Raw genomic sequence first — 56556 nt, 5'->3', positions numbered from 1 at the left:
GAGTGGCCGTAGACCTTGCGGTCGCCGGTGATCAGTTGCAGCGGGCTGACCGAGATGCCGTCGGTCGAGACGCCCACGACGATGAGCTCGCCGCGCCGGCCGAGCCCGTCGACGGCGGCGGACACGGCGTCGGCGTTGGTGACGGTGGACAGGACCACCTTCGCACCGCCGAGGGCCCGCAGCGCCAGGGCGACGTCACCGACGGTGCTGTCGATGTAGTGCTCGGCGCCGAGCTGGTGGGCCAGCGGCTCCTTCTCCGCGCCGCGGGCGATGGCCACGGTGCGGAAGCCCATCGCTCGGGCGAACTGGACACCCAGATGGCCCAGTCCGCCCAGGCCCAGCACGGCGACGGTGTCGCCGGCCCGGGCGCCGGAGCGGCGCAGTGCGTTGAAGACGGTGACCCCCGCGCAGGCCAGCGGGGCGGCCTCGGCGGCGCTCAGCTCGTCGGGGATCGCGGCCAGCGCCATGGCCGGGGCGATGACGCTGTCGGCGTAGCCGCCGGGGTAGGCCGCGCCGGGGACCTGCAGCTCGGGGCAGTGGATGCCGTCGCCCGAGCGACAGGCCTCACAGTGTCCGCAGCTGCCGCCGTACCAGCCGACGGCCACCCGGTCGCCGACCTTCCAGCCCTCCACCCCTTCGCCGAGCGCGTCGATGCGGCCGGCGATCTCGTGGCCGGGGGTGACCGGGAAGGTCGTGCCGGGCAGGGCGCCACCGGCGATCAGGAGGTCGGAGTGGCAGACGCCGCAGGCCTCGACGGCGATCCGCACCGCCCCTGGCCCCGGCTCGCGGACCGGCACCTCGGACAGCTCGGGCACCGCGCCCGGGGCGGCGACCCGCACGGCGCGCTGCGGGCCGTCGGAACCGGAGGAGGAGGGCGAGGAGGAGGGCGGCGAGGAAGGGGACGAGGAGTGCGAGGAGGCAGCCATGCTGGAGACCCTTCTGTACGGGGGCGAGGCGGGGCGCCACGCGCACCCGCCGGTCCCACCAGCTTCGTACGTCCACCACCGTTTGTCCGCGCACCGCCGGTCGGGACCGTGGACGCGTCGAGCCCGCCGCTCGCTCCTCGGCGGCGCGGGCCGCCCCCACCCGTCAGCCGACGTCCGGGGCGCTGCTGACGTGGAGAAGAGCGCGGCGCGCAGGTCGTGCACCGCCTGCTCCATGTCCACCAGGGCGTGCAGGGACAGCACGACGTCGTCGGGGACGCCCATCAACCAGGCCGCCCTGAGGACCTGGGCCCGCTCCTCCTCCACGAAGACGCCGTCCGCGCCGGCCATCTCGATGGCGTGGTACACGAGGCGGGGGCCTGCCAGGTCTCCACAGACGGCTTCGCCCGCCGTGCCGCTCCCCCGGCACGGCGGGCGCTTTCGAGTGAAGCCACCCCACCGGCATCCCGAAGGCGAGAATGGGGTCCGATCCGCCGGCGATGACCCCGATCCCGAGGAAGGCCCGTGATGGCACAGAGCACCCCGGACTTCGCCGAACTGCTGCGGGGCGCCACCCGGTCCGCCGTACACCTGGAGATGCGCGACAGCTACGCGGTCGGCGACGAGGTCGAATCCTTCGACCGCTTCAAACGGACCGGCGAGGTGGACAACAACCCCGAGGCGTCGTTCTGGCCCACGTGGGTACCCCTGGTGGAGGACGCGATCTCCCGGGGCGTCGTCATGCGCCGCGCCCGGATCGTCTCGGAGCCCGTGACCGACTACATCAGGTACGAACACGCCGTCACCCCCGTCAACCTCGCGGCCGGCGAACAGGTCCGATGGCTTCCCCGGAGCCGGGCGTCGACCATCGCCCTCCCGGGCAACGACTTCTGGCTGATCGACCAGCGGCTGGTGCTCTTCCACTGGTTCACGGGCGACGGCGACTGGGCCGGCCACGCCTTCACCGAGGACGAGGCCGCGGTGGCGCTCTACTCCGCGGCGTTCGAGGCCGTGTGGGCGGCGGGCATCCCCCACGAGCAGTTCACCGTCTGACTCTGCGAGCACGCGAGTACCGGACGGCGCCGCTTTCCGCTCCTCTGGCCGCACCAGGTCGAGCCGGGCGGAGGATCCTGGCCGCCCTGCCCGGGCGGAGCCACGGCACTGGAACCACACCTCGGCCAGAGGCGCATCCCGGGCGCGAACGATGCTCACCACCGACTGCCCGCCGCGCTCGAGGCGCGCGCGGCGGGCGCGGCGGGCGCCGGTGGATTGCTCAGTGGCGGTGGTGGTTGTCGGGCTGAGCGGGGTCGCCTGGATGTTCCAACCCATCGACCAGGGTGAGGCGGTGGGCACGCTCTTGGTCGAGCCAGCGGACGAATGCTGCTCGGCGGGCGGCGTCGCGCAGGGCGGGGGCGGGGTCGTCGTCCTCCGGGGGCGTGCTGGCGGCGAGGAGGGCGGCCGTCCAGGGGCCGGCGGTGACCCACTCGCCCGGTGGCGCTGCCCGGAGGGCTTCGGTGAGGGCCAGCGGAAGGGTGCCGGGTTCGGCCTCCAGCTCGCCGTCGGGGAGGGCGAGGTGCCAGCGCTCGGCCGCTGGGCCGATGGTCATGCTGCGGTAGTGGGTGATGTCGGTGGGTGAGGGCTCGACGTCGGCGGTCACCGCCTCGTAGACGGCGCGGACGGCTGCATTGCCCTCGTAGGCGGCCGCTGTGATGGAGCCGAGTTCGACGGCGGCTTGGTGGTCGAGGTGGTCAGGGCCCTCGGAAACCACGGGCAGGTTGCGTTCGGCGGCCACCGCCTCGCAGAGGGCCTCGGTCAGGAGCACCTGGGCGACCCAGCGGGTGAGTTGGCGATCCTCCGAACTGCCGGGCTGTGGCAGGGCGCTGGCTCGTGGGCCGCTTCGGAGGGCGGCGAGGCGGTGATCGAGGTCCGCGCGGGAAATGGGCCGTCGGTCGAGGAGGCCGAGCATGGTCATGCTTCCACCACCAGGGCGACGGTCGGGGAGTACTGGCAGCGGCCGAACCACATGACCTTGGCGAGCGCCCAGTACGAGCCGGGGTCGGTGGATTCGGTGACGGTGACATCGAACTCGACGGTCGTGGTCGAGCCGGCTGCGACGGTGAAGCCGCGGACGGGCTCGGCGATGGCGTGCCAAGTGCCCCACGGGGAGACGAGTTGCAGCTCGCCCCGGATCTCGCCGCGGCTGCGGTTGGCGAGGGTCAGAGCGAGGACGGCCCGGCCTCCGGGGACGACCCGCAGGGTTTCGTGCGACACCGCGACGTCCAGGCCGGTGGCGCGGCCGGTGGTGGCCTTGGTGCCCTGGGCGATCGTCCAGTCCTCGGGGGTTTCGCCGGGGGCAGGGAGAAGATCGGGCAGGTCGCCGACGGCGATGGTCACGACGTCCTCGATCTGCTGGCCGTCGTGCTCGATCCGGACGGCCGCGAAGTACAGCCCCGGTTCGGCCCCGGCGGGCGGGGTGAGGGTGACCGGGAAGCGCAGGTGCCCTCCGGGTTCGAGCCGGTACGGGCGGCTGCCGAGGCTGGTCGTCCAGCCTTCGGGGGGCAGCACCGCGGCCGTGCCCTCGACCGCCGCGTCCCGCAGCTGGGAGGAGAGGGCGACCGACAGCGTCACCGGCTCCCCCGCCGTCCGCAGCAGTCCGGGCGAGGCTCCGACGGACACCGGTAGGTAGCCGAGCGGTGCCGGGCCCCGGTTGTGGAGCCAGTACCGGGCGTGTACGGGTTGGGCGGCCTCCGCCACCGGGCCGAGGTCCGCTTCACCCGCCGGAGCGGTGACGGCCGGGGTCGCGAGCAGGGTGGCGATTTGCGATCCGGCGAGGTCGAGGGCGGGGCCACCGCTGGGCAGCGGCCGTTCCAGCAGGTCGGCGGCCCGGACGTCGCCCAGCCCGAGGGCGCCGCCGAGTCGCGCCGACCGTCCGAGGCCGGTCGACTCGACCAGGCGGACGGTGAGGTCTGGACCGACCTCGGCCGCCGAACCCTGCGCGATCGGGTTGCCGGCCGGCTTGAGCGCCCCCAGCAGCACCTCCCGCTGCGGCTCGACCCGCAGCCAGGACAGGGTGGCCGGCAGCGGCCCCTCCTGCGCCGGGACGATCCGGGCGTACAGCGGGTGGTTGAACTCCTGGCCCTGGGCGGGCAGCGCCTGGTCCCGCCAGTCGCCGCCTCCTCCCACCAGTGCATAGCTGAACTCATGTGTCCAGTGCTGGAGTTGGAAGGAGGCGCCGTCGGGCAGGGTGCGCCGGGGCGGGTCGATCCAGACGCCGGAGGGCCAGCCGGTGCAGGAGCGCATCAGCGACAGGTGCAGCGCTCCGGTGGTGTCGACCGCGAAGCCGGGCAGGCCGAAGCTCAGCAACGCCACGGTGTGGTCAGCGAGTTGCTCCGAGACGGGAACCCTCGACGGGCAGACGGCGGTGATCCGGGCGTCGGCCAGGTCCTCCGCCAGCGCCGCGGCGTCGGAGACGACGAGTGCCGGCAGCGCCCGCAGGTCGCGCAGGTCGGCGTCCGGGCGCCAGACCTCGGTGAGCGGCCTGAGGGCCGGCACCCACACCGCGCCGTGCGCCTTCAGGGCGGCGGCGCACTCCTCTCCCGCCAGCGAAAGCAACTCCCGTGCCACCGGGTTGACTTCAGGCGGGCCGACCACGATCCGGAAGTCCGGCAGGTTGGAGTCCACGTCCAGCCAACCGTAGCGCGCCCAGTCCGCCGCCGAGGTGGTGGCGGTGACCCCGACCCGGGCGAGCGCGACCACCAGCGGACGGGCGTCGGCCGCGTCGTCCAGGGTGGGGACGACGACCTCCGCCACCCCGAGGGCGCGCGAGCCGGCCGCCGCGCCCGTCGCGTCGATCAGGTCGACGCGCGCGGTGGCGCCGAGCCCGAACCAGGTGTTGGCCGGGTTGTCCAGCGTCCAGGGCGCCTCCGCCGAGTCCACGTCCGGCATCGCGAAGCCGCGCCCGACGACGGCGCCGGCGACCTCGCTGACGGGCAGCCCGCCGGGGACGTCCACCGGGAAGCGCAGTCGCAGCAGCCGGTCGGCGCCGGAGTGGTCGACCACCCGGGTGCGGCAGTCGACCCGGTCGAGGCCGCGCCAGAGCGTGACGGTCTGCTCGTACCGCACGGAGTCGACCGTGCCCTCGATCACCAGACGCTCGCCGAGCGGCCCGGTCTCCCGGCGCACCGACGCCTGTGCTTCCCCGGAGCCGATCACCGGTCCGCTGGGCACCAGGTGCCAGGGGCCCTCGCCGAAGTCGGGGTGCTGCGGGTACTCCTCGTACACCCGCAGCTCGTTGCCGATCCGGCCGTCCTGGATCAACTCCCGCTGGTGCAGGAGGTCATGGACCGACGTGAGGCCGCCGCCGCGCGCCGGGTCGGCGGTGGCGCGGTACCGGTCGTTCCCGATGGTCACGCCTGCGGCGGCCGTCCACGGCTGCTCCGCGACGCCCTCCACCAGCCGCCAGGTGCGCCAGCCGAGTGCGGGCACGTCGGTGGCCAGGAAGCGCAGCGTCCCCCGGTCGACGGCGCTGGGCACCGGCTCGCCCCGGTCGTCCAGCACCCGCACCGACCGTACGCCGTCGGGCAGTTCGACCGTCACGAGGTCGGTCCGGTCGAAGGAGAGCGTGTTGGTCACCACCACGGCGGAGCCGACGCCCATCTCGGAACCGTCGCCCCCGGCGGAACCGACGCCCACCGTGGAGATCCGCGCCGTGAGCGCGTCCAGCGCCGCTTCCCGGACGCCGGACGCCAGGTCGTACGCCTCCCGCCAGCCGCCGAGCAGGTCCAGGTACACCTGGTCGGACTCGGAGCCGGTGATCGCGTCGTGGTGTGCCCCGTAGGCGAGTTGGCGCCAGACCTTGTCCAGCGCGGCGGCCGGGTAGCGGCCGAGGCCGTGGACGGACGCGAGCGCGGCGAGCTTCTCCGCGTCCACGGCCGCGACCTCGCCGGCGCGTTGGGCCTGCTTGGTGTCGATGTACGAGACGTCCTTGCCGGTGTACACCGGGTTCATGTCGCGGGTCTGCGGGCTGGGTCGCCCTCCGGTGGCGGCGAGTTCGGCGCGGACGGCGTCGAGGAAGTCGCGCGGGATGGCGCAGACGAAGCGCGGCCAGAGGTACTTGGCGGCCCAGGAGCGGTGGATCTCGGTGACCCACTTGTTCGGCGGGGTGTAGTCCGTCCCGACCGGCAGCAGCAGGTTCTTCGTTGCCCCGACCGGCTTGAGCTTGCGGTACAGCTCGTAGACGGCCTGTTCGGCGGTGGCCAGGTCGGGCGAGGAGTCCATCCACCAGCCGGCCGAGTAGTGGTGCGGCATGTAGTGGGTGAGCACGCCCTCGCCGCCGGGGGCCATCCACTCGAACTCGCTGGGGAACTGCATCACCCGGGCGTCGTCCTTGGCCGCGCGGAAGTTCTTCTGGATCGGGCCCCACTGGTGGAACGGGCCGCGCGCCCAGGCGCTGCCGGTGAGGCCGGCCGCGGCGAGGTGGCCGGGGAACTGCGGGTCGTGGCCGAACACGTCGAGCTGCCAGGCGGTTCGCGGGTCGCCGCCGAGGATGTCGCGCTGGTAGCCGATGCCGAGGACGATGTTGCGGATGGTGGTCTCGGCGCCGGTGAGGTTGGTGTTCGGCTCGTTGTAGGTGCCGCCGACGAGTTCGACCTGACCGCGTTCCAGCAGCTGCCGCAGTGTCTCGCGGCGTTCCGGGTGTTGGTCGAAGTACGGCTTCAGGTAGTCGACTTCGGCGAGGACGAACTTGTACACCGGGTCCCGCAGGGCGAGGTCCAGGTGGGCGTCGACGAGGGCGAAGCCGTTGCGTTCCCACAGCGGCCGGGTGGTGGCGTCGGCGGAGAGCAGTTCCCAGGGGGAGGTGTAGGCGGCCTGGGTGTTCCACCAGACCGGGTCGTAGTGGAAGTGCGAGACCAGGAACATGGTCCAGCCGGGCTCGGAGACGTCCACCACGGCCTCGACGGACGAACCCTCGACGCTGACGGTGACGGCGAGCCGGTCGCCGGGCGAGGCCCCGCTGATCTCCAGCGGGACGTCGACCAGTCCCGTGCCGGTCGCCTCGCCGCGGACGCCCTGGCCGCTGACGGCGATCCGGGCGGCCGGGCCCTCCAGCCTCACCCGCAGCACTTGGCGCGGGGCGTCCTCGGGGCCGACGAACAGGTCGGTGCTCTCGACGGCGGTGATGGTGACCGGCACGGGGTGCCTCCTCCTCGGAACGGGGCTACGCGCCCCAGGCCTCGAACTCGTAGATGCGGGCGGCCGGGTCGGTGGTCTGGGTGGGCGTGGTGACCACCAGCCGGACGTAGCGGGCGGTGGTGTTCACCGGGTGGCTCGTCGTGCCGGCCGTGTTTCCGGTGACGTCGGCGACGGTCGTCCAGGGGTCGCTCGTGCCCGACCGGACCTGGATGGTGAAGTCACGGGTGTTGTACGAGGCGCTCTCGCCGCCCGCCGCCGCGTGCCTGACCACGAACGTCGACAGCTTCCTCGCCGAACCGAGGTCCACCTCCAGCCACTTGGCGGAGGTCAGGGTGCACCACTTGTCGCCGGTCCCGCCGCCGACGCTGCCGTTGACGGCCTTGGCCGGGCCCTCGTTGGCGTTGCACTGGCCGGAGGCGGTGGCCGGGCGGTTCAGCGCCAGATTGGTGGCGGTCGGCGGGGTGCCGTTCCAGCTCACCGTGGTGGAGGTGGCGGCCGAGCGGCCGTAGGTGGTGGAGACCGCCTCGACGTCCAGCGTGGTGGCGTTCTCGCCGCCGGCCCGGTCCAGCCGGCCGACGAAGTACGCGTCGTTGGGTGTGGCGCCGAGGAAGGTGCGGCTGCCGTCCGCGTTGCGCCGGTAGACCTCGTAGTGGTGCACGTTGCCGCCGGGCGCCGCCGTCCAGGACAGCCGCAGGGACTGGCCGGCGCCGGGCGTCACGTCGCTCGCGCCGAGGACGGTGAGGCCGGACGGTGCCGCCGGTTTCTCCACCGAGCCGTCGTAGAGCGCGATTTGGCCGACCTTGAGGTCGTACGCCGGGTCGCTGCCCTCGACCCGCAGGGCGATCTGGGCGACGGTGCGGCCCGCGTACAGCGAGAGGTCGAGGGTGTGCCGCTCCCAGCCGGTACCGGAGTCGGCGCCGACGTCGATCGTGGTGAAGGTGCCGGGCGCGTCGGTGAAGGAGAGAGCGGCCTTGAGCTTGGTGGGGCCGGCGGCCGGCGTCTTGACCACCAGGTCGAGCCTGGTGTCCGCGGCGACCGGCAGCCTGGTCTGGTACAGCCGCACGGTGTTGGCGGCGTCGAGCTTTCCGCTCAACCGCAGTGCGGATCCGCCCTGGTAGGCGTCGGTGAAGTCGACGGACGGGGTGAGTCCGGCGCCGCTCGACTCGACCACCCAGCGGTAGGTGGGCGGGACGTCCTGGAGCGAGAGGTTGTTCCAGCCGCCGGTGGCGACCCGGGTGCCGGCCGCGTTGTAGAAGTCGCCCTGCCCGGTGTCGAAGGTGGTGACGAAGGGCTTGGCGGTGATCGGCGAGGACTCGGCGACGTAGCCGGCCAGGCCGGGCCAGCTCGACGAGAGGTCGATCCTGGACGGGTCGTTGGCGGCGCCGACCCAGTACCGGGCGTCCTTGGCGTAGAAGTCGGCGCGGTCGGTGGCGGACTTCCAGGTCCACTCCGGGCGGTAGAGGCCGAGCGAGGTGGTGTGCGGCTGCCCGGACGGGAAGAGGGAGGCCCAGTTCACCCCGGTGTTGTAGCCGTTGGCCTCGGTGTCGATGCCGGAGTAGAGCTCGTACTCGCTGCGGCCGAGCTGGCGGGCCAGCGCCCGGGAGGAGTTCAGGCCGCTCGACGACCAGCCGAAGTTCAGGAACATCGAGTCCGAGGTGCGCTTCGAACCATCCTGGAGGAAGGGCGAGTTGGCCGAGGTGAGGGCGTTCTGCCAGTTGACCGACCCGGAGGTGGTCATCGCGTCGTACCACATGAACTCGGTGCCGCTCTGGGCCTTGGTGTACTGCATCAGGTTGCGCACCTCGCCCGCCAGGGCCGAATCCCCGCCGCCCGTCTCCTGGTTGATGAACCAGCCGTCGAAGCCGTAGTACTGCGCGGCCTGGACGAGCTTGTCGGCGACGGGGTACCGGCTGCCGGACTTCTGGACGAAGTCGCGCACCCACTGGAGTTGGCCGCCGTACGCGCCGGGCGGGAAGAAGACCGTGCCGTACACCTTGACGCCGTTGCGGTGGGCGGCGTCGATCACGGTCGGGTTGGGGGCGAGGATCAGGCCCTCGCCGGCCGAGCCTCCCCAGAACACCAGCTTGTCGACGTACTGCCAGTAGCCGAAGGCGTAGTAGTTCGGGTCGGCGGAGCCCTGGGAGGGGTTGTCGGAGGTGGGGCCGAAGGAGACCAGCGAGGCGATCCGGCCCTCGCCGGTGCGGGCGTTGGGGTTGGCGCGCAGCGCCGGGTCGCTGGTGCGCGGCTGGAGCGGGACGCGGGAGCGGTTGAAGCGGGCGTCCGGGTCGGTGGCCGGGTCCCAGTTCAGGATGCTGTTGGGGTACCAGTACGAGGCGAAGGGCTGGGTGCCCGACGTGGCGGTGGCGGCGGGCGCCGCGGCCGGTGTCGGGCCGGCCCAGGCCGCGGGGGTCGCGGTGAGCGTGGCCGCCGCGAGGGCGGCGCCGAGCAGCAGGGGGAGGCGTCGTGACATGCGGGGGCTCCGATCGAGCGGAGGAGGGTGGGCGGGCCCGCCGTCGCGGACGGGGCCCGGCTGCATGCGGGCGTGCCGGTGCTGGATCGAGTGGGGTCGGAGTGGGGGCCGAGCGGGGACCGGTTGGGAACGGGGTCGGGACCGAGTCGGAGTCGCACCGCTGCCTGGCTCCCCGGGCGCGGAAGCGGAAGGGAGCGGACGCGGAGCGAGACAGGCAGCGGGAGCCGGACGGAGCGCGGTGGGCGCGCGGGTGGAGCGCGCCCGGGTGGAGCGCGCCGAGCGGCGCCCGCTCGGCGCTGCGAGGCTAAACCGGTTCAGAACCGCTGTCAACGATGTGCGCAGCGACCACGCCCACGGGGGAAGCCGCAGGGGAAGCCACCGGGAATCCGGCCGGCGCGCCCCCCGGCGGCGAGGTGGACTCCCGTACGGTCAGCCGGGGCGTGGGCATCTGCAGGTCCCGCCCCGGACCGGCCTCGTCCAGCTCCGCCAGCAGGCTGCGTGCGACCTGCTCGCCGAGCGCGAAGGTGTCCCGGCTGAGCGCGGTCAGCGGAGGGTGGACGATCCGGGCGAGCACCGAGTCGTCGAAGGAGACGATGGACAGCTCGCCGGGCACCGCGACGCCCATCTCCCCCGCCACGCCGAGTCCGGCGACGGCCATCACGTCGCTGTCGTAGACGATCGCGGTGGGCCGCCTGGCCCGGGACAGCAGGGTCCGGGTGGCGGCCGCGCCCTCGGCGTCGCTGAAGTCGGTGGGCACCGACACCGCCTCCTCCAGTCCGAGCCGGCGCGAGGCGTCGCGCAGCGCGCGGATCCGCCGCTGGGTGTGCTGGAAGTGCGGCAGCCCGGCGAGGTGGGCGATCCGGCGGTGCCCGATGGCGGCCAGGTAGTCGACGATCGAGAGCATCGCCTCCCGGTCGTCGGCCCAGATCCGCAGCTGGTTCCCGCCCTTGCCGGGCCCGCCCAGCACCACGGCGGGCAGCCCGAGTTCGTCCAGCACCGGCAGCCGCGGGTCCTTGACCTGGAGGTCGACCACGATGAAACCGTCCACCCGGTGCTCGGACGCCCAGCGCCGGTAGACCTCCGTCTCGGCGGCGGTGTCCTCGACCACCATCAGGTGCAGTGCGACCGAGCCGGCCGAGAGCACCGCCTGGAGCCCGGACAGCAGTTGGCTGAAGAACGGCTCGACACCGATGGTGCGGGCCGGCCGGGCGATCACCAGGCCGACGGCGTCGGCCCTGGCTCCGCCGAGGGCCCGCGCGGCGCTGTGCGGCCGCCAGTTCATCTCCTCGGCGACCCGCAGGATCCGGGCCCTGGTCGCCTCGCTGACGCCCGGGCGGCCGTTGAGCGCGAAGGACACCGCGCCCTTGGAGACACCGGCCTGGCGGGCGATGTCGGCGATCGTCGGTCTGCCCACAGAACCCGACTCCTCTCTTGACAGCCAAGTTTAGGCGGGAGCATAGTCCCAGGCATCGCTAGACCGGTTTAGTTAGTCAGGTTGCGGAATCCCCCTCCCGAGCCGGCACCCCGTGTTCCGGCACCTCCGAGATCCGGCACGTCCCGCAAGATCCGGCACCACCCCCCGAGCTCAGCACGATCCCCCACCCACCCCAGGACCGGGAGACCCTCATGCGAAGAATCTGGGCGGCACTGACCACGACCGCGCTCGCCACCGCCGCCCTCACCGGCTGCGGACTCGGCTCCGGCGACACCAAGGACGGCGACACGGTGGCGAGCGCGGCCGCCACCGGCGAGGTCAAGGGCAAGGTCTCGCTCCAGACCTGGGCGCTCAAGCCGAAGTTCACCGACTACATGCAGGGCGTGATCGACGGCTTCAAGAAGAAGTACCCCGGCGTCGAGGTCGAGTGGCTCGACCAGCCGGGCGAGGGCTACTCCGACAAGGTGCTCAGCCAGGCCGCCGCCGGCACCCTGCCCGACGTGGTCAACCTCCCGCCGGACTTCGCCTTCCCACTGGCGAAGAAGGACGTCCTGCTGGACGTCGCCAAGGCCGATCCGAAGCTCGCCGAGGAGTACGTCCCCGGCGGCGTGGACGCCTATCGGTTCAACGGCCACCAGGGCACCTTCGGCTACCCCTGGTACCTCAACACCGATGTGAACTACTGGAGTTCGGAACTCCTGACGAAGTACGGCCTGGACCCGCAGAAGCCCCCGGCCAACCTGGACGAGCTGATCGCCCAGGCCCGGACGATGAAGGAGAAGTCCGGCGGCCAGACCTATCTGATGAGCCGCAAGCCGGGCATCGGCGACCTGTACAACATCGGCGTGGAGATCATGTCCGACGACGGCAGGAGCTTCACCTTCAACACCCCGGAGGCCGCCGCGCTGCTCGACAAGTACCGCGACGCCTTCAAGGAGGGCCTGCTGCCGAACGGGGTGCTCACCGACACCTACGCCGGCAACTCCAAGCTCTTCAGTTCCGGCACCGCGGCCTGGACCACCGGCGGCGGCAACTTCATCACCAGCCTCGCCACCGACAACCCGACCCTCGCCCCGAAGGTCGTCCCCTCCCCCGCGATGGCCACCCCGCCGCTGTACGTCCAGGGTCTGTCCATCCCGAAGAACACCAGGAACCCGGCCGCCGCGGTGGCCCTCGCCCGCTGGGTCACCAGCCCCGAGAACCAGGCCGCCTTCGCCCACCTGACCAGCGTCTTCCCGTCCACCAAGGCCTCGGCGAACGACCCGTTCTTCAGTAGGAGCGACGGCACCAACGCGGGCGACGCCAAGGTGATCGCCTTCACCTCGCTCGCCAAGGCCCAGCTGATCCAGCCGGTCGAGGTGGACGACGCGATGGGCACCGTCATCAAGCAGCAGTTCGCCCTGGCCATCAGCGGCGACACCAGCTCCAAGCAGGCGCTGGACACCGCCGTCGAGCAGTGCAACAAGCTGCTCAAGGGCTGATCCCACCGGACAGCCACCCCGGCACTGACGGGCACCACCGAAACCTCACCGAGCCCCACCCCCTACCGGGCCGCGCCCCACCCCGAACCAGGCGCGCCCCACCCCCCGAACCGGCGACAAGCGGCGGGCCTCCCCCACACCCGCCGCTCCCCACCCCAAAACTCCCCGGCGGGCACCCGCACCACCCCCAGGCCCCAGGAAGGCGACGGCATGACCCACCGGCGTTGGTTCACCCCCTGGCTGCTCGCCGGGCCCGCGATGCTCTGGCTGGCCGTCTTCAACCTCTGGCCGGCCGTCAACACGGTGATCCTCTCCTTCACCGACGCCAAGCCCATCGGCGGCGGGCAGTTCACCGGCCTGGAGAACTACGGCCGGCTGCTGGACGACGAGCAGCTCGCCGACGCCCTGCTGAACAGCATCGTGTTCATGCTGGTCTGCCTACCCCTGCTGACCGTCCTGCCGCTGCTGCTCGCCCTGCTCGTGCAGCGCAGGATCCCCGGCATCACCTTCTTCCGCACCGCCTTCTACACCCCGGTGATCGCCTCCGCCGTCGTGGTCGCCCTGATCTGGGGCTGGGTGCTGGACGACCGCGGCCTGGTCAACGGCCTGCTGCGGCAGACCGGGCTCGCCGACTCCCCGGTCCCGTTCCTGACCGACCGCTGGCTGCTGCTGTTCAGCGCGATCGCCCTGACCGTCTGGAAGGGCCTCGGCTACTACATGGTCATCTACCTCTCCGCCCTCGCCAACGTCCCGCGCGAGCTGCACGAGGCGGCGGCCGTGGACGGCGCGGGCCCGCTGCACCGGTTCTGGCACGTCACCCTGCCCGGGGTGCGCCCGACCATGGTGCTGGTCTCCGCGCTGATCTCGGTGAGCTCGCTGCGCGTGTTCTCCGAGCTGTACGTGCTCTCCAACGGCCAGGGCGGGCCCGGCGGGCGGGACATGTCGGTGGTGATGCTGATCCAGATGTACAGCCGAGGCTTCAACGGCCACCTGGGCTACGCCTCGGCGCTCAGCCTGCTGCTGTTCGTCGTCACCCTCGGCCCGATGCTGTTCCTGATGCGGCTGAACCGGAAGGCGGCCTGACCCGTGACCACCGTCCGCACGTCGAACGAGACCCCCGCGACGCCCTCGGGGAACGCCGGCAACGCCGGGAACGCCAAGCCCGCCCGGGGCTTCAACACCCCCTCCACCGCCGTGACCGCCGCCCGCTACCTGCTCCTGGCCCTGGTCCTGCTGCTGGTCATCGGCCCCTTCCTGTGGCAGCTGTCCACCTCCCTCAAGGGCCCCGCCGAGGACGTCTACACCCGCACCCCGAGCTTCCTGCCCGACCAGCCCACCCTGGGCAACTACGGCAAGGTCGCCGAGGTCATCCCGGTGTGGACCTACGCGCTCAACTCGGTGATCGTCGCCGCGGTCTGCACCGCCGGCAACGTGGTCGGCTGCACGCTGGCCGGCTACGCGCTCGCCCGACTGCGCTTCCGCGGCGCCAAGCTCGTCCTCGGCCTCTTCCTCGCCACCCTGATCCTGCCCGGCGAGGTCACCATCGTCTCCCAGTACGTGCTGGTGCGCAGCCTCGGCCTGGCCGACAGCCTGCTCGGCGTCGCCCTGCCCGGCTCGATCGCGATGCTCAACGTGCTGCTGATGCGCACCGCGTTCGCCGCCGTCCCGGCCGAGCTGGACCAGGCCGCGCTGGTGGACGGCGCCGACGTCTGGCAGCGGCTGTGGCACATCGGTCTGCCGAACGTGCGCGGCATGCTCAGCGTGATCGTGATCTTCACCTTCATCGGCGCCTGGGACGACTTCCTGTGGCCGCTGATCGTGCTCAACGACCCGCAGAAGTACACCCTCACCGTCGGGCTGCAGTACCTCAACGGCACCTTCTCCGCCAATCCGCGGCTGATCGCGGCCGGCACCATGATCGCCTTCCTGCCGATCGTCGTGGTGTTCGGCGTCTGCCAGCGCTTCTTCTTCAAGGGCGTCGAGGAGGGGGCCGTCAAGGGATAGAGCCCGTCCGGGGACAGTCCACCGTCCGTACGCCCCATACTCGTTGAGGAAGCCATCCGATGACCACCGCTCCCCGCTTCGGTGTCAACTACACCCCCAGCGCCGGCTGGTTCCACCACTGGCTCGACTTCGACCTCGACTCCGTGCGCGCCGACCTCGACTCCATCGCCGCCCTCGGCCTGGACCACATCCGGGTGTTCCCGCTCTGGCCGGTCTTCCAGCCCAACCGCACGCTGATCCGCCCGCGCGCCGTCGAGCAGCTGACGGCCCTGGTGGACGCGGCCGGCGAGCGCGGGCTGGACGTCGCGGTGGACGGCCTGCAGGGCCACCTGTCCAGCTTCGACTTCCTCCCCTCCTGGACCCGCACCTGGCACCGGCGCAACCTCTTCACCGACCCGGAGGTGCTCGACGGCCAGGCCGCCTACCTGCGCGCCCTGGCCGGGGCGCTGCGCGAGCGGCCCAACTTCCTCGGGATGACGCTCGGCAACGAGATCAACCAGTTCTCCGGCGCCCCGCACCCCGACCCGGACCGGGCCACCCCCGCCGAGGCGGAGGCCTGGCTGCGCCGGATGCTCGACGCCTGCGAGCGGGGCGCCCCCGGCCGACTGCACCTGCACGCCTCCTACGACGCGGCCTGGTACCTGGACGAGCACCCCTTCACCCCCTGGCACTCGGCCCGGATCGGCGCCGCCACCGCCGTGCACTCCTGGGTGTTCAACGGCACTGCCCAGCGCTACGGCGCCCACTCGACCGCCACCACCCAACACGCCGCGTACCTGGTCGAGCTCTCCAAGGCCTGGGCGGACGACCCGGCCCGCCCGGTCTGGCTGCAGGAGGTCGGCGCGCCCGCCCCGCACATCACGGCCGAGGACGCGGCGCGCTTCACCGGTGCCACCGTGGCGGCCGCGCTGGACTGCCCGGACCTGTGGGGCGTCACCTGGTGGTGCTCGCACGACGTGGACCGATCGCTCGCCGACTTCCCCGAACTGGAGTACAGCCTCGGCCTGTTGACCACCGACCGGACGGTCAAGCCGGCCGGCGCCCGGCTCGCCGAGGCCGCCGCCGAGGCCCGCCGGTCCTGGCAGGCACCGAAGCCCCGCAGCACCGCCGTGGTGGTCGCCACCGGCGACGCGGTCACCTCGCCCCGCCGCTCGGTCTGCGGCCCCGGCGGCCCGGTGTACGAGGCGTTCATGCGCCTCGCCGAGGACGGCGCCCGCCCGACCGCGGTGCTCGCCGAACGCGCCGAGGACCATGCCCACCTCGCCGCGCGTGGCATCACCGAGGTGGTGCACCCCGCCGACGTACGTTCGCTCTAGCCCGTTCCCCCTTCAGCCACGCGACCCCAGCCGCCCCGTCCCCTGCCACGCACCCTCAGCCACGCGACCCCAGCCATCCCGTCCCCCGCCACGCACCCTCAGCCACGCAACGGAGCCCGCTGACATGCACGATGACCGCACCCTGGTCGAGTCCCGCCTCAAGCGCGTCCTGGACGAGCGCATCCGTCCGGCCGTGTACCCCGAGTCCGTCCCGCTGGAGGTCGGCATCTGGACGGCGCCCGGCGAGCCCGTCCCGGTCGCCGAGGGCCTGGCCGCCCCGCGCACCCCGATCGCGGTGGGCGACGCCTGGGGCGCGCCCTGGGGCACCAGTTGGATCACCGTGACCGGCACCGTCCCCGAGGCCTGGGCCGGACACACCGTCGAGGCGCTGATCGACCTCGGCTTCGACGCCAACATGCCCGGCTTCCAGTGCGAGGGCCTGGTCTACCGCCCCGACGGCTCCCCGGTGAAGGGCCTCAACCCGCAGAACCAGTGGGTGCGGATCGCCGCGCCGGCGGCCGGCGGCGAGCAGGTGCTGCTGCACGTCGAGGCCGCCTCCAATCCGGTCATCCTGGACTACCATCCCTTCCTGCCCACCGAGTTGGGCGACCGGGAGACGGCCGGCGACCGGCCGCAGTACAAGCTGGCCCGGATGGACCTCGCCGTCTTCGACGAGACGGTCTGGCAGCTGGTGATGGACCTGGAGGTGCTCGGCGAGCTGATGGCCGAACTGCCGGTGGAGGGCCCCCGCCGCTGGGAGATCCTACGTGCGGTCGAGCGCTGCCTCGACGCGATCGACCTCCAGGACGTCAACTCCACCGCTGCCGCCGCCCGTTCGCAGCTCGAAGGGGTACTGGCCGCGCCCGCCGTGCCGTCCGCGCACCGGATCAGCGCGATCGGTCACGCCCACATCGACTCGGCCTGGCTCTGGCCGCTGCGCGAGACCGTCCGCAAGGTGGCCCGCACCACCGCCAACATGACCGCGCTGCTGGAGGACGAGCCGGAGTTCCGCTACACCATGTCCCAGGCGCAGCAGTTCGCCTGGATCAAGGAGCACCGCCCCGAGGTGTACGCCCGGGTCCGGAAGGCGGTGGCCGAGGGCCGGTTCGTCCCGGCCGGCGGCATGTGGGTCGAGTCCGACACCAACATGCCGAGCTCGGAGGCGATGGCCCGGCAGTTCGTGCACGGCAAGCGGTTCTTCCTGGACGAGTTCGGGGTGGAGAACCACGAGGCCTGGCTGCCGGACACCTTCGGCTTCACCGGCGGCCTGCCGCAGATCATCCGCAACGCGGGCTCCAAGTGGCTGCTGACCCAGAAGATCTCGTGGAGCCAGGTGAACCGGTTCCCGCACCACACCTTCCTCTGGGAGGGCATCGACGGCACCCGGATCTTCACCCACTTCCCGCCGGTGGACACCTACAACTGCTCGATGAAGGGCAGCGAGATCGCCCACGCGGCGAGGAACTTCAAGGACAAGGGCGTCGCCCGGCACTCGCTCGCCCCGACCGGCTGGGGCGACGGCGGCGGCGGCACCACGCGCGAGATGGTCGCCAAGGCGGCCCGGCTGAAGGACCTGGAAGGCTCGGCCACCGTCCGCTGGGAGAACCCCGCCGAGTTCTTCGCCAAGGCCGAGGCCGAGTACCCGAACCCGCCGGTCTGGGTCGGCGAGCTCTACCTGGAGCTGCACCGCGCCACCCTGACCAGCCAGGCGAGGACCAAGCAGGGCAACCGGCGCAGCGAGAACCTCCTGCGCGAGGCCGAACTCTGGTGCGCCACCGCCGCGTTGCGCACCGGCGCGGCGTACCCGTACGAGCAGCTGGACCGGATCTGGAAGACCGTCCTGCTGCACCAGTTCCACGACATCCTGCCGGGCTCGTCCATCGCCTGGGTGCACCGCGAGGCCGAGGCGACGTACGCGGCGCTGGCCGGGGAGCTGGAGGGCCTGATCGGCGCGGCCCAGCGGGCGCTGGCCGGGCCGGCCGCCGGCGGGCGCGAGCTGGTGTTCAACGCGGCGCCGCACACCCGCTCGGCGGTGCCGGCCGGCGGGGCCGCCGCCGTCGCCGTGCCGGGCGGCGCCTGCGAGGCGGTCGAGCGCTCCGGGGGCGGCTTCACGCTGCGCAACGGCCTGCTGGAGGTCGTCGTGGACGCGGACGGCCTGATCGCCTCGGTGGTCGAGCTCGCGACCGGCCGGGAGACCGTCGCACCCGGCAGCCGGGCCAACCTGCTCCAGTTGCACCCCGACTTCCCCAACATGTGGGACGCCTGGGACGTGGACCGGTTCTACCGCAACACCGTCACCGACCTCACCGGCACCGACTCGCTCACCGCCTCCTCGTCCCCCGCCGGGGCCTCGGTGCGGATCGCCCGTTCCTTCGGCTCCTCCACCGTCGTCCAGACCCTCACCCTGCCGGCCGGCGAGCAGCGGCTGGACATCGACACCGAGGTCGACTGGCACGAGACCGAGAAGTTCCTCAAGGCCGCGTTCCCGCTGGACGTCCACACCGAGCGCTACGCCGCCGAGACCCAGTTCGGCCACCTCCACCGGCCCACCCACACCAACACCAGCTGGGACGCCGCCAAGTTCGAGGCCTGCAACCACCGCTTCGTCCACTTCGAGGAGCCCGGCTGGGGCGTCGCCCTGGTCACCGCCTCCACCTACGGCCACGACGTCACCCGCACGGTGCGCGCCGAGGACGGCGGGACCACCACCACGGTCCGCTTCTCACTGCTGCGCGCCCCGCGCTTCCCCGACCCCAAGACCGACCAGGGCCTGCACCGCTTCCGGCACGCCCTGGTGCCGGGCGCGGCGATCGGCGACGCCGTCCGCGAGGGCTACCGGATCGGCCTGCCCGAGCGGACGGTCACCGGCAGTGCGGAGCGCGTCGCGCCGCTGGTGGAGCTGGACGACGACGCCCTGGTGATGAGCGCCGTCAAGCTCGCCGACGACCGCAGCGGGGACCTGGTCGTCCGGGTCTACGAGGCGGGCGGCGGCCGCGCCCGGGGCCGGCTGACCACCTCCTTCCCGCTGGCCGGCGCCGTGCCCTGCGATCTGCTGGAACGGCCCTGGGACGGCACCCGCGGCGAGGTCGCGTTCGAGGACGGCGCGGTGCGGCTCGCGCTGCGCCCGTTCGAGCTGGTGACCCTGCGCCTGCGGGTCTCCGCCTAGGGCCGTACGCTGTTCGGCGCCCTTTCACTGTGCGGCCTTCTTGCGCTGTCGGCCCACTTACGCTGTTCGGCGCCTCGGCCCCGTGGCCGGAGCGCCGCCCCTCGACCGATCTGGAGCCCGCCGTGCCCGTCACCCCGCTGTTCGCCGCCCTCGACATCGGCGGCACCAAGATCGCCGGGGCGCTGGTCGACGCCGACGGACGGCTGCGGCACCGGCTCCAGCTGCCCACCCCTGCCACCGAGCCGGGCGCGGCCGTGCTCGCCGTGGTGCACCAGGTGCTGGAACGGCTCGCCGGGACGGCCGACTGGGCCGCCGTGACGGCCGTCGGGATCGGCAGCGCCGGCCCGGTCGACCTCGCCGGCGGCACCGTCAGCCCGGTCAACATCCCCGGCTGGCGCGGCTTCCCGCTGGTCGACGCGGTCGCCGCGCACCCGGCGGTGGCGGCGCACCCGGCGGCGGCCGCCCGCGCCCTGCCCGTCCGGCTGGCCGGGGACGGCGTGGCGATGGCCGCCGCCGAGCACTGGCAGGGGGCGGCCCGGGGCGCCGACAACGCGCTCTGCCTGGTGGTGTCCACCGGCGTCGGCGCCGGACTGGTGCTCGACGGCGCGGTGCGCCCCGGCCCCAGCGGCAACGCCGGCCACCTCGGCCACATCGCCGTCGACCTGGACGGCGAGCCCTGCCCGTGCGGCTCCCGCGGCTGCCTGGAGGGCCTCGCCAGCGGCACCGCGATCGCCCGCCGGGCCCTCGCCGAGGGCTGGCGGCCCGCGGACGGCGACCGGACGGCCCGCGCCGTCGCAGCCTCCGCCGCCGCGGGTGACCGTGTCGCGCTGGCCTCCTTCGACCGCGCCGCCCAGGCGCTGGCCGCCGGGATCGCCGCCACGGCCGCCCTGGTGGACCTCTCCCGGGTCGTCGTCGGCGGCGGGGTGGCCGCCGCCGGGGACGTGCTGTTCGCCCCGCTCACCCGACACCTGGACCGCTACGCCACCCTCTCGTACATCCGCGGCCTGGACGTGCGCCGCGCCGAACTCGGCACCGACGCCGGGCTGATCGGCGCCGCCGCGCTCTGCCGCTGAGCCCGCCCGGAGCCGCCCGCATGCCGCCGTCCCCGCTGCCGCCCTTCGCCCTCCTGCGCAACCCCGTCCGCCGCTACGCCTGGGGTTCGCCCACCGCCATCCCCGCGCTCACCGGCACCCCGCCCGACGGCACCCCGCAGGCCGAACTCTGGCTGGGCGCCCACCCGTCGGCGCCGTCGCTGCTCGTCACCGGCGACGGCACCAACGGCGGCGGCGACGACGGCGATGTCCCGAGGCCGCTGAACGAGCTGATCGACGCCGACCCGGACGGCCTGCTCGGACCGGACACCGTACGGCGGTTCGGCCCGGCACTGCCGTTCCTGTTCAAGGTGCTGGCCGCCGACCGGGCCCTCTCCCTCCAGGTCCACCCCACCCGCGCCCAGGCCGAGGCCGGCTACGCCGCGGAGCAGGCCAGGGGCATCCCGCCGGACGCGCCGGATCGGGTGTTCAAGGACCGCGGGCACAAGCCCGAACTCATCTGCGCCCTCGGCGACTTCGAGGCGCTGTGCGGCTTCCGGCCGGCCGCCGCCACCGCCCGGCTGCTGGACGCCCTCGGCGTGCTCCCGTCCTGGGCCGCCGCCCTGCGCACCCGGCCCGCCGAGGCCGTGCTGCCCGAGCTGCTGCGCGCCGGGCTGAACGCCGACGCCGCCGAACTGGCCGCCGTCACCGGGGCCTTGCGGCGCGCCGCGGCGGCCGGCGGACCGTACGGCGCGAGCTGCGCCGCGTACGCCCGCCTCGCCGAGGAGTACCCCGGTGACCGCGGGGTGCTCGCCGCGCTGCCGCTCAACCACGTCCGGCTCGGCGCCGGGCAGGCCCTGTACCTGGACGCCGGGGTGCCGCACGCCTATCTACGGGGCGTGGGCGTGGAGTTGATGGCCGAGTCGGACAACGTGCTGCGCTGCGGGCTCACCGCCAAGCACGTCGACGTGGACGGCCTGCTGGCGGTCACGTCCTTCCGCCCCGGGGAACCCGAGGTGCTCGTACCGCGCCCGACGGGGCGCGACGGCGAGGAGGCCTTCGCCTCACCCGCCGAGGAGTTCGGGCTCTCCCGGCTGCGCCCCGGCGCCGCCGCCGTCCGCGTCGACCTCGCCACCCCGCAGATCCTGCTCTGCGTCTTTGGGCGGGCCCGCCTGCGGGCACCCGGCGGCGCCGAACTCCCGCTCCCGGCGGGCGCGTCGGCCTACCTCCGCCCGGGCGCCGGGCCGGTCGAGCTGACCGGCCCCGGCGCGGAGCTGTTCCGGGCCACCACGGGATAGCTGCCGGTGCGGGGCGGGCCTGCCCGGCGCTCAGGCCCGTGCCGGGTGGCCGAACAGCAGGTCGTAGCCGTCCGGGAGTTGCTGGATCACCCGGTCCAGCAGCTCCCCGGGGACCAGGTCGGCGACGGTGCTGAGCACGGCCCCGATGTCCCACTGCGCCGTCGCCGGGGTCGCGCCGTCGATCCACCCCACCACGGCCTGCACGAAGCGTTCGGCGGTCAGCGGCTCGGACGCGGGCGCGGCGTCGCGCAGCAGCGGGGCGTAGGTGACGGGCAGCGCGTCGGCGAGTTCGACCCGCTCGGACCCCACCAGGTGCTCGCCGAGCAGGGCCAGCACGACCCGGGCGGCGTGATCCGCCTCGGCCTGGCCCCGGTACTCGCCGCGCTCCAGCACGCGGGTGAGGAAGTCCTCCCAGGAGATGGTCATCGCGTCCTCCTTCCGGTCGGCGGCGCCGGCCGGCCCGACGGCGGCCCGCTCGCCCTGGACCAGCAGGGAGGTCGCAGCCCGTGACCACCGTGGAACGTACCGGTGCCCGTGCTGCTCAGCGTAACTCGCCCCGGCGCCCGCGGAAGCGGCCGGCCGTCAAGGAACCGTACGGACGCCTCCGAGACCGGGGGGCCGGCCGGGCGGGATCGCCGCCGCCGACCACGCCACCGGACCCGGGCGGCGGTTCACCGCACCGAGGCGTGGCACCGCCTGCGCGGTCGGCGCGACGGTACCGCGGCGGCTGCCGCACCGGCCGGAACCCGCTGCGCCGGCGGCGTCGCGGCCACCCCGGCCGTGCTCACCGCCGTGCTCACCGTCGTGGCCGCGGCCGTCACGGCGGTGGCCACCACCGTGGTGGTGCTCACCGCCGTGGCCGCGGTCACCGTGGTGGCCGCCAGGGCCGCCTGGGCGCGGGCCGCGTCCGCCATGAACGTCGAGAGAAAGCTCCGCTCGGCCGGGCTCAGCGCCCGTGAGCGGCCGGACTCGCGGTCCCGGGCGACCACCACCGTCCGTGCCCGCATAAAGGTGATCCGGTCCCGGCAGACATTCACCTCGACCTGTGCGGAACTCCGTCCGAGCCGTTCCACGGTGAGCCGCACCGACAACGGCTCGGGCCGGTGGTGCAACTGCTCCAGGTAGTCGATCTCGTGCCTGGCGATAATGAATCCGGACGGGAACAGCGATTCCCGTACTGCCGTTTCGTGGTGGCTGAACAGGTCGTAAATCCCCTCCTGGACGTAGCCGACCAGACGCGCGTTGTTGATGTGCCCGTTCTCGTCGACGTCGCTCCACCGGGTGGGGCAGGACAGCACGTGCACGCCCGGTTGCACCGCGTTCACTGCCGGGTCAGCCCGGCACCGGCGGGGAGCAGCGCGCGCTGCAACCTGGCGTAGTAGCCGGAGTGTTCGGCCGCCATCCGGGCCGCGGTCCATCCCTCCTCGGCGGCCTCGGCCGCCGCCTGGACGACCAGGCTGTCCAGCACCCCGTCGACCGCGCGGCAGAGGTCGTGAACGGCTGCGAGCCGCTCGGTCACGTCCGCCCCGCTCCCCGCGTTACGGGACGGGAAGGCTGCCAGTGATTCCATCGCGAGCTGAAGGTCGTCAACTCCGTCCGGCCGGTTTTCCGCAGGGAAATTCCGCATGATTTTCTCCATGGCTCATTCGGCCGTTACGGCCCGGTAGCTAGCGTTCGATTACACCGGATCGGTGTCGACCCCCCGACCCCACGACGCTATCCCAGCCGACCGGGGTCGACTGATGGTTTGCGGACCGCGACGGGAAACTGACCACCATCGGAGTAGTTTGTCGGTGTACACAATATGCCCCATCAGTCGAATGCCGTCCGCAATTCGGGTGGAATTTCCGACGCGCGCCCCAGGATGGACTCCCCGCACGCCGAAGTCTGCTAGCAGCCACTCCACCACCTCGCCTTGTACAGGTGCGCGCCGCGCAGCGACCGCGAACCCTCCGGCCGGTGCAGGGTGATCACCGAGGTGCACCAGTCGCACGGAGCCTCGTGTTCGGGCGCCACGGTGAGCAGCCGGCCGGTGCCCGGCTCGTCGCCGACGCTCTTGAGGTCCCGCTCGGCGGCCGGATCGGCCAGGTGCACGGCGGTGAAGCGGCCGGTGGCCGGGTCGTAGCGCCACAGGCCGTCCGAGGTGGTCACCCAGAACCCCCCGGGAGCCGCCAGGACGGCGGCCAGGTCGTGCCCCCCGCTCCCCGGCAGGGGGCTGGTCCGCACGGCGTCGAGCGTCGGCGCGGCCGGGGTGCCGCCGACCCGCAGCGCGGTCAGTGCCGAGTCCCCGAGCACCCAGAGCAGGCCGGTCCGGCCGTCCCAGTGCACCCCGTGCGCACCCGGCAGCGGGAACTGCGCGTACGCCGCGGCCCGCGGGCCCTGTGAGGCCGCGTACAGCCGCACCCAGCCGCCCGAACTCGCGGCCACGGCCACGTTGCCGTCCGGCAGCAGCTCGATGCTGTGCGGGTTGACGGCCGCCCCCAGGTCCGCCGCCCAGTGGACCCGGCCGGTGGTGGTCTCCACGACGGCGGCGAGCCCTCCGGAGGCGGTCGTCAGCAGGTAGCGCCGCCCGTGCCGGACACGGGACTTCGCCTCGTCCGGGTTGGTCCAGCTGCGTGCGGGCGTCAGATCCGCCAACTCCGGTGCCCGGTCGGCACTCCAGCCCCAGACCACCGGCAGTCGGTCCGGCCCGCGATAGGCCATCAGCTCCTCGGCGCTCTGCAACACCAGCACGCTGCGCGAGGCCTGGTCCACCACCGCGACCTGCCGACCCGGCGAACCGGCCCACGCGCCGGCCGTCGGCACGCAGAGCAGCAGGGCGACCGCGAGGGCCGGCGGTGTTCTCCTCAGCACGCCTTCACCGTCGTTGCTGCGGGACGAATCCGCTCGGCGGCACGTCCGAACGGACCATCGATGCGCGGTGGTGGATCGTGCGGAGCCATCGGCGGATCCACCTCGTTCACTGTCATCCGCACATCGTGGCGGGACGGTCCCACCGGCGGTCGGCGCAACGCGGTACGGGCACGTCGGGGCGTCAACCCGGCGTGCCGGCGCCGCTCGTTCGGCGTCCGGAGGCGCAGGGCACCCGAAGGCTCAACACGCCCGGAGGCTCAGCGCATCCAAGGGCTCAGCGCACCCGAAGGCTCAGCGCACCCGAGAGCTCAGCGCACCCGAAGGCTCAGCGCCCGGCGACGACGTCCGCGACCCGGGCGATCGGCGAGGTGGTGGCCCGGCCGGCCGCCTCCTGCCGGTCGGCGGCGTGGTACGCGGCGTACATCGCGTGCACGCCGAGCCAGCGCAGCGGCTCCGGCTCCCAGCGCCGCACGGTGTGGCCGACCCAGGGCAGCCGGGTCAGCTCGGTGTCCCGGCCGAGCACCAGGTCCCGCAGGGTGCGGCCGGCCAGGTTGGTGGTGGTCACCCCGCTGCCGACGTACCCGCCCGCCCAGCCGAGCCCGCTCACCCGGTCCAGCTCGACGGTGGCGCACCAGTCCCTGGGGACGCCGAGCACGCCCGCCCAGGCGTGATCGATCCGCGCGTGTGCGGCGGCCGGGAAGAAGCGGTCGAGGATCCGGCGGAGCTGGCGCACCGTCTCCACCTGGGTGCTGCCGTCCGAGTCCGTGCGCGAGCCGAACCGGTACGGCACGCCCCGCCCGCCGAGCGCGATCCGGTCGTCGGCGGTGCGCTGGGCGTACATGTAGGCGTGGGCGAAGTCGCCCAGCACCTCGCGGCCCTGCCAGCCGGTCTCCGCCCAGAACTCGGCGGGCAGCGGCTCGGTGGCGACCATCGCGGAGTTCATCGGCAGCCAGGTGCGCTTCTCGCCACGCAGCCCGGCCGTGAACCCCTCGGTGGCGCGCAGCACTTGGTCGGCGGTGACGGTTCCGTACGGCGTGACGGCGCGGGGCTTGCGGTGGCCGCCGCCGGGCAGGATCGCGGTGACGGTCGTCCCCTCGTACACGTCGACGCCCAACTCGCGTACGGTTCGGGCGAGTCCGCGGGCGAGCTTCGCGGGCTGGATGCGGGCGCCGTACCGGGTCCAGCAGCCGCCGATGGTGCCGGCGACATCGATCCGGTCTCGTGCCTCCTTCTCGCCGAGCAGCTCGACCCGGCCTTCGCCGTAGGCCCGCTCGCCCTCGACGTGCTCGCGCAGGCGCTCCAGCTGCGGCTTGCTGCGGGCTACTTCGAGGACGCCGCCGCGGACGATGTCCGCCTCGATCCCCTCGGCCGCGGCGACGTCGACGACCTCCCCGACCGCCGCGTCCATCATCCGCTGCATCGCCGCCGCACGCTGCCGCCCGTACCGCTTGGCGAACGCGCCGCGCCCCGCGAAGCCGTTGTACAGCCAGCCGCCGTTGCGCCCGGAGGCGCCGTAGCCGCAGAAGCGCTGTTCGAGGACGGCGATCCGCAGGGAGGGGTCGGCCTTCTTCAGGTAGTAGGCCGTCCAGAGACCGGTGTACCCGCCGCCGACGATGCACACGTCGACGTCCCGGCTCCCCGGCAGGGCGGGACCCGCCTCGGGCACCCCGTCCGCCGCGTACCAGAACGACACCTCGCCGTTGACCGCCGCCACCGGAACCTCCCACACCCTCGCTGACCTGCCCGGACGCTACCTCCGGCGGGCCGATGCGGGCCACCCCTCACAGTGCAAGGATCGCCGGCCCCGACCAGCCACCCTGTCAGTCCTGCAGCAGCTCCAGCGCCCGCGTCCAGCTGTACGAGCCGGGCACGAGGTCCGCGATCCGCGCCCCGTCCGCCTCGGCTTCGCCAGGCTCTCCTCGTACGCCGGATGCGCCGCCCGGACTCCCCGACCCCGCCCGCGACCCCCGCCGCACAGACCACGACGTACAGCACCGGCTTCTCGGCCGTCCCGGCAATCCCCTCCGGTCACCGCCGCCCCGCCACCGGGTCGGCAGGCACCACCTTCCCGAACCGCTCCCCCGCCGCACCCCCGCGCCCCCGCCCCGTGGGCCCCAGGTGCGGATCCGGACGGGCGGGGCGATGGAGGGCGGGGAGCAGCGGGAGGTGGTGGCGCAGACGGTGAGCGGTCTCTGGTGGGGGCCGTCGAGGGCCTGGACGGACCAGAGCACGGGGTGGCTGCCCCCGTCCGGCGGGGATGACGGTCTCGGGCGGGCCGCCCGGTCACCCCACCAGCGCGGCCGCGGCGTCGGCGCAGCCCCAGCTGAGGGTGACGCCGGCGCCGCCGTGGCCGTAGTTGTGGACGATCCGGCCGCCCGGTTCCGCTTCGAGGCGGGGGCCGCCGTGGCGAGCGGGGCGCAGGCCGACGGCGTGGCCGATGACGCGGGCGTGGCGGAGTTCGGGGATGCGGGCCGTGCAGCGGGCGAGGATGGCCTCGGCGGTGGCCGGGTCGGGGGTGGTGTTCCAGTCGTCCGGTTCGAAGGTGCCGCCGAGGACGACGTCGGCGCTGCGGGGGTGGATGTAGGTGTAGCCGGCCGGGTCGTCCTGGATGCGGGTGGAGCTGGGCAGTCCGGGGTTGCGGACGAGGACGAGCTGGCCGCGCACCGGGTGCACGGCCCGGTCGTCGCAGAGCTGCCGGGCGCCGATTCCGGTGGCGTTGACGACGACGGGCGCCCAGGCGAGGGCCTGGTCGAGGGCGTCGAGGCGGCGCTGGACGACCTCGCCGCCGTTGTCGACGAACCGGCCGAGCAGCCAGGGCAGGTAGAGCGGCATCTCGATGGCGGGGGCGGTGAAGGACCAGCCGTCCGCGCAGTCCGGTCCGTGTTCGGCGGCTGTCAGCCGGCGCAGGTCGGGGACGGCCTCGCCCCACCAGGGCAGGCCCTCCGGCTGCCGCTCGTGCTCCAGCATCCGGGTGCTGCGCATCGAGACGCCGGGAACGCCCTGCTCGGCCTGGCGGGCGAACTCGGCGAAGGCGGTGGCGGACCAGTCCGCCACCCGGTGGTCGGTGCCGGTGGCGACCGGGAACCAGACGGCCGCGGCGACGGCCGAGGTCGTCGACAGCAGGCCGTCCGCCGTCACCACGACGACCCGAAGTCCCTTCTCCTGCAGCCGGATCGCTGTGGTGAGCCCGATGACTCCGCTTCCGACCACGACGACGTCCATCGTGAACTCCTCCCTGGAAGGCCTGACCGCCGGGGTGCCGGCGGCCGTCTCCAGGAAAGCCGGTCGCGCCGGAGGCCGTCCAAGACCGGTTCTGTCCGGGTGCGATAACCCGCGCTTATCATCGCCGGATGGATCTGCGGATGGACCTGCGTCTGGATCTGCGCCGGATGCGCTACTTCTCCGTGCTGGCCGAGGAGTTGAACTTCACCCGGGCCGCCCGGCGGCTGCACGTGGCGCAGCCGGCGCTCAGCCAGCAGATCAAGGCGCTGGAGCGGCAGCTGGGCGCAGAGCTGGTGGAGCGGACCAGCAAGGGCTGCGTGCTGACCCCGGTCGGGCGGGCCGTCGCGGAGGAGGCCCGGCGGGTGCTGCGGGAGGTGGCGGCGGCCGAGGAGCGGGTCGCGGCGGTGGTGCGGGGGCGGGAGGGGAGACTGCGCGTGGCGTACACCCGCTCCGCCCGCGGCGGGGTCTGCGACGCCCTGGTGACGGAGTTCCGCAACCGGTACCCGCGGCTGGACGTCGCGCTGCAGACCACCTGGACCTCGCACAGCGTCGGCGAGTTGCTCGCCGGGCGGCTGGACGCGGCGTTCGTCCGGCCGCCGCTGGACGTCCCCGAGCTCGCCTGCCGGATCATCGCCGAGGAGGAGTTGCTGCTCGCCGTGCCGGCCGGCCATCCGCTCGCCCGCAGCCGGGCCCGGATCGGCCGGCACCGGATCGTGGACGAGCCGGTGGTGCTGTGGCCGCGTGAGAACGGGCCCGGGATGCACGCGCTGATCACGGGGCAGCTGTGGCCCGGCGGTTCGCCGCGGATCGTCCGGGAGGAGCCGGACGACGAGCAGCTGTTGCTGGCGGTGGCGGCGGGTTACGGCATCGCGCCCATCCCCGAGGGGCGGGCCCGGGTGTTCCGGATCCCCGGCGTCTGCCTGCGCCGCCTCACCGCCCCGGTGCCGACCGTCACCCTGGGGCTCGCCCACAATCCGCGGACCGCGCCCCCGGCCGTCCAGCTGCTGCTCGCGATGGCCCCGCCGCTCGGCGGCGGCCGGCCGTGATCCCGAACGGCCGGTTCTCGCCGGTGCCCTGCCGAGCAGCCACCGGCCCTCCGACGGCAGCCGTGCCCGCCCCCGTCATGCCGCGGGGGTGGGCACGGCCGTTCGGGGGCCGGCTCAGCCGATGGTGGAGCCGGTGATCGGGGCGGACAGTTCGACCGTCTTGCCGTTCAGCGCGGTCTTGACGAACTGCCAGCTCAGGCCGGTGATGACGCCCTTGTCCAGCGGGGCGAGCTTGGCGAACGCCGGCTGGCTGAGGTCGATGTGGGTGGAGTCGCAGGAGGGACACTGGTCCTTCACCGGGACGGTGATGGTCTTGCCCTGGTAGGTGACCTTGACCGAAATGCCCTTGCAGACCGGGTCGTTGTTCGGGTTGGCGGTGGTCCACCAGGTGTGCGAGACGGCGACCAGCATCTGGGTCGCGGCGTTGATCTGGGTGCCACAGGCACCGTAGCCGGCGTCGTTGTAGTAGGTGGCCTTGCCGGACATGGGCTGGTTGATCGGTATCGCGGCGCTGGCGGAGCCGGCCGAGAGGGCGATGAGGGCGGCTGCGGCGAGCGGGGCGCCCGCGAGGATCCTGAGGTTCTTGCCGATGGCGCGCATGGGTTCGTTCCCTCCGGTTGCAGTGCAGGTCATGGGCATGACAGGCGATAAGTCCGGCGAACCGCACAGCAGTTCATCGATCGAACGCCCGCCCCCGTGGAGGGAACGTATGCGTTCGAGCGCATTGTGGTCCAGACCTCCACGGTGTTGGCATGAACACAAGGCAGGCATCTTTACCAATGCGCCCGAAGGGACGAAGATGCGTGACCACCCCGGCACGCAGGGTGTTGACACACCGTCACCCGTCCCCCTCCGGAGGCCCCCTCAGATGCGCACCTCGCTCGTCGCCCTGCTGCTCGGCACCGTCCTGCTCCCGACCACCGCACCCGTCACCGCCGGTGCGGCACCCCGCGAGGTGAACCAGGGCTACAGCATTCCGGTCGCCGGCGTCACCGACCTCGGCGCGCTGCCCGTCCTCGGCAGCCTCGGACTGGACTTCGCCCGCCTGCTCACCAAGTAACAAGCCCTGCGCGAGGCGGCGGCCGCCTCCGAGCAGCCGGGCGCCCCGGCCGTGGTCCCCGATCCGCCCACCAAGATCCCTCCGTCCGGGTTACCCTCGTCCCGCGCGGCGACCACCCGCGCAGCCGACCGAGGGGGGAACGGATGATCGGGGACCTGCTGCCGGACGTCGTGGTGACCGAGGTGGCCTACCTCGACCCGCCGGAGGCCGAGCTGGAGCCCGAGGAGGAAGCGATCATCGCCCGCGCCGTCGACAAGCGGCGCCGCGAGTTCACCACCGTCCGGCACTGCGCCCGGGTCGCCCTCACCCGACTCGGCGTCCCGTACCGGCCGCTCGTCCCCGGCCTGCGCGGCGCGCCGAGCTGGCCGGACGGCGTGGTCGGCAGCCTCACCCACTGCGACGGCTTCCGCGCGGCGGCCGTGGCCCGGGCCGGCACCCTCGCCTCCGTCGGCATCGACGCCGAGCCCGCGCTGCCGCTGCCGGAGGGCGTCCAGGAGGCCATCGCGCTGCCGGTCGAGCAGCAGCGGCTCGCCAAGCTGGCCGCCGAGCACCCGGGCGTCCCGTGGGACCGCATCCTGTTCAGCGCCAAGGAGTCGGTCTACAAGGCCTGGTTCCCACTGACCCTGCTCTTCCTGGACTTCAGCGAGGCCGAGCTGGACCTCTCCCCCGACGGCACCTTCACCGCCCGGCTGCTCGTGCCCGGCCCGGTGGTCGACGGCCGCCGGATCGACGGCTTCGACGGCCGCTGGGCGGTCCGGAACGGACTGCTCGCCACCGCGATCGCGGTCTCCCCCTGACCGGCCCCCGATCCGCCCCCGACCCGCCGTCGGCGCCGCATATCCTCGTCCCCGTGACGGTGACCTATGTGATCGACGGCGACGGGATCAAGACCCTGGAGGACTTCTGGGAGGCGGCCGGGCGGACCATCGGGGCGGACGGCTACTTCGGCCGCAACCTCGACGCCTTCGCCGACTGTCTGCGCGGTGGCTACGGCACGCCGGACGACGGTGACTGGGTCATCGAGTGGCGCCACCACGAGGCCTCCCGCCGCAACCTCGGCTACCCGGAGACGGTCCGTCAACTGGAACGGCGGCTGGACCGCGCCCACCCGACCAACCGGGCGCACATCACCGCCGAGCTGACGGCCGCCCGGGCGGGCCGGGGGCCGACGGTCTTCGACTGGCTGGTCCGGATCATCGAGGAGGAGCACCCGGGCGGTCTGCGCCTGGCGTAGGGCCTGTCTCCCGGACCCTTGCCGGGACCGCGACGCTCCCCCGGGGCGCGCACCTCGCGGCGGGCCCCGCCACGGGTCTCCCGGCTACAGCACGTCCGAGAGCCGCACGAAGCTCCGCCCCGCCGCCAGCAGCCCCGGCACCGCGCCGGCCACCCCGGGAGCCGTGCCACCGCCCGGGTGGTTCATGTGACCGATCACGATCGCGCCCGGCGGGGCCGAGGAGACCTGGCGCCGCACCTCGGCCGCGCTGTACGTCGCCCCCTCGTCCCCGTTCACGGTGAAGCCGGCCACACCCTGGCCCAGGTCGGCGACCACCCGGGTGGCGACGTCGTCGTAGTGCGCGGTGCCGGAGCGGAAGAACCGCGGCGGGTGCCCGAGCAGCCCGGTGAGCTTCCGCGCGTTGCCCGCCACCTCGTCGTACACCTCGCCGACGCCGCCCGTCCCGGCGATGCCGTAGGCGGAGCGGCCGGTGACCGAGAGCGGGCGGTGGGCGGTGCCGTGGTTGCCGATCTCGAACAGCGGGTCGGCGGCGAGCCGCTCGAACTCGGCCGGGTTGGCGTCGATCCAGCGGGCGTTCAGGAAGAGGGTGGCCGGCACGTCGTGCGCCCGCAGGAAGTCGATCAGGTCGGCGTCGTAGCCGTTGCCGCCGGGGCCGCCGCAGGCGTCGAAGGTGAGCGCCATGGCGCTCACGCCGTCCGGCAGCGCGGTGACCACCCCCGAGACGTCCAGCCCCCACTCGCTCGGCGCCAGCGCGCCGTACCGCTCCACCGTCTCGGCCCGGGTCGGCACGTGCGGGGCCTGTCCCGCGGGCTCGGGCGTGGGATGGGGAGTCGACTCCGGCGCGGACGTCGGCCCGGCGGCCTCCGCGGGCCCGCCGGACGGTGTCGCCGAGACCGCCGAGGCCGCCGAAGCCGTCGGGGCGGCCGGGGCGGAGGCCGACGGCGCGGCCGGGGCGGTGCCCGCCGCCCTGCCCCCGCAGCCCGCCAGCGCCCCTCCAGCCACCACCATGAGCAGCGTCCGCCGACTCACCGACACAGGCGTCTCCCGTTCAGGCTGTTTCTCACATCAACTGATGACATGACTATGAACCGACCATTCGTCACTCACCGCAACTCGCCCCCGGCCCCGCCCGGCCCCTCTTCACCGGCCCGCCCCACCGCCGTGGGCCCCGACTCACCCCCGGTTCACTCGCCGGGGTAGTCACGCGAGCGACCCACCCGCCCCGATCCGGAGGCCTCGATGCCGACCGAACCCAGCAGCCCGCGCCCCGACCAGCCGATCCATCAGCCGGCCCACCAGCCGGCCCATCAGCCGACCCGCCAGCCGGCCGCCGAATCAGCCGAGCAGCCCGCGGCGCAGCCGGCCCGGCCCGCCCGCCGCGACCTGCTCCGCACCGGCCTCGCCACCGGCGCCGCCACCGCCCTGGGCCTGGCCGCCACCACCGGCCAGGCGAACGCCACCTCCGCCGACGCCCCCGGCGCCCCCGGCGCCACGCCCGCCGACCGCACCCTCACCCTCACCGGCCACCTGCCCACCGGCGCCCCCGACTTCGTGTACCTCCCGGTCGAGGTGCCCGAGGGCGTCCGCGAGATAGCCGTCTCCTACGGCTACGACAAGCCGCCGGTCCCGGCCGGCACCCCCGGCAACTCCTGCGACATCGGCATCTTCGACGAACGCGGCACCGACCTCGGCGGCTCCGGCTTCCGCGGCTGGTCCGGCGGCTTCCGCACCGGATTCAGCCTCTCCCGCGGCGCCGCGACCCCCGGCTACCTCCCCGGCCCGATCAACCCCGGCACCTGGCACGTCGTCCTCGGCCCCTACCAGGTCGCCCCGCAGGGCCTGGACTACCACGTCGAGGTCACCCTCCGGTTCGGCCCGCCCGAGCCGCGGTCCACCCCGCAGTACCCCGCCGAGCGCGCCCGCGGCCGCGGCCGGGCCTGGTACCGGGGCGACTGCCACCTGCACACCGTCCACTCCGACGGGCGGCGCAAGCCCGAGGAGGTGGCCGCCGGAGCACGCGCGGCCGGCCTGGACTTCATCGTCTCGACCGACCACAACACCAGCTCCTCGCACGCCGCCTGGGGCCCGCTGGCCGGCCCCGACCTGCTCATCCTGCCGGGCGAGGAGATCACCACCCGCAACGGCCACTGGCTGGCCCTCGGCCTGAAACCCGGCCAGTTCGTCGACTGGCGCTACCGCTCGCGCGACGAGGAGTACCCGCGCTTCGTCCGCCAGGTCCACCGGTCCGGCGGCCTGGTGGTGCCCGCACACCCGTACTGCCCCTACGTCGCCTGCCAGTGGAAGTTCGGCTACGAGGAGGCCGACGCCGTCGAGGTGTGGAACGGCCCCTGGACCTATGACGACGAGTCGGCGGTGGACACCTGGGACGGCCGGCTCGCCGTCGCCCTGCGCGAGGGCCGCTCCTGGCTGCCCGCCCTGGGCAACAGCGACGCGCACAGCGAACCGCAGGTCATCGGCTCCCCCCACACCGTGGTGCTCGCCGAGGACCTCACCCGGGACGCGATCCTCGACGGGCTGCGCGCCGGGCGCAGCTGGCTGGCCGAGTCCTCCGCCGTCACGCTGGACCTCACCGTCACCGGACACGGCCGCCGGGCGGGCATCGGCGAGGAGCTGACCGTCCCGGCCGACGCCCCGCTGGACGTCCGGCTCACCGTCTCCGGCGTGCCCGGCGGGACGGTCCGCCTGCTCACCGACGAGGGGCAGACGCACCAGGAGTCGCTGCCCGCCGACGGCGCCGGCACGGTGATCTGGCGCACCACCGCCTCGCTCGCCGCCTACGTCCGGGCCGAGGTGCGCCACCCGAAGGCGGACGGCACCCCGGGCCGGGGCAACTCGATGGGCCCGGACCTGCCCTGGGGGCCGATGGCGGCGCTCACCAACCCGATCGTGCTGCGCACCGGCGACCGGTAGGGGCCGTCGGCGGGCCCCAGGTCATCTCGCCGACCCGCCCAGGAACCGGGTGGGGGACGACTCGGGCCACCCGTTTGGACTAGGTTGATCCCCGAAACGCATCAGTCGTAGGGACGAGGCGGTCGGTTGTCCGGATATGGGCCGACCAGCCCCTTCGCACTCCGACCGCCCCGCCCCGGCTACCCGACCGTCCCCGGCCCGCGAAGGGATCAGCAGCTGTGAACCGTACGACCGTAGGTGGGCCGGAGCTCGGGGGCGGCCGGGGCGCCGGGGGCGTCCTCGTCCTCGTCGACCCGGCCGGGGCCGGGAACAGCCCGGTCGCGGAGCTGCTCGCCCGGGAGCTGAACCCGAGCGTCCACCTGCGGACCGACGACTTCCTGCGGGTCATCCGCAGCGGCCAGCTCCCGCCCCACCTGCCCGAGGCCCAGCGCCAGAACGCCACCGCCCTGGCCGCGGCCGCCCAGGCCGCCTTCGCCTACGCCACCCGCGGCTACCAGGTCGTGGTGGAATCCCCCGCGGCGCCCGCCGCCCTCGACACCTTCCGACGCGAGAGCCGCACCACCGGCGCCGCCCTCCACTACGTCGTCCTCCAGGCCGGCCCGGCCCCCGAGGACGCCACCCACACCCTCGACACCACCGACCTCACCCCCGAGGCGACCGCCGACTCCGTCCTCGCCGCCCTCACCCACCGCACCCACCTCCTCGGCTGGTAGGGCCCCTCCTCCCCCCCTCAGGCCCCGCCTCGCTCAGGCCCCCACCACCCCGTCGATCGCCTCCCGCAGGAAGTCCGCATGCCCGTTGTGCCGGGCGTACTCGTGGATCAGGTGGAGCATCACCAGCCGCAGCGACACCTCGGCGTCCCATCGGGCCTGGTAGCCGGTGACGTCGAGGGACCGGGCGGCGCGCTCGATCCGGCGGGAGTGCTCGACCTCGGCCTGCCAGGCGGTGAAGGCCTCGGCCCGGGTGGTGCCGGCCGGGTCGTACGCGGCCTGGTAGTCGCCGTCCTCCGACCAGACCAGCGGCACGTCCTCGCCGTCGATCACCCGGCGGAACCAGGTGCGCTCGACCTCCGCCATGTGCCGGACCAGCCCCAGCAGGCTGAGCGTCGAGGGCGGGCTGGAACGCAGGCGCAGCTGCTCGTCGGTCAGGCCCTCGCACTTCAGGGCCAGCGTCGCCCGGTGGAAGTCGAGGAAGCCGCGCAGCATCTCGCGCTCACCGCCGGTCAGCGGCGGGGCGGGGCGGCCGTCGGGGGCGTTCACGATGTCGTTCTCCTCGCGGTGGTCGGAAAGTCCCCGCGGACTGTAGCGAACCGTCCTCCCCCTCCGGAGGTCATTTTCCCTCCGGCTTCCCCAGCCGTTTTCCTCCGGCTTCCCCAGTCGCCTGTCACATCCGTGTGCCCTCCGGTGTCTTCATGTCCGGCAACCCAGACAGCCCACCGAACCGGGAGGACGACACCATGGCACTGCGACTGCCGAAGGCCCAGCTGCCCGCAGAACTGAGCGAGAACATGATCAAGGGTTTCGGGACCACCCTCGAACCCGTCGAAGCGATCTGGCACAACCCCGCCGTCGCCACCGCGAACCTGGACTTCTCCCGCCGGATCGCCGAGTGGGACGCGCTCGACGAGGGACTCAAGTCCTTCGCGCACATGGCGGTGGCCGCGCAGGTCGGCTGTGGCTGGTGCCTGGACGTCGGCTACTTCCACGCTCAGAACCAGGGCCTGGACCTCGCCAAGGCCAGCCAGGTGCCGAACTGGCGGGCGGCGGAGGTGTTCACGCCGCTGGAGCGCGAGGTGCTGGAGTACGCCGAGGCCATGACGGTGACCCCGCCGGCCGTCACCGACGAGCTGTACGACAGCCTGCTGGACCAGCTCGGCGCGGCGGCCATGGTCGAACTCACCGCCTACGTCGCCTTCGTCAACATGGCCACCAGGAACAACACCGCCAACGGCGTCCGCTCCCAGGGCTTCTCCGACACCTGCGACGTCCCGCTGGCCCGGCGCACCGCCGCCACCGGCAACGCCGACGGCGCCCCGGCCGGAGCGTCGCCGGCATGACCGAGGACCCCTTCGTCACCCACCGCGGCCTGCTCTTCACCGTCGCCTACGAGCTGCTCGGCTCCGCCGCCGACGCCGAGGACGTGCTGCAGGAGTCCTGGCTGCGGTGGGCCGAGGTCGACCACGGGCAGGTGCACGACCCGCGCTCGTACCTCATCCGGATCGTCACCCGCCAAGGCCTCAACCGGCTGCGGACACTGTCCCGCCGGCGCGAGCAGTACGTCGGCGAGTGGCTGCCGGAACCACTGCTCACCACCCCGGACGTCGCCGAGGACGTCGAACTCGCGGAGAGCGTCTCGTTCGCGATGCTGACCGTACTGGAGACACTCGGGCCTACCGAACGGGCGGTGTTCGTGCTCCGCGAGGTCTTCGAGCTGCCGTACGAGGAGATCGCCGAAGCCCTCGGCAAGACCTCGGCCGCCGTACGGCAGGTCGCCCGGCGGGCCCGCGGACACGTGGCGGCCCGCCGGCCCCGGGTGCGGGTGAGCCGCACCGAGCAGCAGCGGGTGGTGGAGCGGTTCCTGGAGACCCTGCGCACCGGGCGGTTGCAGGACCTGATGGAGGCACTGGCGCCGGACGTCGTCCTGATCGCCGACGGCGGCGGGATCGCGGCGGCCGCGCCGGCCCCGATCCGCGGTGCCGAGGCGGTCGCGGCCCTGCTCGCGCGCATCGGGCGGCTGCCGGTCGCGCCGGACACCGCCACGGTGTGGCTCAACGGCGCACCGGGCGGCCGGATCGACATCGGCGGCGAACCCTCGGTGGTCAGCCTCACGGTGGAGAACGGCCTGATCACCCGCGTCTACGTCGTGCGCAACCCGCAGAAGTTGACCAGGCTCGACACCCCGGCCGACCTCACCCGCTAGCCACCCCGGTCGCGCGGCGGTGCCCCGAGCCCCTCGGGACACCACCGCGCCCCCACCGTCCCCCGGAACCCCCGCCATCACGTACCGTGTTCGGACCACCACAGGTTTGGGTACGTACCTCGGCGCGCCCGACGGCCGGGCACCCACCGAGCAGGAGACCCAGCGGCCCATGGACCACAACCGCATCCCCCCGACCGTGCGCCGGACCTACGGCACCGACGATCTGGCCCAGGCGGCCAGCTTCGCCGGCGGATTCATCAACTTCGGCTACTGGGAGGGCATCGACCTCGCCGCCCCGACCCCCGAGGACCGGGTGCGCAGCCAGGAACAGCTGTACCGGCGGGTGTTGCGGGAGTTCCCCGAGCCGCGGGAGCGGCTCCGGCTCGCGGAAGTGGGTTGCGGCCGCGGCCTCGGAAGCGCCCTCGCCCTGCGGGAGTTCCGCTTCGCGGCGGTGACCGGGGTGGACATCCACCCCGACCAGATCGAGCGCGCCCGCGCCGTCAACGCGAGAGCCCTGGCCACGTACCCCGATCGGCTGGCATACACCCTCGGCGCCGCGGACGAACTCCCGTTCTCCGACGGCCACCTGGACGGCGTCTACTCCGTCGAAGCCGCCCAGCACTTCCGCGAACTCAACGGCTTCGCCCGCGAATCCGCCCGCGTCCTGCGGTCTGGCGGCCGGCTCGTGGTCACCACCTTCTTCACCGCCCCCGGCCCCGACGCCGCCGAACGCCTCAAGATCATGCTCGCCAGCTTCGCCGACGGCCTCGACATCCCCCACCCCCTCGACGGCTTCACCGCCGACCTCACCCGCCACGGCTTCACCGACATCACCACCGAATCCATCGGCACCCACGTCTGGCCGGGCCTCGACCGCTACCTCACCGACACCGTCCCCACCGCCCACTGGTCCCGCCACTTCCTCACCGCCTGGCGCGACAACCTCCTCGACTACCACGTCATCACCGCGACCCGCATCTGACACCGGGGTCGGGCCTGCTCGCACCCCCGGTCACCGACCGCCTCATCGGCGCGACGGATCATCACTTGGGCCACCTCCGCATGCGTGTGCGGGGCCGAAGCTCGGCAGGGGAGACCTGTGCTCCCCTGCCCTCGCGAACCGTCGAGGGGCGATGAGACTGCGGCCGCGTCCACCGCCGCGGTGCCGGCATGTGCGACAGCAGCAGGTTGGCAGAACCCGGCCCGCCCGGCCGACCTTTGGCCTGGGATGGGTACCATGGCCGGCCGGGCGCAAGCCCTCGCCCCTACCTTCGTGTGCGAGTAGGCTCCGAAAGCCTGGAACGCAGCACCGACAATCGGCTTGGCAGTAAGAAGAGATGACGACACCACATGACCGCGGCTACGGCTCGCTTACCGAATCGAACTGAATCAATCGACGCCCTCTGAGGAGCATCACTGCAGGTCAGAAAGTGTCGGCCCCGCTCGCGGGGATTGCTCCTCCGGGCTTCCCTTGAGTCCCGTCCCCCACCGGTCGGCCCCGCGCTCGCGGGGATTGCTCTTGCGGCTGTGAGCCCGCCGGTCTCGATCAGGGGTCGGCCCCGCGCTCGCGGGGATTGCTCTCCGTTCGTCTTGCAGTAGTACGTCGGCAGCGGGTCGGCCCCGCGCTCGCGGGGATTGCTCCGGAGGTTTGGTCTCCAGGTGGACGCGAGTCGGGTCGGCCCCGCGCTCGCGGGGATTGCTCCCAGCCCCAGTCCAGCGTCCACGCGATCGTTGCGTCGGCCCCGCGCTCGCGGGGATTGCTCCCGCTTCACCGAGGGCTTCGAGTCCATCGTCAGGTCGGCCCCGCGCTCGCGGGGATTGCTCGTCTTGCTCGGACATGCGGTGCTGCGCCTCCTCGTCGGCCCCGCGCTCGCGGGGATTGCTCCGAGGACGCGCCGGCGAACGTCGTGCAGACGTTGTCGGCCCCGCGCTCGCGGGGATTGCTCCGCCGTTTCGTAGGCAAGCGTCGACTTGCCGTCGTCGGCCCCGCGCTCGCGGGGATTGCTCTCGCCCTGGTGACCGCCGAAGGCGCCGAAGCGCGTCGGCCCCGCGCTCGCGGGGATTGCTCCCATCGGTCACGGTGGTGAGCGGCTCCCACGGCGTCGGCCCCGCGCTCGCGGGTGGTGCCGCCTCCGGGGCAGACCTGCACGAGCTGCTGCATGCTCTCCAGCGGTCTCTCGGTGATGTGGTCCCGGCCGTTGCCACACAGGCGGGCGCCTGTCTGTTGTCGAAGGCGCACTGCCCGGTCCACGCGCGGGCGGCCGCCGTTGCGGGAACGGCGGCCGCCCGGTGTGCGGTCGGTGGTGGGGCGGGTCAGCGCCGCAGGGTGGTGACGGTGAGGCCCGGGGCGGTGCGGATCTCCGCTTCGGTGAAGCGCTCGGTCATCCACTGCTTGCGCGCGTAGGCGCGGGTCTGGTCGGTGTAGTGGGGTGAGGTCGGGTTGGCGGACTCGCCGTAGGTGAGCAGGGTGCGGGTGCGCGGGCCGTGGTCGGTGAGTTCGGTCGCCATCACGAAGCTGGCGCCGTGCGGGACGGTGCGGAGGTTGGTCGGGTAGGTGCCGCCTCCGGTGCCGGAGTCCGGCCCGGCCGTCATGACCACGTTGAAGCAGCCCAGTTGGTGGGAGCAGCCGTGCAGCGGGATGCCCGCCCAGCGCTGGACGCTGCCGATCGGGGCGTCCACGGGGAGGCCGCGGGTGGCCAGGTCCTTGACCGCGTCGGCCAGGGCGCGTTGGGCGTCGGGGTTGGCGGCGTCGATGCCGCGCGGGGTGGTCAGTGGCTGGGCGGGATCGGCGGGGACGGTCTGCCAGGCCGTCGTGCCGGTGCGTGCGAGCGCGTCCCGGTAGGCCTGCCAGAGCACGGTGCCGTGGCTGTCGGCGTCGGCCCGGGTGTCCCAGGCCGCGAGTACGTCGCAGGCCGGGCGGACGTCGACCGGGTTGCCGTCGGAGCCGGCGATCACCGGGTGGGCGCGGCAGAGGGTCACGGCGTCGTCGCGGTCGAGTTCGGCGCTCTGCACCCGGTTGCCGAACATCGTCGCCTGCAGTGTGCCGAGGGTGAAGCCGGGGGCGCCGAGGCCGTCGGTGCCGGCCCTGCGGTCGGCGATCATGCGCAGGCTCAGCTGCGAGCGCAGCATCCGTTCGGAGGCGCCCTTGTAGACGGTGGGCAGGCCGGTGATCGGGGCGTCCGCGTTGGTCAGGTACGGGCCGTTGTTGGCGTTGGCGACGTAGTCGGTGCGGGTCAGGCTCGGCTGCTTGGCGGGGCCGAAGACCCCGGGCACGAGCGCGTCCGGGTCGCTGCCCGGGTCGCAGGCGGTGGTCGAGCCGTCCAGGACCGGCCCGAGGGGGGTGACCGCGGCGAGGCAGCGGCCGAGTTGCTCGTCGGGGAGGTGGGGGACGGCGGAGGCGTCGGTGAACCAGGTGGTGCCGGTGGAGTCGACGGCCGTGGTGTACACCCAGGGGAGGCCCTGGTAGGTGCGCTGGGCTTGGCGCAGTTGGTCGAGGTTCTGGGCGCGGCCGATCGCCAGCCACTGGTTCAGCGAGCGGAGGTTCTCGGCGTTGGCGTCGCCGAAGGTGTAGGCGTACTGCCCGGTCCAGCCGTCGGCGAGGACGTAGCCGAGGCGGGAGCGGTAGACGGTCCGGTCGACGGTGGTGGGCGTCCCGTCGGCGGCCCGGACGGCGACCTGGACCTTCTCCTGCACCATCCGTTCGACCTTGCCGTCCACCAGGTAGGCGGTCGGGTCGCCGGGCACCAGGGTGAGCCGGTGGAGGGCGTAGTGGTCCGCGTAGCTGGTGGTGTGGCTCCAGGCGAGGCCGCGGGTGTGGCCGATCTGGAGGAACGGGATGCCGTAGATTCCCGCGCCGGCGATGTCCAGGACGCCGGGGATGGTCAGCTGGGCCTGGTAGAAGCGCTCCGGGCCGACCCAGTGGAGGTGGGGGTTGGCGAGCAGCAGACCGTTGCCGTTGCGGCTGGCGTCGCGCCCGATCGCCCAGGCGTTGCTGCCGAGTTCGGGGTTGTCGGCGGATCGACCGGGAGCGCCGATCAGGGGTACGGCCGCCGCCTGCTCGGACGTCTCGTCGCCGGGCCCGACCCCGGCGGCGGGCCAGACCCCGGCGGCGGGCCAGACCCCGGCGGCGGGCGCGGCCGCGGCGGCAGGCTCGGTCCCGGCGCCCGGGACGGCCGTGGCGATCTGCTTCTTGGCGGCGGCGCTGCCCGACATGGTGTTGACCTCGTAGAGGATGTTCCACAGGTCGTCCGCGGTGATCGGCCCGACCCAGTCCTTCCCCCGGCAGGACGGGTCCGGCAGGTGGTCGGCACCGGTGTCGCGCAGGTAGCGGTTGTATCCGGCGACGTAGCCGTCCACCAGTTGCCGCGCCTCGTCGGTCGGGCCGAGCGGCGCGGGGGTGGCCAGCAGGCGCTTGACCGTCCCGGTGCGCAGCACGCCCTGCTGGTAGGTGTCGCTCACCAGGTTGCTGACCCGGTCGACGGACTGGCCGTCGGGGCCGAAGCGGCGCGAGCGTTCGCCGCGCGTGGTGACCACCTGGTCGGCGAGCTGGCACAGGTTGTCCTGGGCGAAGGCGTATCCGTAGCCGTAGCCGAGGCCGCCGAAGTCGTGGGCCAGGACGTGCGGGACGCCGTACTCGGTCCGACTGATCCTGGCGGTCCAGCCGCCGCGGTCGGTCTCCGTGTCCGCCGCCTGTGCCGCGCCGGGTACCAGTGCCGTCAGCAGCGCGGACGTCACCCCGAGCGCGAGCGCACCCGAGGCGAAACGCCGTGCGCGTGAGTGGAACTGATGCCCATTCATTTTCTTGTCGTTCATCATGGCCCCAAACTGCCGTCGGGGGCGCCGCCGGTCATCGCCCCTCGGAACGACCCGGTCTCGGCCCCCTGGACCATCCGTGTACGTCTCGGGTCAGGGATGTTCCCTGTCCGCACCGCTTCTCCGTCGGACGATGCGGTTGTGGATCATCAGGGTCCGCGCCGGTCGGTCCCAGGCCGTCCTCGTCGAGCACGCCGACGACGAACTGCGGGCGCGCCGCCCGCTGAACGGCCCGGGGGTCGGCTCAACCCACCGAGGCCTTGGGCGACCGCACCGGCTCGGCCTCCGCCCCGCCGGCACCCGCCCCGCCGGCACCCGCTCCGCCGTCCCCCGTGCCACCGTCCACCTCGGCCAGCGTCGCCAACCGCCGGAGGCTGTACCGGCGTTGGAGCGCGCCGAGGCCGACGGTCGCCGCGCCGAGTCCGAGCCAGCCGATCGGCCCGGCGGCCATCACCACACCGGTGAGCAGCAGCGGACCGACCGACTTCTGCACCGACTGGGACATTCCGGCGACCCCCAGGTACGAGGCCCGGGCGCCCGGCGGGGCCAGCACGACCGCCAGTTCCCAGGAGCTGACCGAGCGCAGCAGTTCCGCCAGGGTGACCAGGATCGCCGCGGCCAGCAGCGCGACCGAGGCCAGGACCGGCCCGGCGCCGGTGGCGAGCACGATCAGCAGGCAGCCGCCCAGCACTGTCACTCCGTACCAGCGCACCGCCGCGGCCGCCCCGAGCGGCCCCTCCGCCCAGGCCGAGACCCGCAGTTGCAGCAGCACCACGAGAACCGTGTTGAGCACCAGGAAGATCGGGACGACGACGTGCGGCGCGCCGGTGTGGTGGACCAGCCAGAGCGGCAGCCCGACGTTGAGGATCGAGTCGTCCAGGCTCAGCGGCATGTCCAGCAGGACGAACCGCAGGTAGCCGCGGTCGCGCCAGGGGTTCGGCGGGGCGGCCGGCGCCCCGCCGGGCTCGTCCCCGGCCTTCGCCGCGACCAGGCCGCGCCCGGACGGCTCCCGGGTGCGCCAGACCAGGAGGGCGGCCAGCACGTAGGAGAGCCCGTTGGCCAGGATCAGCACCCGGTAGGCGGACGTGGTCCCCACCGCCAGCCCGATCGCCGCGACGCCCGCCCCGAGCGCGTACCCCGCGTTGGCCACGCTGCGGAACAGCGCCTGGTAGGTGGCCCGCCGCTCGCCCGCGACCCGGGTCGCGAACAGCATCTCCAGCGTCTTGGCGGCCCGCTCGGCCAGGCAGATCAGGGCCACCACGGGCAGCAGCGCGGCGAAGTCGTCGACCACCAGCAGCAGCGCCATCGCACTCAGCCGCAGCAGGTGGCAGCCGATCAGCAGCAGGCGCACCGGCACCCGCTCGGCCGCCCGCCCGGCCAGCGGGGACCCGGCGATCCCCGCCACCGCGCCCACCCCGAGCAGGAGACCCAGCTGCCGCGCGTCCATCCCGCAGACGTAGGTGAAGTAGAGCACCGAGGCCGCCGCCCACACCCCCGTGCCGGTCCGGTCGACGCACTGCGCCAGCAGCATGATCCGCGCGTCCCGCCCGCCCGGCGGCCGCCGCAGCTGCGCTATCAGTCCGTTCCCCCGCATGGCGGTCCCCCGTCGCACTCGACATCCGTCCCGAAATCAATCTCGACATCAAGATACTTCACATCAAGAGACTTGTGGAACCCCCGGGAACGCCGGTGGCGCCCGACCCCTCACAGGGCCGAGCGCCACCGGTGCCGCGACGGGCACCCGACGGGCCCGCCGCTCAGCGGCGGCCCAGCCCCCGCAGCAGCGCCGCGCCCGCTGCCTGGGCGCGCGCCAACTGCTTCAGTGGTCCGGACCGGCCACCTGGGGCCAACGGGCCATCTGGGACGCCGTACGACAGCTGCCGCCGGCCGACGCGCCGCGCTACAACATCGCCACCGCGGCACCGCTGGGCCCGGGGCGGCCCCTGCCCGCCCTGCTCACGGCGCTGCAGCAGCTACCGCACCTGCACGACTCACTGCACACCCGACTGCTCCCCGACGAGGCCGACTGCCTCCGCCAAGCCGCCGACGGTGAAGTCCTCTTGGACGTCCCCCTGCAACTGCAGCCCGCTGCGGGCTGAGCCCGGCCATGACGGCGGATCCGTCGGTGCTCCCACGTTCCGCGATGCAGCGGTTCCTCTACGGTGTCGAGGAGTTGATCCCCACCGAGGCCAACGCCGTGGCCGACGCCGAGGTCGCCACCGAAGCCGCGCCCGAAGGCGCACCCGAGGCCGCGCCCGGCCGACGCCGCGGACTCCGGGGCCGAGGCCCGGACCGCCGCAGGGCCCTCCGCCCACGCCTGACCCCGAGGCCGTCCTGACCGCCTGTCAGTGCCACACGCTATGGTCGGCCTCGAACGATCCCAGCACGAACAGCACCACCGTCACCAGGGGGCACCATGACCACACCGGGCACCGGCCCGCTCACCACCGCCGACCTCGTGGAGGGCTGGCACCGGGTGGGCGTCCGTGCGGGCATGGCGCTGATCGTGCACTCCTCGCTCTCCAGCCTCGGCCGGGTCGAGGGCGGCGCGGCGGCCGTGGTGGCCAGCCTGCGCGAGGCGGTCGGGCCCGGCGGCACCGTCGCCGCGCCCACCTTCACCTCGGACACCGTCCGTGACCCGGCCCCCGGGCACAGCGGTCCGCCCGGCCCCGGGGTCGCCGAGCTCCGCGCCGCCGTCCCGCTCTTCCACCCAGGGCTGCCCGCCACCACGGGCGCGGTGGCGGAGGCGCTGCGCGCCCTGCCGGAGAGCCTCCGCAGCAGCCACCCGCAGGTCTCGGTCGCCGCCGTCGGCGCGCACGCCAAGGAGGTCACCGCCCGGCGCTCGCTCGGCTTCGCCGTCGGTCGGGAGTCGCCGTTCGGTGCGCTGCACGATCTCGGCGGCTACGTGCTGCTGGTCGGCGTCGGTCACAACCGCAACACCTTCCTGCACTACGCCGAGACCTTCGCCCCCAACCGTCGGCTCAAGCTCCGCCGCTTCCCGATGGCGATCCAGGGCGAGCGGGTCTGGATCGAGGCGCCGGACGTCGCGGACGACAACGGCGCCCACTTCCCGGTCGTGGGGCGGGAGTTCGAGGAGCGAGCGGGAATCCGGGAGGTGCTGGTCGGCGACGCTCCCTGCCGCCTGATCCCGGTCCGCGACCTCATACCCTTCGCCGTCCGCCGCCTGACCGAGCTGCTGGCGGCGGACGGCCCCGGAGCGGCATAGGCCGGGCCGGCGGTCCCGCCGTACGCGCGGAACCGCCGACTCCTTCCCGCCTGCCGTCAGTGACGGTCCTCGTGGACCGAGTTGGTCTCCTGGATCTTCTTCCAGGACTTCGGCTCCACCGGCAGCTGCGCCTGCGCCGCCCGGCTCGCACCCGTCTCCGCACCCGGCGCCGGCGAGGCGACGGCCGCGGCGCCCGGCGCCACCGGCCCGACGGCCGGCTTGCCGGCCGTGAACAGCCAGGTGTTCAGCAGATCGCCGAGCTTCTGGCCCGACACCTTCTCCGCGTACGCCTGGAACTCCGGGATGGTGGCGTTGCCGTAACGGCGCTCGGTGGGCCAGCCCTTCAGGATCCGGAAGAACTTCTCGTCCCCGACGGCGTTGCGCAGTGCCTGGATGGCCACCGCGCCGCGATCGTACACGGCGCTCGCGAACTGGTCGTCCGGGCCCGGGTCGCCCGGCTTGACGGTCCAGAACGGGTCGTCGGCCGGGTGCGAGGCGTAGATGTAGTCGGCCAACTCCTGTGCGGTGCCCTCGTTCTCGTGCTCGGACCAGAGGAACTGGGCGTAGCGGGCGAAGCCCTCGTTCAACCAGATGTCGCTCCAGCGGGAGAGCGAGACGCTGTCGCCGTACCACTGGTGGGCCAACTCGTGCACGACCACGGAGGTGTTGGACCCCTTGGCGAACAGCCCGGGGCCGTAGGAGACCCGGGTCTGGGTCTCCAGGGCGCCGCTGGACCGGATGTTGGCGACGTAGCCGCCGGCCGAGCTGAACGGGTACTCCCCGAAGTAGCCGCTCAGCCAGTCCACCAGCTCGCCGGTGCGCTCCACGCTCGCCCGGGCGGCATCCGCGTTCTCGCCCAGGTCCTTGCTGTAGGCGTTGTAGACCGGCAGCCCGCCGGCCGTGGTGTCCTGGGTGATGTCGAACTTGCCGATCGCGAGTGTCGCCAGGTACGTCGCCTGCGGCTTGTTCTCCCGCCAGCTGTACCGGGTCCAGCCCGCCTGGGAGGTGGTGCCGGCCAGCACGCCGTTGCTGATCACCTGGGTGCCGTTCGGCACCTGGACCGAGACGTCGAAGGTCGCCTTGTCGCTCGGGTGGTCGTTGCTGGGGAACCACCACCCGGCCGACACCGGCTCGCCGGACGCGACCGCACCGTCGGGGGTACGGCGCCAGGCGGTGTAGCCGCCGTACTTCTTCACGGTGGACGGCACGTCCTTGTAGCGCACCACCACGGTGGCCTGGCTGCCCTTGGCGAGCGGCCGGGCGGGAGTGATCTCCAACTCCTGATCGCCGCTGGCGGCGAAGGTCGCAGGCCGGCCGTTGACCCGGACCTCGGAGACGTTCAGCGTGAAGTCGAGGTTGAACCGGGAGAGGTCCTGGGTCGCCGTGGCGAGGATGGTCGTGGTGCCCTCCAGCTCGTCGGTCGCGGGCTGGTACTTCAGCCGGATGTCGTAGTGCGAGACGTCGTACCCGCCGTTGCCGAGGGTCGGGTAGTACGGGTCGCCGACGCCGTCCGCGCCGGGCTGGAAGTCGGCAGCCGAGGCGGGGACGGCCAGGAACAGGCTCAGCGCGCTGGCAGCGGAGACGATCAACCTCTTGCGCACATGGTCCTCCAGGAATCACCGGAACGATTGGGTTGAACCGATCCTTGTCCCGGAGGCCCCGCTCCCACTCCCCGATCGTGAGACCTTCATGAAAAGAAACACGCCGAAATGACGGCTTCGCGGCACTGCCGCGAAGCCGTCACGCCACTCGAAGCCGATCCGTCGTCAGTTGTGGGCCTCGTGGACCGAGTTGGTCTCCTGGATCTTCTTCCAGGACTTCGGCTCCACCGGCAGCTGCGCCTGCGCCTTGGCCGCGCCCGTCTCCGCACCCGGCGCCGGCGAGGCGACGGCCGCAGCGCCCGGCGCCACCGGCCCGACGGCCGGCTTGCCGGCCGTGAACAGCCAGGTGTTCAGCACGTCGCCGAGCTTCCGGCCCGACACCTTCTCCGCGTACGCCTGGAACTCCGGGATGGTGGCGTTGCCGTAACGACGCTCGGTGGGCCAGCCCTTCAGGATCCGGAAGAACTTCTCGTCCCCGACGGCGTTGCGCAGCGCCTGGACGGCCACCGCGCCGCGATCGTACACGGCGCTCGCGAACTGGTCGTCCGGGCCCGGGTCGCCCGGCTTGACGGTCCAGAACGGGTCGTCGGCCGGGTGCGAGGCGTAGACGTAGTCGGCCAACTCCTGTGCGGTGCCCTCGTTCTCGTGCTCCGACCAGAGGAACTGGGCGTAGCGGGCGAAGCCCTCGTTCAACCAGATGTCGCTCCAGCGCGAGAGCGAGACGCTGTCGCCGTACCACTGGTGGGCCAACTCGTGCACGACCACCGAGGTGTTGGAGCCCTTCGCGAACTGCCGGGGGCTGTAGAAGATCCGGGTCTGGGTCTCCAGGGCGTAGCCGGTCGGGACGTTGGGGACGTAGCCGCCGACCGAGCTGAACGGGTACTCGCCGAAGTAGCCGCTCAGCCAGTCCACCAGCTCGCCGGTGCGCTCCACGCTGGCCCGGGCGGCATCCGCGTTCTCGCCCAGGTCCTTGCTGTACGCGTTGTAGACCGGCAGCCCGCTCGGTGTGGTGTCCCGGGTGACGTCGAACTTGCCGATCGCCAGCGTGGCCAGGTACGTCGCCTGCGGCTTGTTCTCGCGCCAGCTGTACCGGGTCCAGCCCGCCTGGGAGGTGGTGCCGGTCAGCAGGCCGTTGCTGATCGCCTGGGTGCCGTCCGGTACCAGCACGGAGACGTCGTAGGTGGCCTTGTCGCTCGGGTGGTCGTTGCTGGGGAACCACCACCAGGCTGCCTCGGGCTCGTTGGCCGCGATCCCGCCGTCCGGGGTGCGGTGCCAGCTGGTGAACCCGTACTTCTTCACGGTGGACGGCACCCCCTTGTACCGCACCACCACGGTGGCCTGGCTGCCCTTGGCGAGCGGCCGGGCGGGAGTGATCTCCAGCTCCTGCTCCCCGCTGGTGGCGAAGGTCGCCGGCCGGCCGTTGACCCGGACCTCGGAGACGTTCAGCGCGAAGTCGAGGTTGAACCGGGAGAGGTTCTGGGTCGCCGTGGCGAGGATGGTCGTGGTGCCCTCCAGCTCGTCCGTGGCGGGCTGGTACTTCAGCCGGATGTCGTAGTGCGAGACGCGGTACCCGCCGTTGCCGTAGGTGGGGTAGTACGGGTCGCCGACCCCGGCCGCGCCGGGCTGGAAGTCGGTAGCCGAGGCGGGGACGGCCAGGAACAGGCTCAGGGCACTGGCAGCGGAGACGATCAGTCTCTTGCGCACGTGGTCCTCCAGGGATCACCGGAACGATTGGGTCGGATCGATCCTTGTCCCGGAGGCCCTGCTCTCACTCCCCACTCGTGAGATGTTCATGAAAAGAAACGCACCGACATGACCGCTTCGCAGCACTGCCGCGAAGCCGTCACGCCGTCTCACCCCCGCCCGCCCCTCACGCCCCGAGCACCACCGGCGCCCGCACCAGCGAGCCGTACTCCGTCCACGAGCCGTCGTAGTTCTTGACGTGCGGGTAGCCGAGCAGCTCGGTGAGCGCGAACCAGGTGTGCGCGGACCGCTCGCCGATCCGGCAGTACGCGATCACCTCGCGCTCCGGCTCCACGCCCTTCCCCCCGTACAGCGCCCGCAGCTCCTCCGCCGAGCGGAACGACCCGTCGTCGTTGGCCGCCTGCGACCACGGGATGTTGACCGCGCCCGGGATGTGCCCGGGCACCTGCGCCTGCTCCTGCGGCAGGTGCGGGGGCGCGATCAGCTCGCCCCGGAACTCGGCGGGCGAGCGGACGTCCACCAGCACCGCGTCCGCGCCGGGCTTGGCGAACACCTCGGCCTTCGCCAGGACCTCGTCCCGCAGCGCCCGCAGCTCCGGCCGCTCGGGCCCGTCGAGCCGGTAGCCGCTGTGCTGGTAGTCCATCACCTCGTGGGTGAGCTCCCGCCCCTCCAGCTCCCACTTCTTGCGCCCGCCGTCCAGCAGCCGCACCGGCCCGTAGCCGCGCAGCCGCAGCAGCCAGTAGGCGTAGGTGGCGAACCAGTTGTTGTTGCCGCCGTAGAGCACCACCGTGGTGTCGTCCTCGACCCCGGCCGCCCGCAGCAGGTGCTGGACGCCGTCGCGGTCGATGTAGTCCCGGCCGACCTGGCTGTGCAGATCGGTGGTCCAGTTCCAGCCGACCGCCCCGGGGATGTGATCCCGGTCGAAGGCCTCGGTGTCCTCGTCCACGTCGACGACCCGGATCGTCCCGTCGTCCAGGTGATGGGCCAGCCATTCGGTGTGGACCAACGCCTCGGGGTGCGCGTAGCCGTTGCCGGTCATCCCAGGCCCTCCTTCGCTCCGCCCAGGCTGCAGCGCCCGACCACGGGCTCAGCGGGCCGCGCGGCGACGGCAGGACGTACGGGCACGGCGAGGCGCCGGCGACCGGGCCGGACAGTTCGAACCTACGCCGTCCGTCCGGCCCGGGCCACCCCGCGCCCCCTTGACCTCGCCCCCGCGCCCGCCCCTCCCCCTCCCCCTTCGCTCAGGAGAAGACGACGGAGCGCAGCTTCAGCCGGTCACCGAGCTTCTTGCCGGGGTTCATGACGTAGAACACGTCACCCGCGCAGTCGGCGGCCAGGTAGACCGTGGCCGTGGAGCGGGTGAGGTTCTCCGGCGCGAAGCCCGGGTCGGCCTCGGTCGTCCACGGCAGGTCGATGCACGTACCGCTCTTCGGGTCGGCCAGGCCGGTGACGACCCCCGGGCCGACCTTGTAGAGGAAGTCGCCCTCCGCGGCATTGGCGGAGAACGGAACGGCGAGGACGAGGGCGATGGCACTGGCGGCGGCGAGCACGGCGTTGCGGAGACGCATGGGTGAGGGCCTTTCAGGTGGTACTCGGCGGTACCCGGTTAGTGATGCGAGATCACCCTAGAGGCCCAAAATCCGCAGAAACGCTTCTTCTAATCCACCTATTCGAGTGATTCAGAGGTTGAAACCGCTACCTGCCTTCATTCGAAAGCCACCGGAAATCCCACTCAGTTCGGCGGGGCCGTGAAGTAGTACCCGGAGTCGACGAGCACCGGCAGGTACGCCTTCAGCGCCGCCACCGTCTGCGACCGGTCCCCGCCGCCGTCGTGGTTGAGCACGATCGCCCCGGGCCGGACGTTCTTGAGCACCCGGTCGATGATCGCCGAGGTCCCGGGCCGCGCCCAGTCCCGCGGGTCCACGGACCAGGCCATGTTCCGCATCCCGAGGTCGGCGGCCACCTTGAGCGCGGTCGGGGACCAGTCCCCGCCCGGCGCGCGGAACCAGGTGGGCTGCCGACCGGTGGTCCTTTGCAGCAGGTCCGAGGTGCGCTCCAGCTCGTCCCGCACCTTGCCCTCCGGGAGGTGCCGCAGGTCCGGGTGGGTCCAGGTGTGGTTGGCGATGTGGTGGCCGCGGTCCGCGATCTCCCGCACCAGGGCGGGGTGCTCGACGGCGTTCTCGCCGATCAGGAAGAAGGTCGCCCTGACCCCGTACTGCTCGAACAGCGTCAGCACGGTCGGGGTGTGGCGGGGATCCGGGCCGTCGTCGATGGTGAGCGCCACCACCCGCCGATCCGGGTCCAGGTCGTACACCGGCTTGCCCTCCTCCTCACTGAGCGCCCTGCGCAGGGGCAGCGCACTGGGCACGCTGGCCGACGGGGCCCCAGACGGCGGCACCGGCGAGGTCACCGTGGACGGCCCGCTCCCCGGGGTGGCCGCCGACAGCGCGGCGGACGGCTCGCCCCCCGCCCCCTCGGGCCCCGCCGGAGCGGACGGGGCGGCGGCATCGGTCGCCCCCGCCGTGGCGCCGCCCTCCCCCTCACCCCAGGTGCTCCGACATCCGGCAGCCGTCCCCAGGAGGGACATTCCGGCCGCGACCAGCAGCAATCTACGCGAAGTAATGTGACGATCTGACAGCATTGTGGATGCTTCCCCCGGCCGCCACCGCCGCTCCCCGGAGGCAACTCAGACGGACCCGATCACCACTCCGACGGCCCAGGGGCACCGGCCGCACACCCCGTTTCCCGGATTCTTCCACGGATCTTCCCCGACCGGACGCCCCGCCTCCTCCCGGGCCCGCTACGCTGTGCCTTCCCCAGTGTGATGATCTGCCATCAGAGGACGTGGCCATGACGACAAGTCAGGACTTCCCCCACCAGGGCCAGCAGGACGACCACGCGACCGAGCTCAGCCAGTGGGAACGTTTCGGTGTCGACACCACCGCCCCGCACTCTGCGCGCGTCTACGACTACTGGCTGGGAGGAAAGACCAACTTCCCGCCGGACCGCGCCATGGGGCAGGCCATCGAGCAGGCCGTACCGAGCGTCAAGGCGATGGCCAAGGCCAACCGGGCGTTCCAGGGCCGGGCCGTGCGCTACCTCGCCCAGGAGCACGGCATCCGCCAGTTCCTCGACCTCGGCACCGGCATCCCGACGTCGCCGAACACCCACGAGATCGCCGAGGCGGTCAGCCCGGGGACCCGGGTGGTCTACGTCGACAACGACCCGATCGTGCTCACCCACGCCCGCGCGCTGATGGTCTCCAGCCCGGCCAGCCGCACCACCTACATCCACGCCGACCTGCGCAAGCCCGAGGAGCTGTTCGCCGACCCGGCGCTCACCTCCACCCTCGACCTCACCCAGCCGGTCGGCCTGCTGATGATCGCCGTGCTGATGCTGATCGCGGACGAGGACGACCCGTGGGGCCGGGTCGCCGCGCTGCGCGACGCCCTGCCGGTCGGCAGCTGCATCGCGCTGACCACCCCCACCCCGGACTTCGACCCGGAGGCCGTCGGCAAGGTCGCCGAGGCCGCCCGGGCCGGCGGCATGACCCTGGTGCCGCGCGGCTACGACGACGTGGTCCGCTTCTTCGACGGCTGGGAGCTGGTCGAGCCGGGCGTCGCCCCGGTACTGGCCTGGCGCCCGGACGGCGAGCCCCCGGCGGACCCGAAGGCCGCGTACTACTGGGGCGGCGTCGCGATCAAGCGCTGACGCCACCGGCACGCCTCCGTCCGACGGGCCCCGTCGGACGGAGGCGTCACTTCAGCAGCCGCGACAGCCGCCGGTCCGCCAACGGTTTGCCTCCGGTCTGGCAGGTCGGGCAGTACTGCAGCGAGGAGTCCGCGAACGACACCTCGCGGATGGTGTCCCCGCACACCGGGCACGGCGAGCCGGCCCTGCCGTGCACCCGCAGTCCGAGCTTCTTCTCCGCCTTCAGCTCCCCCGCCGCCAGCCCCCGCGAACGCTCCACCGCCTCGCGCAACGTCCCGCCGAGCGCCTCGTACAGCCGGGCCACCTCGTCCTCCGTCAGGCTCCCGGCGATCTTGTACGGCGACATCCGCGCCGCGTGCAACACCTCGTCCGAGTACGCGTTGCCCACCCCGGCCAGCACCCTCTGGTCCCGCAGCACCCCCTTGAGCCGCCGCCGCTCGCCGCGCAACAGCCCAGCGAAGTCCTCCAGGCCGAACCCCGGGTCCAGCGGGTCCGGCCCGAGCCCGGCCACCCCCGGCACCTCGGCCGGATCGCGCACCACGTACACCGCCAGCCCCTTCTTCGTCCCGGCCTCGGTGAGCTCGAAACCGTCCCCGGCCTCCCCCGCCAGCCGCACCCGCAACGCCAGCGGATTGCGCGGCCCCGGCCGCGGCGGCTCGGCGGGCAGCCTGTCCTTCCACCGCAACCACCCGGCCCGAGCCAGGTGCACCACCAAGTGCAGCCCCTCCACCTCGATGTCCAGGAACTTGCCCCGCCTGCTCACCCCGCCGACCGTCCGCCCCTCCAACCCCGTCACCGGCGGGTCGTACGTCTTCAACGCACTGATCGCCACCGGCTGCACCCGAGCGATCACCCGCCCGGTCAACCGCTCGGACAGAAAGGCACTCAGCGCCTCGACCTCAGGCAGCTCCGGCATGCGCCCAGTCTCCCCCACCCCGCCCCCACCCGCGCGCCACAAGCCCCAGACCCCACCCGCAGCAACGACCCACCCACCCCACCCCCAGCGAGAGAAACATCCCCACCCACAGCACCCACCCCCCACCCCTCCCACCCCACCACCCAGCGAGGGGAACATCCCCACCCGCAGCAACCACCCACCCACCCCTCCCCACCCCAGCGAGAGGGACGCGCTGCGGGAGGGGGCGGCGGAGGGGGTGGGTGCGGAGAGGGGCGTGGCGGGTGATTTTCAGACTGCCAACGGTCTCAACACCCCACCGCCAGGGTTGGCAGTCTGAAAATCATCCAGCCCCCGGAGCGCCCACCCCCGGAGCCGCCCCCGGCCCCCCACCCTCCCGAAAGCCCCCCGTCCACCCCAGCACCCCCATTGCCCACCCCACCCCCAGGGCGCAGGCTGGAACACAGGGAGGTGCACCGCCCCATGAGCACCCTTGAGGAACAGATCGACATCGCCGCCCCCGTCCTCGCCGCCTGGGAGCAGCTCCACCGGGTGCACGAGTACCCCCGATTCGTCGACGGCGTCCGCAGCGCCCACCCGCACGGCCGGAACCTCGCGCACCTCGGGGTGGAGATCGACGGCGACGAGCGCTCGGTCGACGCCGAGATCACCGACCGCGGCCGGGGCCGGGTGATGTCCTGGCGGACCACGGACGCCCCCCGGCTGCGCGGCGCCTTCGCGCTGCTGCCGCTCGACGCCGGGCACACCCGGTTGCAGATCCGGGTGGAGTACGACCCGGAGGCGCTGCACCGGGAGTTCGGCGGGCCGCGCGGCTTCGCCCAGGCCGGGGCGATCGAGCGGGCGGTGCGCGAGGATCTGGACCACTTCCGGGAGCTGGTCGAGGCACGGGTGAACGCCGCCGAGGCCCACTCGGAACCGTCGGACACCCCCGCCCCGGCCCCCGGCCCAGCCCCCGACCACCACCGCCCGTAAGCGCTGCATAAGCCCAGCTCAGGACGGGTGGTGAAGCTGTTCACAGCTCACCACCCGGCAGACCGTTCCAGTTTCAACCTGTGGCAGACTCGGGTCCCATGGACATCGGCCCGGTCACCAGGACGCTCCGCGCGGCGGTCTTCGCCGCGCTGGTCGTGCTGCTCGCCGGGCTCGGCCAGGTGCTGGTGACCGGCCGTGAGCTGCCGGTCGGCCCGATGCTGCCGGCCTTCGCCGGCGTCTTCGCGGTGGCCTTCGCGCTGGCCGGCCGTGAGCGCGGCTACCCGGCGATCGCGGCGGTGTTCCTGCCGCTGCAGCTGGGCACCGGCGCGCTGTTCGACCTCGCGCAGAGCACCTGTCCCTCGCTGCCGCCCGGTGCCGGGCACGGCCTGCGGCCGCTGCTGTGCGGCGGCGGCTCGCTCGGCGGGTTCCTGCTCGGCCACGGCGCCTCCGCGCAGACCGGCGTACTGCTGCTCCTGCTCGTGCTGCACACGGTGATCGCGCTGGCCGGCGCCTACTGGCTGCGCCGCGCGGACGCCGCGCTGGGCTGCCTGGCCGGTGCCGTCCGGATGCTGGGCGAGTTCCTGCACCGCCACCTGCCCGCCGCCGCCCGCTGGCTGCGGCTGCTGTTCGCCCCGCTGCCGGCCCGTCCGCCGGCGCGGGTGCCGTTTCCCCGGGCCAGCCGCACGCTGGTCCCCGCCGAGGACGTCGTCGTCCGTCCGGCCGTCCGGCGCGGTCCGCCGGTGTTCGCCCTGGCCGCCTGAGCGACGGCGCTCCCGCCCGCTCGACCGGCTGTTCTCTCCCCTCCCCGCGGTCCCCGACCCTCCCCACGGTCCCCGACCGGCCCCTCCACGCGGTCCCCGACCGACCGCGTGCCTCCCCGTACGCCCGAGAGCACAGGACGACACCCCATGAGCAACACTCGCAAGGCCGACAAGAAGGCCTCCGCCACCGACCGCATGCGCGCCGCCCGGGCCCAGGCCGAGCGCTCCGACCGGATCCGCCGCCGGGTGGTGGTCGGCGGCGCCTCCGCCGCCGTGCTCGCCCTGGCGGCGGGCGTGGCCTTCGCCGTCGGCGGCTCCTCCGGCTCGGGCTCCGCGAACGGCCCGCTGGTCGTGCCGGCCAACGCGGGCGGCACCGGCGGCACCGTGATCACCTACGGCAAGGCCGACGCCCCGCACACCCTGGAGGTCTACGAGGACTTCCGCTGCCCGTTCTGCGAGCAGCTGGAGACGACCACCGGCAAGGCGATCCAGCAGCTCGCCGACGAGGGCACCTACAAGGTCGAGTACCACCTGGCGACGTTCCTGGACAACAACCTCGGCGGCAAGGGCTCGCGCACCGCGCTGGCCGCCGCCGGCGCCGCGCTGAACGAGGGCGTGGACAAGTTCAAGGCCTTCCACGACGTGCTGTACGCCAACCAGCCGGACGAGCGCAGCGACGCCTTCGGCGACGTCAACCACATCCTGGACCTGGCCGGCCAGGTGCCAGGTCTGAAGACCGACGCCTTCGTGAAGGCGGTCACCGACCAGACCTACGCCCCGTGGGCGGCCAAGGTCAACGAGGAGTTCAACAAGAGCGACGTGACCGGCACCCCGACCGTCAAGCTGGACGGCAGGAAGCTGGACGTCCTCAGCAACGGCAAGGCCGTCTCCCCCGAGCAGTTCACCGCGATGGTCAAGCAGGTGACCGGATGACGGCCGGCTCCCCCGCCGTACGGCCCACGTACGGCGCGAGCCGCCCGTTCGCCTGGCTGCTGCTGATCGGGGGCGCGGTCGGCCTGTTCGCCTCGACGGTCCTCACGCTGGACAAGATCCGGCTGCTGGAGGACCCGTCGTACGTCCCCAACTGCAACATCAACCCGATCATCAGCTGCGGTTCGATCATGCGCAGCGAGCAGGCGGAGGCCTTCGGCTTCCCCAACTCGCTGATCGGGCTGGTCGCCTTCGGGGTGGTCGTCGCGGTCGGTGCCGGGCTGCTCTCGGGGGCGGCGTTCCGGCGCTGGTTCTGGCTGGGCCTGCAGGCCGGGACGGTGTTCGGGGTCGGCTTCGTGACCTGGCTGATGTACCAGGCGCTGTACCGGATCGGCGCGCTCTGCCCGTACTGCATGGTGGTGTGGGCCGCGGTGATCCCGCTGTTCTGGTACACCACGCTGCACAACCTGCGTTCCGGTGTGATCCCGGTGGGCCCGCGGCTGCGGGTGGCCGTCCGGGAGGCGGCCCGCTACCACTGGGTCGTCCCGGCGCTCTGGTACGCGGTGATCGCGCTGCTGGTCCTCAACCGGTTCTGGTACTACTGGAGCACCCTGATCTGATCCCCGTCCGCCGCCCTGCCCGCTCCGGCGGGAGGGCGGCGGACCGTCCTCCCCGTGGGGTGCCATGCGTCGCAGGATCGTTCTCTTCGTCTCCGTGTCGGTCGACGGCTACTTCGAGGGTCCGGACCACGACCTCGGCTGGAACCTCGTCGACGACGAGGTGCACACCCACTTCAACCGGGTGCTCGCCCGGATGGGTGGTTTCGTCTCCGGCCGGGTGACGCACGAGCTGATGGCCTCCGTCTGGCCCACCGCCGACCAGGACCCGGACGCCGACGCCACGGTGGCCGAGTTCGCGGGCATCTGGCGCGCGATGCCGAAGACGGTCTTCTCCCGGACCCTCGACCGCGCCGACTGGAACACCACCGTCGTCCGCGAGGTCACCCCGGAGTCGGTCGCCGCCCTCACCGCCGGTCCCGGCGGCGACCTCGCCCTCAGCGGCGCGAACCTGGCGGAGTCCTTCCTCGCCCAGGACCTCATCGACGAGTTCCGCTTCTACGTCCACCCCGTCGTCCTCGGCCGCGGCACCCTCTTCTTCCGCCCCGCCGACCACCCCGTCCCGCTCACCCTCAAGGACACCCACCGCTTCACCAACGGCGTCACCATGCTCCACTACGAGCGCGGGGGGGGGGGGGCGCGGGGGGGGGGGGGGGGGGGGGGGGTGGGGGGGGGGGGGGGGGGGGGGGGTGGGGGGGGGGGGGGGGGGGGGGGGGGGGGGCGTG

At 73.2% G+C, this 56556-nt stretch carries 47 protein-coding genes, 1 pseudogene and 1 CRISPR repeat array (1 of these 49 running past the window's edge); of the genes and pseudogenes, 25 read left to right on the top strand and 23 right to left on the bottom strand.

Annotation, left to right across the window (positions count from 1 at the left end):
• Positions 1-839: the 5' portion of an alcohol dehydrogenase catalytic domain-containing protein gene (locus ACZ5OX_RS12280; RefSeq protein WP_465630130.1), read on the bottom strand. The gene continues 163 nt to the left of window position 1, outside the view; the window shows 839 of its 1002 coding nt (coding positions 1-839); it begins with the start codon at positions 837-839; its stop codon lies off the left edge, out of view.
• Between the two features lie 612 nt (positions 840-1451).
• On the opposite strand from ACZ5OX_RS12280, the gene ACZ5OX_RS12275 reads away from it, so the two are divergent.
• Positions 1452-1976, top strand: coding sequence for a DUF6879 family protein (locus ACZ5OX_RS12275; RefSeq protein ID WP_465629828.1), 525 nt, complete (start codon positions 1452-1454; stop codon positions 1974-1976).
• Between the two features lie 220 nt (positions 1977-2196).
• On the opposite strand, the gene ACZ5OX_RS12270 is transcribed toward ACZ5OX_RS12275, so the two are convergent.
• The 4 genes from ACZ5OX_RS12270 to ACZ5OX_RS12255 all read right to left on the bottom strand — a co-directional run bounded on the left by ACZ5OX_RS12270 (position 2197) and on the right by ACZ5OX_RS12255 (position 10999).
• The gene (locus ACZ5OX_RS12270) at positions 2197-2895 is read right to left on the bottom strand and encodes a DUF7158 domain-containing protein (RefSeq protein WP_465629827.1); all 699 of its coding nucleotides are present in this window, start codon (positions 2893-2895) and stop codon (positions 2197-2199) included.
• The gene (locus tag ACZ5OX_RS12265) at positions 2892-7115 is read right to left on the bottom strand and encodes a glycoside hydrolase family 38 N-terminal domain-containing protein (RefSeq protein ID WP_465629826.1); all 4224 of its coding nucleotides are present in this window, start codon (positions 7113-7115) and stop codon (positions 2892-2894) included. The genes ACZ5OX_RS12270 and ACZ5OX_RS12265 overlap by 4 nt, the downstream gene beginning before the upstream one ends.
• Before the next feature lie 25 nt (positions 7116-7140).
• The gene (locus ACZ5OX_RS12260; protein ID WP_465629825.1) at positions 7141-9585 is read right to left on the bottom strand and encodes an endo-beta-N-acetylglucosaminidase; all 2445 of its coding nucleotides are present in this window, start codon (positions 9583-9585) and stop codon (positions 7141-7143) included.
• A gap of 304 nt (positions 9586-9889) precedes the next feature.
• A complete protein-coding gene (locus tag ACZ5OX_RS12255; RefSeq protein WP_449787696.1) occupies positions 9890-10999 on the bottom strand; it encodes a LacI family DNA-binding transcriptional regulator in 1110 nt (369 codons plus the stop codon).
• Positions 11000-11211: 212 nt separating this feature from the next.
• Here ACZ5OX_RS12255 and ACZ5OX_RS12250 point away from each other — a divergent pair, with 212 nt between their 5' ends.
• The 7 genes from ACZ5OX_RS12250 to manA all read left to right on the top strand — a co-directional run bounded on the left by ACZ5OX_RS12250 (position 11212) and on the right by manA (position 21316).
• Positions 11212-12501: an ABC transporter substrate-binding protein gene (locus ACZ5OX_RS12250; protein ID WP_465629824.1), complete on the top strand. Its 1290-nt coding sequence runs from the start codon at positions 11212-11214 to the stop codon at positions 12499-12501.
• A gap of 210 nt (positions 12502-12711) precedes the next feature.
• Entirely contained in the window at positions 12712-13584 is an 873-nt protein-coding gene (locus ACZ5OX_RS12245) for a carbohydrate ABC transporter permease (protein ID WP_465629823.1), read from the top strand.
• A gap of 3 nt (positions 13585-13587) precedes the next feature.
• Entirely contained in the window at positions 13588-14505 is a 918-nt protein-coding gene (locus ACZ5OX_RS12240; RefSeq protein WP_465629822.1) for a carbohydrate ABC transporter permease, read from the top strand.
• A 59-nt stretch (positions 14506-14564) separates the two neighbouring features.
• Complete coding sequence (locus ACZ5OX_RS12235) at positions 14565-15821, top strand: glycoside hydrolase 5 family protein (protein ID WP_465629821.1); 1257 nt, start codon at positions 14565-14567, stop codon at positions 15819-15821.
• A gap of 124 nt (positions 15822-15945) precedes the next feature.
• Complete coding sequence (locus ACZ5OX_RS12230) at positions 15946-18987, top strand: alpha-mannosidase (RefSeq protein WP_465629820.1); 3042 nt, start codon at positions 15946-15948, stop codon at positions 18985-18987.
• Between the two features lie 122 nt (positions 18988-19109).
• Positions 19110-20060 (top strand): ROK family protein, encoded by a 951-nt coding sequence (locus ACZ5OX_RS12225; RefSeq protein WP_465629819.1) that lies wholly within the window; start codon positions 19110-19112, stop codon positions 20058-20060.
• 20 nt (positions 20061-20080) lie between these two features.
• Positions 20081-21316, top strand: a complete 1236-nt coding sequence (gene manA, locus ACZ5OX_RS12220) for a mannose-6-phosphate isomerase, class I (RefSeq protein WP_465629818.1) — start codon at positions 20081-20083, stop codon at positions 21314-21316.
• 30 nt (positions 21317-21346) lie between these two features.
• Here the strand turns inward: manA and ACZ5OX_RS12215 are convergent, their stop codons facing one another.
• From ACZ5OX_RS12215 to ACZ5OX_RS12185, 7 genes are all read right to left on the bottom strand, one after another.
• Positions 21347-21742: a DUF2267 domain-containing protein gene (locus tag ACZ5OX_RS12215; protein WP_465629817.1), complete on the bottom strand. Its 396-nt coding sequence runs from the start codon at positions 21740-21742 to the stop codon at positions 21347-21349.
• A 245-nt stretch (positions 21743-21987) separates the two neighbouring features.
• On the bottom strand, positions 21988-22641 hold the full coding sequence (locus ACZ5OX_RS12210) for an acyl-CoA thioesterase (RefSeq protein ID WP_465629816.1): 654 nt from the start codon (positions 22639-22641) through the stop codon (positions 21988-21990).
• Positions 22638-22835, bottom strand: a complete 198-nt coding sequence (locus ACZ5OX_RS12205) for a hypothetical protein (RefSeq protein WP_392879757.1) — start codon at positions 22833-22835, stop codon at positions 22638-22640. Before ACZ5OX_RS12205 ends, ACZ5OX_RS12210 begins: the two co-directional genes overlap by 4 nt.
• A gap of 371 nt (positions 22836-23206) precedes the next feature.
• The gene (locus ACZ5OX_RS12200; RefSeq protein WP_465629815.1) at positions 23207-24169 is read right to left on the bottom strand and encodes a DUF6528 family protein; all 963 of its coding nucleotides are present in this window, start codon (positions 24167-24169) and stop codon (positions 23207-23209) included.
• Complete coding sequence (locus tag ACZ5OX_RS12195; RefSeq protein ID WP_465629814.1) at positions 24163-24285, bottom strand: hypothetical protein; 123 nt, start codon at positions 24283-24285, stop codon at positions 24163-24165. Before ACZ5OX_RS12195 ends, ACZ5OX_RS12200 begins: the two co-directional genes overlap by 7 nt.
• A 209-nt stretch (positions 24286-24494) precedes the next feature.
• On the bottom strand, positions 24495-25883 hold the full coding sequence (locus ACZ5OX_RS12190) for an NAD(P)/FAD-dependent oxidoreductase (protein WP_465629813.1): 1389 nt from the start codon (positions 25881-25883) through the stop codon (positions 24495-24497).
• Between the two features lie 569 nt (positions 25884-26452).
• The gene (locus tag ACZ5OX_RS12185; protein WP_465629812.1) at positions 26453-27391 is read right to left on the bottom strand and encodes an FAD-dependent oxidoreductase; all 939 of its coding nucleotides are present in this window, start codon (positions 27389-27391) and stop codon (positions 26453-26455) included.
• 128 nt (positions 27392-27519) lie between these two features.
• Here ACZ5OX_RS12185 and ACZ5OX_RS12180 point away from each other — a divergent pair, with 128 nt between their 5' ends.
• Positions 27520-28437: a LysR family transcriptional regulator gene (locus ACZ5OX_RS12180; RefSeq protein ID WP_465629811.1), complete on the top strand. Its 918-nt coding sequence runs from the start codon at positions 27520-27522 to the stop codon at positions 28435-28437.
• Positions 28438-28551: 114 nt separating this feature from the next.
• Here ACZ5OX_RS12180 and ACZ5OX_RS12175 read toward each other — a convergent pair whose 3' ends face one another.
• Positions 28552-29037 carry a cysteine/serine endopeptidase inhibitor gene (locus ACZ5OX_RS12175; RefSeq protein ID WP_402408932.1) on the bottom strand — a complete coding sequence of 162 codons (486 nt, stop codon included), beginning with the start codon at positions 29035-29037 and terminating at the stop codon, positions 28552-28554.
• A 268-nt stretch (positions 29038-29305) separates the two neighbouring features.
• Between ACZ5OX_RS12175 and ACZ5OX_RS12170 the strand changes: the two genes are divergently transcribed.
• The 3 genes from ACZ5OX_RS12170 (at position 29306) to ACZ5OX_RS12160 (ending at position 30731) form a co-directional block, all read left to right on the top strand.
• Complete coding sequence (locus tag ACZ5OX_RS12170) at positions 29306-29497, top strand: hypothetical protein (RefSeq protein ID WP_392879775.1); 192 nt, start codon at positions 29306-29308, stop codon at positions 29495-29497.
• Between the two features lie 143 nt (positions 29498-29640).
• The gene (locus ACZ5OX_RS12165) at positions 29641-30294 is read left to right on the top strand and encodes a 4'-phosphopantetheinyl transferase family protein (protein WP_465629810.1); all 654 of its coding nucleotides are present in this window, start codon (positions 29641-29643) and stop codon (positions 30292-30294) included.
• A gap of 53 nt (positions 30295-30347) precedes the next feature.
• Positions 30348-30731, top strand: a complete 384-nt coding sequence (locus ACZ5OX_RS12160) for a barstar family protein (RefSeq protein ID WP_465629809.1) — start codon at positions 30348-30350, stop codon at positions 30729-30731.
• Positions 30732-30815: 84 nt separating this feature from the next.
• Here the strand turns inward: ACZ5OX_RS12160 and ACZ5OX_RS12155 are convergent, their stop codons facing one another.
• Positions 30816-31739 carry a polysaccharide deacetylase family protein gene (locus ACZ5OX_RS12155; protein ID WP_465629808.1) on the bottom strand — a complete coding sequence of 308 codons (924 nt, stop codon included), beginning with the start codon at positions 31737-31739 and terminating at the stop codon, positions 30816-30818.
• Positions 31740-31970: 231 nt separating this feature from the next.
• Between ACZ5OX_RS12155 and ACZ5OX_RS12150 the strand changes: the two genes are divergently transcribed.
• Positions 31971-33662: a CehA/McbA family metallohydrolase gene (locus ACZ5OX_RS12150; RefSeq protein WP_465629807.1), complete on the top strand. Its 1692-nt coding sequence runs from the start codon at positions 31971-31973 to the stop codon at positions 33660-33662.
• 218 nt (positions 33663-33880) lie between these two features.
• The gene (locus ACZ5OX_RS12145) at positions 33881-34375 is read left to right on the top strand and encodes an ATP-binding protein (RefSeq protein WP_465629806.1); all 495 of its coding nucleotides are present in this window, start codon (positions 33881-33883) and stop codon (positions 34373-34375) included.
• Positions 34376-34408: 33 nt separating this feature from the next.
• On the opposite strand, the gene ACZ5OX_RS12140 is transcribed toward ACZ5OX_RS12145, so the two are convergent.
• Positions 34409-34867 carry a DinB family protein gene (locus tag ACZ5OX_RS12140; protein WP_465630129.1) on the bottom strand — a complete coding sequence of 153 codons (459 nt, stop codon included), beginning with the start codon at positions 34865-34867 and terminating at the stop codon, positions 34409-34411.
• Between the two features lie 251 nt (positions 34868-35118).
• Between ACZ5OX_RS12140 and ACZ5OX_RS12135 the strand changes: the two genes are divergently transcribed.
• The 3 genes from ACZ5OX_RS12135 (at position 35119) to ACZ5OX_RS12125 (ending at position 37563) form a co-directional block, all read left to right on the top strand.
• Positions 35119-35718, top strand: coding sequence for a carboxymuconolactone decarboxylase family protein (locus tag ACZ5OX_RS12135; RefSeq protein ID WP_465629805.1), 600 nt, complete (start codon positions 35119-35121; stop codon positions 35716-35718).
• The gene (locus ACZ5OX_RS12130; protein ID WP_465629804.1) at positions 35715-36581 is read left to right on the top strand and encodes an RNA polymerase sigma-70 factor; all 867 of its coding nucleotides are present in this window, start codon (positions 35715-35717) and stop codon (positions 36579-36581) included. Before ACZ5OX_RS12135 ends, ACZ5OX_RS12130 begins: the two co-directional genes overlap by 4 nt.
• Positions 36582-36687: 106 nt before the next feature.
• Positions 36688-37563: a class I SAM-dependent methyltransferase gene (locus ACZ5OX_RS12125; protein WP_465629803.1), complete on the top strand. Its 876-nt coding sequence runs from the start codon at positions 36688-36690 to the stop codon at positions 37561-37563.
• 509 nt (positions 37564-38072) lie between these two features.
• Positions 38073-38710: direct repeats of the CRISPR family, unit length 28 nt; unit sequence GTCGGCCCCGCGCTCGCGGGGATTGCTC.
• Positions 38711-38894: 184 nt separating this feature from the next.
• On the opposite strand, the gene ACZ5OX_RS12120 is transcribed toward ACZ5OX_RS12125, so the two are convergent.
• Both ACZ5OX_RS12120 and ACZ5OX_RS12115 read right to left on the bottom strand, forming a co-directional pair.
• Positions 38895-41378: a penicillin acylase family protein gene (locus tag ACZ5OX_RS12120; protein WP_465629802.1), complete on the bottom strand. Its 2484-nt coding sequence runs from the start codon at positions 41376-41378 to the stop codon at positions 38895-38897.
• Between the two features lie 259 nt (positions 41379-41637).
• On the bottom strand, positions 41638-42987 hold the full coding sequence (locus ACZ5OX_RS12115) for an MFS transporter (protein WP_465629801.1): 1350 nt from the start codon (positions 42985-42987) through the stop codon (positions 41638-41640).
• Between the two features lie 531 nt (positions 42988-43518).
• On the opposite strand from ACZ5OX_RS12115, the gene ACZ5OX_RS12110 reads away from it, so the two are divergent.
• Complete coding sequence (locus ACZ5OX_RS12110) at positions 43519-43731, top strand: hypothetical protein (protein WP_465629800.1); 213 nt, start codon at positions 43519-43521, stop codon at positions 43729-43731.
• 78 nt (positions 43732-43809) lie between these two features.
• A complete protein-coding gene (locus ACZ5OX_RS12105) occupies positions 43810-44619 on the top strand; it encodes an AAC(3) family N-acetyltransferase (RefSeq protein WP_465629799.1) in 810 nt (269 codons plus the stop codon).
• 56 nt (positions 44620-44675) lie between these two features.
• Here the strand turns inward: ACZ5OX_RS12105 and ACZ5OX_RS12100 are convergent, their stop codons facing one another.
• From ACZ5OX_RS12100 to ACZ5OX_RS12080, 5 genes are all read right to left on the bottom strand, one after another.
• Entirely contained in the window at positions 44676-46220 is a 1545-nt protein-coding gene (locus ACZ5OX_RS12100; protein ID WP_465629798.1) for a M1 family metallopeptidase, read from the bottom strand.
• 165 nt (positions 46221-46385) lie between these two features.
• Positions 46386-47924 (bottom strand): M1 family metallopeptidase, encoded by a 1539-nt coding sequence (locus ACZ5OX_RS12095; RefSeq protein WP_465629797.1) that lies wholly within the window; start codon positions 47922-47924, stop codon positions 46386-46388.
• Between the two features lie 166 nt (positions 47925-48090).
• Positions 48091-48963, bottom strand: coding sequence for a sulfurtransferase (locus ACZ5OX_RS12090; protein WP_465629796.1), 873 nt, complete (start codon positions 48961-48963; stop codon positions 48091-48093).
• Positions 48964-49165: 202 nt separating this feature from the next.
• Entirely contained in the window at positions 49166-49492 is a 327-nt protein-coding gene (locus tag ACZ5OX_RS12085) for a hypothetical protein (protein WP_465629795.1), read from the bottom strand.
• 164 nt (positions 49493-49656) lie between these two features.
• A complete protein-coding gene (locus tag ACZ5OX_RS12080; protein ID WP_449787724.1) occupies positions 49657-50292 on the bottom strand; it encodes a polysaccharide deacetylase family protein in 636 nt (211 codons plus the stop codon).
• 482 nt (positions 50293-50774) lie between these two features.
• Here ACZ5OX_RS12080 and ACZ5OX_RS12075 point away from each other — a divergent pair, with 482 nt between their 5' ends.
• Complete coding sequence (locus ACZ5OX_RS12075; protein ID WP_449787725.1) at positions 50775-51635, top strand: SAM-dependent methyltransferase; 861 nt, start codon at positions 50775-50777, stop codon at positions 51633-51635.
• A 46-nt stretch (positions 51636-51681) separates the two neighbouring features.
• Here ACZ5OX_RS12075 and ACZ5OX_RS12070 read toward each other — a convergent pair whose 3' ends face one another.
• On the bottom strand, positions 51682-52551 hold the full coding sequence (locus ACZ5OX_RS12070) for an Fpg/Nei family DNA glycosylase (protein WP_465629794.1): 870 nt from the start codon (positions 52549-52551) through the stop codon (positions 51682-51684).
• A gap of 462 nt (positions 52552-53013) precedes the next feature.
• On the opposite strand from ACZ5OX_RS12070, the gene ACZ5OX_RS12065 reads away from it, so the two are divergent.
• The 5 genes and pseudogenes from ACZ5OX_RS12065 to ACZ5OX_RS12045 all read left to right on the top strand — a co-directional run.
• Entirely contained in the window at positions 53014-53523 is a 510-nt protein-coding gene (locus ACZ5OX_RS12065) for an SRPBCC family protein (protein ID WP_465629793.1), read from the top strand.
• A gap of 98 nt (positions 53524-53621) precedes the next feature.
• A complete protein-coding gene (locus ACZ5OX_RS12060; RefSeq protein WP_465629792.1) occupies positions 53622-54284 on the top strand; it encodes a hypothetical protein in 663 nt (220 codons plus the stop codon).
• Between the two features lie 147 nt (positions 54285-54431).
• On the top strand, positions 54432-55217 hold the full coding sequence (locus ACZ5OX_RS12055; protein WP_465629791.1) for a DsbA family protein: 786 nt from the start codon (positions 54432-54434) through the stop codon (positions 55215-55217).
• Entirely contained in the window at positions 55214-55834 is a 621-nt protein-coding gene (locus ACZ5OX_RS12050; protein ID WP_465629790.1) for a vitamin K epoxide reductase family protein, read from the top strand. Before ACZ5OX_RS12055 ends, ACZ5OX_RS12050 begins: the two co-directional genes overlap by 4 nt.
• 64 nt (positions 55835-55898) lie before the next feature.
• Positions 55899-56453: pseudogene (locus ACZ5OX_RS12045) on the top strand (dihydrofolate reductase family protein); the annotation flags it as partial.
• Positions 56454-56556 lie beyond the last annotated feature (103 nt).

Source organism: Kitasatospora sp. NPDC032121 (genome assembly GCF_055580145.1).
This window is presented reverse-complemented; position numbering and strand designations above follow the sequence as displayed.

What these genes read in the sequence shown, in the direction of transcription:
- ACZ5OX_RS12275 (WP_465629828.1), top strand. Translation starts at nt 1,452, where the DNA reads ATGGCACAGAGCACCCCGGACTTCGCCGAACTGCTGCGGGGCGCCACC.
- ACZ5OX_RS12270 (WP_465629827.1), bottom strand. Translation starts at nt 2,895, where the DNA reads ATGACCATGCTCGGCCTCCTCGACCGACGGCCCATTTCCCGCGCGGAC.
- ACZ5OX_RS12260 (WP_465629825.1), bottom strand. Translation starts at nt 9,585, where the DNA reads ATGTCACGACGCCTCCCCCTGCTGCTCGGCGCCGCCCTCGCGGCGGCC.
- ACZ5OX_RS12250 (WP_465629824.1), top strand. Translation starts at nt 11,212, where the DNA reads ATGCGAAGAATCTGGGCGGCACTGACCACGACCGCGCTCGCCACCGCC.
- ACZ5OX_RS12245 (WP_465629823.1), top strand. Translation starts at nt 12,712, where the DNA reads ATGACCCACCGGCGTTGGTTCACCCCCTGGCTGCTCGCCGGGCCCGCG.
- ACZ5OX_RS12235 (WP_465629821.1), top strand. Translation starts at nt 14,565, where the DNA reads ATGACCACCGCTCCCCGCTTCGGTGTCAACTACACCCCCAGCGCCGGC.
- ACZ5OX_RS12230 (WP_465629820.1), top strand. Translation starts at nt 15,946, where the DNA reads ATGCACGATGACCGCACCCTGGTCGAGTCCCGCCTCAAGCGCGTCCTG.
- manA (WP_465629818.1), top strand. Translation starts at nt 20,081, where the DNA reads ATGCCGCCGTCCCCGCTGCCGCCCTTCGCCCTCCTGCGCAACCCCGTC.
- ACZ5OX_RS12215 (WP_465629817.1), bottom strand. Translation starts at nt 21,742, where the DNA reads ATGACCATCTCCTGGGAGGACTTCCTCACCCGCGTGCTGGAGCGCGGC.
- ACZ5OX_RS12195 (WP_465629814.1), bottom strand. Translation starts at nt 24,285, where the DNA reads ATGACAGTGAACGAGGTGGATCCGCCGATGGCTCCGCACGATCCACCA.
- ACZ5OX_RS12185 (WP_465629812.1), bottom strand. Translation starts at nt 27,391, where the DNA reads ATGGACGTCGTCGTGGTCGGAAGCGGAGTCATCGGGCTCACCACAGCG.
- ACZ5OX_RS12180 (WP_465629811.1), top strand. Translation starts at nt 27,520, where the DNA reads ATGGATCTGCGGATGGACCTGCGTCTGGATCTGCGCCGGATGCGCTAC.
- ACZ5OX_RS12175 (WP_402408932.1), bottom strand. Translation starts at nt 29,037, where the DNA reads ATGCGCGCCATCGGCAAGAACCTCAGGATCCTCGCGGGCGCCCCGCTC.
- ACZ5OX_RS12170 (WP_392879775.1), top strand. Translation starts at nt 29,306, where the DNA reads ATGCGCACCTCGCTCGTCGCCCTGCTGCTCGGCACCGTCCTGCTCCCG.
- ACZ5OX_RS12165 (WP_465629810.1), top strand. Translation starts at nt 29,641, where the DNA reads ATGATCGGGGACCTGCTGCCGGACGTCGTGGTGACCGAGGTGGCCTAC.
- ACZ5OX_RS12155 (WP_465629808.1), bottom strand. Translation starts at nt 31,739, where the DNA reads ATGGTGGTGGCTGGAGGGGCGCTGGCGGGCTGCGGGGGCAGGGCGGCG.
- ACZ5OX_RS12150 (WP_465629807.1), top strand. Translation starts at nt 31,971, where the DNA reads ATGCCGACCGAACCCAGCAGCCCGCGCCCCGACCAGCCGATCCATCAG.
- ACZ5OX_RS12140 (WP_465630129.1), bottom strand. Translation starts at nt 34,867, where the DNA reads ATGCTGCGCGGCTTCCTCGACTTCCACCGGGCGACGCTGGCCCTGAAG.
- ACZ5OX_RS12135 (WP_465629805.1), top strand. Translation starts at nt 35,119, where the DNA reads ATGGCACTGCGACTGCCGAAGGCCCAGCTGCCCGCAGAACTGAGCGAG.
- ACZ5OX_RS12130 (WP_465629804.1), top strand. Translation starts at nt 35,715, where the DNA reads ATGACCGAGGACCCCTTCGTCACCCACCGCGGCCTGCTCTTCACCGTC.
- ACZ5OX_RS12120 (WP_465629802.1), bottom strand. Translation starts at nt 41,378, where the DNA reads ATGAATGGGCATCAGTTCCACTCACGCGCACGGCGTTTCGCCTCGGGT.
- ACZ5OX_RS12115 (WP_465629801.1), bottom strand. Translation starts at nt 42,987, where the DNA reads ATGCGGGGGAACGGACTGATAGCGCAGCTGCGGCGGCCGCCGGGCGGG.
- ACZ5OX_RS12105 (WP_465629799.1), top strand. Translation starts at nt 43,810, where the DNA reads ATGACCACACCGGGCACCGGCCCGCTCACCACCGCCGACCTCGTGGAG.
- ACZ5OX_RS12090 (WP_465629796.1), bottom strand. Translation starts at nt 48,963, where the DNA reads ATGACCGGCAACGGCTACGCGCACCCCGAGGCGTTGGTCCACACCGAA.
- ACZ5OX_RS12085 (WP_465629795.1), bottom strand. Translation starts at nt 49,492, where the DNA reads ATGCGTCTCCGCAACGCCGTGCTCGCCGCCGCCAGTGCCATCGCCCTC.
- ACZ5OX_RS12075 (WP_449787725.1), top strand. Translation starts at nt 50,775, where the DNA reads ATGACGACAAGTCAGGACTTCCCCCACCAGGGCCAGCAGGACGACCAC.
- ACZ5OX_RS12070 (WP_465629794.1), bottom strand. Translation starts at nt 52,551, where the DNA reads ATGCCGGAGCTGCCTGAGGTCGAGGCGCTGAGTGCCTTTCTGTCCGAG.
- ACZ5OX_RS12065 (WP_465629793.1), top strand. Translation starts at nt 53,014, where the DNA reads ATGAGCACCCTTGAGGAACAGATCGACATCGCCGCCCCCGTCCTCGCC.
- ACZ5OX_RS12060 (WP_465629792.1), top strand. Translation starts at nt 53,622, where the DNA reads ATGGACATCGGCCCGGTCACCAGGACGCTCCGCGCGGCGGTCTTCGCC.
- ACZ5OX_RS12055 (WP_465629791.1), top strand. Translation starts at nt 54,432, where the DNA reads ATGAGCAACACTCGCAAGGCCGACAAGAAGGCCTCCGCCACCGACCGC.
- ACZ5OX_RS12050 (WP_465629790.1), top strand. Translation starts at nt 55,214, where the DNA reads ATGACGGCCGGCTCCCCCGCCGTACGGCCCACGTACGGCGCGAGCCGC.